This window comes from Acinetobacter sp. WC-323, from assembly GCF_000314615.1.
In the GTDB taxonomy this organism is placed as follows: Bacteria; Pseudomonadota; Gammaproteobacteria; order Pseudomonadales; family Moraxellaceae; genus Acinetobacter; species Acinetobacter courvalinii.
This window is the reverse complement of record NZ_AMZS01000026.1, coordinates 1-57,671: the sequence shown is the minus strand read 5'-3', so window position 1 is coordinate 57,671 and position 57,671 is coordinate 1. Positions and strand designations below refer to the sequence as shown.

53 protein-coding genes (1 of these 53 running past the window's edge) are annotated in these 57,671 nt (G+C 44.0%); 12 read left to right on the top strand and 41 right to left on the bottom strand.

Features of this window, described 5'->3' with window-relative positions:
- The 10 genes from ACINWC323_RS15005 to ACINWC323_RS15050 form a co-directional block, all read right to left on the bottom strand.
- A protein-coding gene (locus tag ACINWC323_RS15005; protein WP_005286774.1) for a Glu/Leu/Phe/Val family dehydrogenase crosses the window boundary here: on the bottom strand, positions 1 to 918 show its 5' portion. 354 nt of this gene lie to the left of the window's left edge; the window shows 918 of its 1,272 coding nt (coding positions 1-918); its start codon is at positions 916 to 918; its stop codon lies off the left edge, out of view.
- A gap of 32 nt (positions 919 to 950) precedes the next feature.
- Positions 951 to 1,871, bottom strand: coding sequence for a formimidoylglutamase (gene hutG / locus ACINWC323_RS15010; RefSeq protein ID WP_009509270.1), 921 nt, complete (start codon positions 1,869 to 1,871; stop codon positions 951 to 953).
- A gap of 33 nt (positions 1,872 to 1,904) precedes the next feature.
- Positions 1,905 to 3,110: an imidazolonepropionase gene (gene hutI, locus ACINWC323_RS15015; RefSeq protein ID WP_009509205.1), complete on the bottom strand. Its 1,206-nt coding sequence runs from the start codon at positions 3,108 to 3,110 to the stop codon at positions 1,905 to 1,907.
- Positions 3,111 to 3,162: 52 nt separating this feature from the next.
- Positions 3,163 to 4,575, bottom strand: coding sequence for an L-histidine transporter HutT (locus ACINWC323_RS15020; RefSeq protein WP_009509197.1), 1,413 nt, complete (start codon positions 4,573 to 4,575; stop codon positions 3,163 to 3,165).
- 64 nt (positions 4,576 to 4,639) lie between these two features.
- Positions 4,640 to 6,178: a histidine ammonia-lyase gene (gene hutH / locus ACINWC323_RS15025; RefSeq protein ID WP_005231073.1), complete on the bottom strand. Its 1,539-nt coding sequence runs from the start codon at positions 6,176 to 6,178 to the stop codon at positions 4,640 to 4,642.
- An 84-nt stretch (positions 6,179 to 6,262) separates the two neighbouring features.
- Positions 6,263 to 7,939 carry a urocanate hydratase gene (gene hutU, locus ACINWC323_RS15030; RefSeq protein ID WP_009509242.1) on the bottom strand — a complete coding sequence of 559 codons (1,677 nt, stop codon included), beginning with the start codon at positions 7,937 to 7,939 and terminating at the stop codon, positions 6,263 to 6,265.
- A gap of 238 nt (positions 7,940 to 8,177) precedes the next feature.
- Complete coding sequence (locus ACINWC323_RS15035) at positions 8,178 to 8,759, bottom strand: HutD/Ves family protein (RefSeq protein WP_009509190.1); 582 nt, start codon at positions 8,757 to 8,759, stop codon at positions 8,178 to 8,180.
- A complete protein-coding gene (gene hutC / locus ACINWC323_RS15040; protein ID WP_005231077.1) occupies positions 8,756 to 9,508 on the bottom strand; it encodes a histidine utilization transcriptional repressor HutC in 753 nt (250 codons plus the stop codon). Before hutC ends, ACINWC323_RS15035 begins: the two co-directional genes overlap by 4 nt.
- Positions 9,509 to 9,746: 238 nt before the next feature.
- The gene (locus ACINWC323_RS15045; protein WP_032881119.1) at positions 9,747 to 10,613 is read right to left on the bottom strand and encodes a hypothetical protein; all 867 of its coding nucleotides are present in this window, start codon (positions 10,611 to 10,613) and stop codon (positions 9,747 to 9,749) included.
- A gap of 209 nt (positions 10,614 to 10,822) precedes the next feature.
- Entirely contained in the window at positions 10,823 to 11,878 is a 1,056-nt protein-coding gene (locus ACINWC323_RS15050; RefSeq protein ID WP_009509237.1) for a Rieske 2Fe-2S domain-containing protein, read from the bottom strand.
- 164 nt (positions 11,879 to 12,042) lie between these two features.
- On the opposite strand from ACINWC323_RS15050, the gene ACINWC323_RS15055 reads away from it, so the two are divergent.
- From ACINWC323_RS15055 to ACINWC323_RS15070, 5 genes are all read left to right on the top strand, one after another.
- Positions 12,043 to 12,975, top strand: a complete 933-nt coding sequence (locus tag ACINWC323_RS15055) for a LysR family transcriptional regulator (protein ID WP_009509208.1) — start codon at positions 12,043 to 12,045, stop codon at positions 12,973 to 12,975.
- A 127-nt stretch (positions 12,976 to 13,102) separates the two neighbouring features.
- Entirely contained in the window at positions 13,103 to 14,053 is a 951-nt protein-coding gene (gene puuE / locus ACINWC323_RS15060; RefSeq protein WP_009509275.1) for an allantoinase PuuE, read from the top strand.
- A gap of 100 nt (positions 14,054 to 14,153) precedes the next feature.
- Positions 14,154 to 14,708 (top strand): dihydrofolate reductase family protein, encoded by a 555-nt coding sequence (locus ACINWC323_RS15065; protein ID WP_009509217.1) that lies wholly within the window; start codon positions 14,154 to 14,156, stop codon positions 14,706 to 14,708.
- A gap of 263 nt (positions 14,709 to 14,971) precedes the next feature.
- A complete protein-coding gene (locus tag ACINWC323_RS0118815) occupies positions 14,972 to 15,217 on the top strand; it encodes a zinc ribbon domain-containing protein (protein ID WP_032881117.1) in 246 nt (81 codons plus the stop codon).
- Positions 15,218 to 15,356: 139 nt separating this feature from the next.
- Positions 15,357 to 16,535 carry an OmpA family protein gene (locus ACINWC323_RS15070; protein ID WP_032881115.1) on the top strand — a complete coding sequence of 393 codons (1,179 nt, stop codon included), beginning with the start codon at positions 15,357 to 15,359 and terminating at the stop codon, positions 16,533 to 16,535.
- A 224-nt stretch (positions 16,536 to 16,759) separates the two neighbouring features.
- Here ACINWC323_RS15070 and ACINWC323_RS15075 read toward each other — a convergent pair whose 3' ends face one another.
- Together ACINWC323_RS15075 and ACINWC323_RS15080 are read right to left on the bottom strand one after the other, a co-directional pair.
- Complete coding sequence (locus ACINWC323_RS15075) at positions 16,760 to 17,962, bottom strand: ABC transporter substrate-binding protein (RefSeq protein ID WP_009509239.1); 1,203 nt, start codon at positions 17,960 to 17,962, stop codon at positions 16,760 to 16,762.
- 429 nt (positions 17,963 to 18,391) lie between these two features.
- Positions 18,392 to 18,847 carry a hypothetical protein gene (locus tag ACINWC323_RS15080; RefSeq protein ID WP_009509199.1) on the bottom strand — a complete coding sequence of 152 codons (456 nt, stop codon included), beginning with the start codon at positions 18,845 to 18,847 and terminating at the stop codon, positions 18,392 to 18,394.
- Between the two features lie 318 nt (positions 18,848 to 19,165).
- On the opposite strand from ACINWC323_RS15080, the gene ACINWC323_RS15085 reads away from it, so the two are divergent.
- Entirely contained in the window at positions 19,166 to 20,179 is a 1,014-nt protein-coding gene (locus tag ACINWC323_RS15085) for an isopenicillin N synthase family dioxygenase (protein ID WP_009509252.1), read from the top strand.
- Positions 20,180 to 20,231: 52 nt separating this feature from the next.
- Here the strand turns inward: ACINWC323_RS15085 and ACINWC323_RS15090 are convergent, their stop codons facing one another.
- The 3 genes from ACINWC323_RS15090 to alc form a co-directional block, all read right to left on the bottom strand.
- Complete coding sequence (locus ACINWC323_RS15090) at positions 20,232 to 21,023, bottom strand: hypothetical protein (RefSeq protein WP_009509241.1); 792 nt, start codon at positions 21,021 to 21,023, stop codon at positions 20,232 to 20,234.
- A 149-nt stretch (positions 21,024 to 21,172) separates the two neighbouring features.
- Positions 21,173 to 21,709, bottom strand: coding sequence for an ureidoglycolate lyase (locus ACINWC323_RS15095; RefSeq protein ID WP_009509256.1), 537 nt, complete (start codon positions 21,707 to 21,709; stop codon positions 21,173 to 21,175).
- A 67-nt stretch (positions 21,710 to 21,776) separates the two neighbouring features.
- Positions 21,777 to 22,781, bottom strand: a complete 1,005-nt coding sequence (gene alc, locus ACINWC323_RS15100) for an allantoicase (protein WP_009509248.1) — start codon at positions 22,779 to 22,781, stop codon at positions 21,777 to 21,779.
- Between the two features lie 164 nt (positions 22,782 to 22,945).
- Between alc and ACINWC323_RS15105 the strand changes: the two genes are divergently transcribed.
- Together ACINWC323_RS15105 and hpxO are read left to right on the top strand one after the other, a co-directional pair.
- A complete protein-coding gene (locus ACINWC323_RS15105) occupies positions 22,946 to 23,662 on the top strand; it encodes a FadR/GntR family transcriptional regulator (protein ID WP_009509224.1) in 717 nt (238 codons plus the stop codon).
- A gap of 182 nt (positions 23,663 to 23,844) precedes the next feature.
- Complete coding sequence (gene hpxO / locus ACINWC323_RS15110; RefSeq protein WP_009509188.1) at positions 23,845 to 25,002, top strand: FAD-dependent urate hydroxylase HpxO; 1,158 nt, start codon at positions 23,845 to 23,847, stop codon at positions 25,000 to 25,002.
- A gap of 110 nt (positions 25,003 to 25,112) precedes the next feature.
- On the opposite strand, the gene ACINWC323_RS15115 is transcribed toward hpxO, so the two are convergent.
- From ACINWC323_RS15115 to ACINWC323_RS15195, 17 genes are all read right to left on the bottom strand, one after another.
- Positions 25,113 to 26,396, bottom strand: a complete 1,284-nt coding sequence (locus ACINWC323_RS15115) for an OprD family outer membrane porin (protein ID WP_032881113.1) — start codon at positions 26,394 to 26,396, stop codon at positions 25,113 to 25,115.
- A 177-nt stretch (positions 26,397 to 26,573) separates the two neighbouring features.
- Complete coding sequence (locus ACINWC323_RS15120) at positions 26,574 to 27,947, bottom strand: nucleobase:cation symporter-2 family protein (RefSeq protein ID WP_009509219.1); 1,374 nt, start codon at positions 27,945 to 27,947, stop codon at positions 26,574 to 26,576.
- Between the two features lie 49 nt (positions 27,948 to 27,996).
- The gene (gene uraH, locus ACINWC323_RS15125) at positions 27,997 to 28,332 is read right to left on the bottom strand and encodes a hydroxyisourate hydrolase (RefSeq protein ID WP_009509195.1); all 336 of its coding nucleotides are present in this window, start codon (positions 28,330 to 28,332) and stop codon (positions 27,997 to 27,999) included.
- Positions 28,332 to 28,832 (bottom strand): 2-oxo-4-hydroxy-4-carboxy-5-ureidoimidazoline decarboxylase, encoded by a 501-nt coding sequence (gene uraD, locus ACINWC323_RS15130; RefSeq protein WP_009509228.1) that lies wholly within the window; start codon positions 28,830 to 28,832, stop codon positions 28,332 to 28,334. The genes uraH and uraD overlap by 1 nt, the downstream gene beginning before the upstream one ends.
- A 175-nt stretch (positions 28,833 to 29,007) precedes the next feature.
- Complete coding sequence (locus ACINWC323_RS15135; protein ID WP_009509260.1) at positions 29,008 to 31,431, bottom strand: glucose/quinate/shikimate family membrane-bound PQQ-dependent dehydrogenase; 2,424 nt, start codon at positions 31,429 to 31,431, stop codon at positions 29,008 to 29,010.
- A gap of 16 nt (positions 31,432 to 31,447) precedes the next feature.
- Entirely contained in the window at positions 31,448 to 32,677 is a 1,230-nt protein-coding gene (locus ACINWC323_RS15140; RefSeq protein WP_009509230.1) for a carbohydrate porin, read from the bottom strand.
- A gap of 18 nt (positions 32,678 to 32,695) precedes the next feature.
- On the bottom strand, positions 32,696 to 34,156 hold the full coding sequence (locus ACINWC323_RS15145) for a NosD domain-containing protein (protein WP_009509262.1): 1,461 nt from the start codon (positions 34,154 to 34,156) through the stop codon (positions 32,696 to 32,698).
- 20 nt (positions 34,157 to 34,176) lie between these two features.
- Entirely contained in the window at positions 34,177 to 35,016 is an 840-nt protein-coding gene (gene aroD, locus ACINWC323_RS15150) for a type I 3-dehydroquinate dehydratase (RefSeq protein WP_009509192.1), read from the bottom strand.
- A gap of 167 nt (positions 35,017 to 35,183) precedes the next feature.
- On the bottom strand, positions 35,184 to 35,813 hold the full coding sequence (gene pcaG / locus ACINWC323_RS15155) for a protocatechuate 3,4-dioxygenase subunit alpha (protein ID WP_005231114.1): 630 nt from the start codon (positions 35,811 to 35,813) through the stop codon (positions 35,184 to 35,186).
- 12 nt (positions 35,814 to 35,825) lie between these two features.
- The gene (gene pcaH / locus ACINWC323_RS15160; protein ID WP_004654275.1) at positions 35,826 to 36,551 is read right to left on the bottom strand and encodes a protocatechuate 3,4-dioxygenase subunit beta; all 726 of its coding nucleotides are present in this window, start codon (positions 36,549 to 36,551) and stop codon (positions 35,826 to 35,828) included.
- Between the two features lie 10 nt (positions 36,552 to 36,561).
- Positions 36,562 to 36,975, bottom strand: a complete 414-nt coding sequence (gene pcaC, locus ACINWC323_RS15165; RefSeq protein ID WP_009509226.1) for a 4-carboxymuconolactone decarboxylase — start codon at positions 36,973 to 36,975, stop codon at positions 36,562 to 36,564.
- 15 nt (positions 36,976 to 36,990) lie between these two features.
- Positions 36,991 to 37,977 (bottom strand): MFS transporter, encoded by a 987-nt coding sequence (locus tag ACINWC323_RS15170; protein WP_009509268.1) that lies wholly within the window; start codon positions 37,975 to 37,977, stop codon positions 36,991 to 36,993.
- 43 nt (positions 37,978 to 38,020) lie between these two features.
- On the bottom strand, positions 38,021 to 38,806 hold the full coding sequence (pcaD, locus tag ACINWC323_RS15175) for a 3-oxoadipate enol-lactonase (RefSeq protein ID WP_009509271.1): 786 nt from the start codon (positions 38,804 to 38,806) through the stop codon (positions 38,021 to 38,023).
- Positions 38,807 to 38,810: 4 nt separating this feature from the next.
- Positions 38,811 to 40,160 carry a 3-carboxy-cis,cis-muconate cycloisomerase gene (locus ACINWC323_RS15180; RefSeq protein ID WP_009509281.1) on the bottom strand — a complete coding sequence of 450 codons (1,350 nt, stop codon included), beginning with the start codon at positions 40,158 to 40,160 and terminating at the stop codon, positions 38,811 to 38,813.
- A gap of 8 nt (positions 40,161 to 40,168) precedes the next feature.
- The gene (pcaF, locus tag ACINWC323_RS15185) at positions 40,169 to 41,377 is read right to left on the bottom strand and encodes a 3-oxoadipyl-CoA thiolase (RefSeq protein ID WP_009509264.1); all 1,209 of its coding nucleotides are present in this window, start codon (positions 41,375 to 41,377) and stop codon (positions 40,169 to 40,171) included.
- Positions 41,378 to 41,493: 116 nt separating this feature from the next.
- Positions 41,494 to 42,147, bottom strand: coding sequence for a 3-oxoacid CoA-transferase subunit B (locus tag ACINWC323_RS15190; protein ID WP_009509233.1), 654 nt, complete (start codon positions 42,145 to 42,147; stop codon positions 41,494 to 41,496).
- Between the two features lie 2 nt (positions 42,148 to 42,149).
- Positions 42,150 to 42,833, bottom strand: a complete 684-nt coding sequence (locus ACINWC323_RS15195) for a 3-oxoacid CoA-transferase subunit A (RefSeq protein WP_009509269.1) — start codon at positions 42,831 to 42,833, stop codon at positions 42,150 to 42,152.
- Between the two features lie 248 nt (positions 42,834 to 43,081).
- On the opposite strand from ACINWC323_RS15195, the gene pcaU reads away from it, so the two are divergent.
- On the top strand, positions 43,082 to 43,906 hold the full coding sequence (gene pcaU / locus ACINWC323_RS15200; protein ID WP_009509245.1) for an IclR family transcriptional regulator PcaU: 825 nt from the start codon (positions 43,082 to 43,084) through the stop codon (positions 43,904 to 43,906).
- A 189-nt stretch (positions 43,907 to 44,095) separates the two neighbouring features.
- Here the strand turns inward: pcaU and cntB are convergent, their stop codons facing one another.
- The 6 genes from cntB to ACINWC323_RS15230 form a co-directional block, all read right to left on the bottom strand.
- Positions 44,096 to 45,052: a carnitine monooxygenase, reductase subunit CntB gene (gene cntB, locus ACINWC323_RS15205; RefSeq protein ID WP_009509186.1), complete on the bottom strand. Its 957-nt coding sequence runs from the start codon at positions 45,050 to 45,052 to the stop codon at positions 44,096 to 44,098.
- Between the two features lie 105 nt (positions 45,053 to 45,157).
- Complete coding sequence (locus tag ACINWC323_RS15210; protein WP_009509214.1) at positions 45,158 to 46,609, bottom strand: NAD-dependent succinate-semialdehyde dehydrogenase; 1,452 nt, start codon at positions 46,607 to 46,609, stop codon at positions 45,158 to 45,160.
- Positions 46,610 to 46,684: 75 nt separating this feature from the next.
- Positions 46,685 to 47,800 carry a carnitine monooxygenase subunit alpha gene (cntA, locus tag ACINWC323_RS15215; RefSeq protein ID WP_005286894.1) on the bottom strand — a complete coding sequence of 372 codons (1,116 nt, stop codon included), beginning with the start codon at positions 47,798 to 47,800 and terminating at the stop codon, positions 46,685 to 46,687.
- Between the two features lie 64 nt (positions 47,801 to 47,864).
- Positions 47,865 to 48,818, bottom strand: a complete 954-nt coding sequence (locus tag ACINWC323_RS15220; protein ID WP_009509212.1) for an alpha/beta hydrolase — start codon at positions 48,816 to 48,818, stop codon at positions 47,865 to 47,867.
- The gene (locus ACINWC323_RS15225; RefSeq protein WP_171062162.1) at positions 48,815 to 50,470 is read right to left on the bottom strand and encodes a BCCT family transporter; all 1,656 of its coding nucleotides are present in this window, start codon (positions 50,468 to 50,470) and stop codon (positions 48,815 to 48,817) included. The genes ACINWC323_RS15220 and ACINWC323_RS15225 overlap by 4 nt, the downstream gene beginning before the upstream one ends.
- A gap of 39 nt (positions 50,471 to 50,509) precedes the next feature.
- Positions 50,510 to 51,622, bottom strand: coding sequence for a tartrate dehydrogenase (locus ACINWC323_RS15230; protein WP_009509266.1), 1,113 nt, complete (start codon positions 51,620 to 51,622; stop codon positions 50,510 to 50,512).
- Positions 51,623 to 51,722: 100 nt separating this feature from the next.
- Here ACINWC323_RS15230 and ACINWC323_RS15235 point away from each other — a divergent pair, with 100 nt between their 5' ends.
- Positions 51,723 to 52,703, top strand: coding sequence for a LysR family transcriptional regulator (locus ACINWC323_RS15235; RefSeq protein ID WP_009509203.1), 981 nt, complete (start codon positions 51,723 to 51,725; stop codon positions 52,701 to 52,703).
- 75 nt (positions 52,704 to 52,778) lie between these two features.
- The gene (locus ACINWC323_RS15240) at positions 52,779 to 53,612 is read left to right on the top strand and encodes a DMT family transporter (RefSeq protein ID WP_009509221.1); all 834 of its coding nucleotides are present in this window, start codon (positions 52,779 to 52,781) and stop codon (positions 53,610 to 53,612) included.
- Between the two features lie 51 nt (positions 53,613 to 53,663).
- Here ACINWC323_RS15240 and ACINWC323_RS15245 read toward each other — a convergent pair whose 3' ends face one another.
- Together ACINWC323_RS15245 and ACINWC323_RS0118810 are read right to left on the bottom strand one after the other, a co-directional pair.
- Positions 53,664 to 54,848 carry a hypothetical protein gene (locus tag ACINWC323_RS15245; protein WP_032881109.1) on the bottom strand — a complete coding sequence of 395 codons (1,185 nt, stop codon included), beginning with the start codon at positions 54,846 to 54,848 and terminating at the stop codon, positions 53,664 to 53,666.
- Between the two features lie 166 nt (positions 54,849 to 55,014).
- On the bottom strand, positions 55,015 to 55,410 hold the full coding sequence (locus tag ACINWC323_RS0118810) for a hypothetical protein (RefSeq protein WP_249364854.1): 396 nt from the start codon (positions 55,408 to 55,410) through the stop codon (positions 55,015 to 55,017).
- A gap of 156 nt (positions 55,411 to 55,566) precedes the next feature.
- Between ACINWC323_RS0118810 and ACINWC323_RS15250 the strand changes: the two genes are divergently transcribed.
- Positions 55,567 to 56,433 (top strand): tetratricopeptide repeat protein, encoded by an 867-nt coding sequence (locus tag ACINWC323_RS15250; RefSeq protein WP_009509183.1) that lies wholly within the window; start codon positions 55,567 to 55,569, stop codon positions 56,431 to 56,433.
- Between the two features lie 37 nt (positions 56,434 to 56,470).
- On the opposite strand, the gene ACINWC323_RS15255 is transcribed toward ACINWC323_RS15250, so the two are convergent.
- Positions 56,471 to 57,664: an IS256-like element ISAba26 family transposase gene (locus tag ACINWC323_RS15255; RefSeq protein WP_221408631.1), complete on the bottom strand. Its 1,194-nt coding sequence runs from the start codon at positions 57,662 to 57,664 to the stop codon at positions 56,471 to 56,473.
- Positions 57,665 to 57,671: the final 7 nt, after the last annotated feature.

Here is a 57,671-nt window from a genome sequence, read left to right as displayed (position 1 = left end):
CGTGATCTGGCTTTCTAAAGCAGCAGGGATCAGGATATCCATGTCTACTGTCCAGAACTCTTCATCGCTGATGACCTGAGCACCTTCAAAACCACCCACACCTTGATGAGTTTCCATGTAGGTCTTTAATGCAGCAAGATCAATCCCTTCAGGATTATAAATCGTACCGGTATGATCCTGAATGGTCACGATTTTAGATTTTGAATCACCGAATAGATATGCAGCTTCACTACCCACGTTACCAAAACCTTGAACCGCGATTTTAGCGCCTTCTAAAGGTAATTTGATTTTTTCAGCAACTTGCTGACCTGTGATAAATACACCACGGCCTGTTGCCTTGATACGACCTAGCGAACCGCCTAGGTGAACCGGTTTACCCGTTACCACACCTGTTACGGTATGACCTTGACCAGATGAATAAGTATCCATGATCCAGCCCATCACGTTTGGATTCGTCCCTACGTCAGGTGCAGGAATATCTTTTTGTGGGCCAATAATATGGCTGATTTCACTGGTATAACGGCGTGTTAAGCGTTCTAATTCACGTGGAGAAAGCTGACGCGGATCAACACGGATACCACCTTTTGCACCGCCGAATGGTAAATTCACCACCGCAGTCTTAATTGTCATCCATGCTGAAAGAGCCATTACTTCATTTAAATCTACATCTGGGTGATAGCGAATACCGCCTTTACCCGGACCACGTGACAAGTTGTGTTGTACACGATAACCTTCAAAATGACGGATAGTGCCATCGTCCATAACAATTGGCACGTCAACGATCAAAGCACGTTTTGGGCGCTTTAATGTATCCACATAACCTTCTAGACCTTCTAGATATGGAGCAACACGCTCGATCTGTTCAAGATAGGTTGCCCATGGACCGTCATTTTGAGAGACATAAGATAAATTAGACATGTTTTAACCTTTTGATGAATTCACATGATCCATCAATCAAATATGTAGTTAAAAATTATATAAGCGGCTAATTTGGCAGTTCTACTGTCCAAATCAAACCGTGGATTACATTCCGCCACATCAAAAACTTTAATCTTTCCGGTTTCCTTAATGGCCTCTAGTAATGGGTCAAAAACTGATAAATCAATTCCTTTTACCGCAGGTGCACTTACACCTGGAGCAATGCTAGCACTAAATACATCAAGATCAACTGTAATATACAAATAGTCAACTTTTCCGGTAAAAGCTGTCAACTTTTCGATTAAAGTTTCAACATTTTGTTGCTGCAACTGATAATCGTAAATATAAGCACAATTCAGCCGATCTGCGGTTTCAAATAAAACCTTGGTATTTGAATGTTTCGCTACGCCAATGCACAAATAATGAAATTCTTGCTGATGCTGTTCGGACAGTTTGGCTGCATTTAAAAAAGGTGTTCCTGAGGTCACCTGTTCAGCTTCACGCAGGTCAAAATGTGCATCAAAATTGATGATACCGATTTTCTTATCTGGCTCATGATTTTGCAGGTATTGAAACAGACCTGAAAAGCTACCAAAAGCCACTTCATGACCACCACCTAAAACAATCGGTTTCATGCCCTGTTTTAGACTACGTTCTACCTGATCGGCCAGTTCAGCCTGTGCCTGTTCCAGTTTGCCATTGTCACATAGCACTGTGCCCAGATCTGCAATTGTCACCGCTTGATGGACAGGCAAGTTTGCCAATTGTGCCCGAATCATATCGGGGGCATCGGCTGCACCTAAACGGCCTTTATTACGTTTCACCCCTTCATCGGAACTAAAACCGATGAAAGCGAATGACGCGTGCTGCTGCGTATTGACCACCTGATGGAGACGTAAATGTGCTTCACCATCACCATCGTGTCGTCCTTGCCATTTAAATGAGTGATTCATTATCAATACCACGCTTTAAAAATGAGCCTAGGCTTAGATCGAAATTTCATTGCCATGCTGAATGATACGTTTTGGCAAATCGCCCCCTAACCAGTAAACGATTTCTGAAGGATGCTCGATGTCCCAGGCAACAAAATCTGCCACTTTGCCCTGCTCCAGACTGCCATGCGTGTCTTGCAAGCCCAATGCATGTGCTGCATGAAGCGTTACCGCAGCTAAAGTCTGTTCAGGGGTTAAACGGAATAAGGTACTGCCCATATTCATCATCAAACGCAAAGATAAAGCTGGCGATGTACCCGGATTTAAATCACTGGACAAGGCAATCCGCACACCATGTTGCTGCAAGCTCTGCAACGGCGGATACTGGGTTTCTCTCAAGAAATAAAATGCGCCTGGCAATAACACTGCAACCGTCCCCGCAGCAGCCATGGCTTTCACATCCTCTTCTGTCATGAATTCCAGATGATCTGCCGACAAAGCCTGATAACGCGCGGCCAGACTTGAGCCACCGAGCGAAGAAAGCTGTTCTGCATGCAGCTTGATTGGCAAATTTAAAGACTGGGCTGTTTTAAAGACGCGCTCAACTTGAGCAGGAGAAAATGCCAGATATTCACAAAAGGCATCGACTGCATCAACCAGACCTTCCTGATGGAGTTTTGGCAGCATGTCATTACAGATATGCTCGATATACGCATCGCTTTGATCCTGATATTCAGGTGGCAAAGCATGCGCTGCCAGGCAAGTACTGCGAACCGTCATCGGCAGAGTTTCTGCAATCTGACGAATCACACGCAGCATTTTGCGTTCGTTGGCGTAATCCAGACCGTAGCCTGATTTAATCTCAATGGTGGTGACCCCATCTTTGAGCAGGCAACGAACGCGCTTCAGTGCTGATGCCAGCAACTGTTCTTCACTTGCTTCACGCGTGGCACGAACCGTACTGGCAATTCCGCCACCGCTGGCCGCGATCTCGGCATAACTGACACCTTGTAAGCGTTTTTCAAACTCAACACTACGGTTGCCGCCAAATACACTATGGGTATGACAATCAATTAAGCCGGGAGTCACCCAAGCGCCATTCAAATCAATAGTTTCGGAATAAGCATCGGCAGGAACATCGTCAAAGGTTCCAATCCAGTGGATGTGCTGCCCCGAAGTGACCATTGCAGCATGTTCGATACTGGAATATTGCCCATTTTGCATGGTGGCAATATGACAGTTTTTCCAAAGCTTTTTCATTCACATTTCCTCTCACTGCTCAGGCAGGATAAGTACCTGAGCAGTTTGATCTTTAGCTTTCCATTTCGATATTTTGTTGCAAGCTTACGCTTTCTTTTACCGTATCTTTCTTCGGCTTCACCCAGATGTTATAAGCAATCCAGAGTAGAACTAACCAGGTTGCACCGACATAAATTGCAGGTCGTGAGTCCGGGAAATACCCCATCATGGCTAAAATAAACAGCATGAACGCAATTGCAAATGCAGGGGCATACGGCCAGCCAATGACTGGGAAATCCAGTGCCTTGATTTCTTCTTTCGATAATTTACGACGCATCGCAACCTGAGAAAGTAGAATCATCAGCCACACCCAAACGGTTGCAAAAGTCGCAATTGAAGCAATGATGATGAAGACATTTTCAGGAATCAGATAGTTCAGCAAGACACCGATCAACAACACGCCTGCCATCACCACCACGGTCATCCAAGGCACACCATTTTTCGAAATTTTCTGGAATACTTTTGGCGCTTGTCCTCGGTTTGACATCCCGTACAGCATACGTCCGGCACCAAACACATCACTATTGATGGCAGATACAGCCGCTGTAATGACCACAATATTCAGAACGGTTGCCGCTGATCCAATGCCCAGATTCTCAAAAATCTGTACGAATGGACTGCCCTGACTACCAATCTGGTTCCACGGGAAAATCGACATCAATACAAAAATCGTCAGGACATAGAACAACAGGATACGTACCGGCACGGCATTAATCGCTTTTGGAATCGAAGTTTTTGGATCTTGCGATTCACCAGCAGTGATCCCGATAATTTCAATCCCGCCAAAAGCAAATACCACCACAGATAAACAGGCAACCAAACCTGCAATGCCATTTGGCATAAAACCTTCATGAATCCATAAATTTTGAATGCCTGTGGTAAAGCCACTGTGGTCCGCATGGAAACCGTAGAACATTAGCCCCAAACCACCAACAATCATGGCCACAATGGCAGTGACTTTGACGATTGAAAGCCAGAACTCAAGCTCGCCAAAGACCTTGACGTGAATCAGATTGATTGCACCCAAGAACATGATCAGTGACAAAATCCAGATCCAGCGTGGCACATCGGGATACCAGAATCCCATATAGATTCCGAATGCTGTCACATCGGCAAGCGCAACGATGATCATTTCGAAAACGTAGGTCCAGCCGGTGGTAAAACCTGCAAGCGGGCCAATATATTGAGAAGCATAATGACTGAATGAACCTGATACCGGGTTATGTACCGCCATTTCACCGAGTGCGCGCATCACGATATAAATTGCAATCCCTGCAACAATATATGCGAGTAATACAGACGGGCCTGCCATTTTGATGGCAGTGGCCGAACCGTAAAAGAGTCCTGTCCCAATGGCTGAACCCAATGCCAAAAAACGAATATGGCGGGTGTTTAGCCCCCGCTGTAATGTGGAGTGCTGTGACATTATAATCTCCAATCCTTGAGGAAATTTAGTTAGATTCGGCCACTCCATGTGACCGATTTATTGATCACACTTCAGACAAACTCGGTAATAGCTTCGGAATGAGTAATTCGTTCAGGCAACCACTCGCGAGCAATTCACTTGCCTGCTCGATATCTGGCGCAAAGAAACGATCTTCACTGTAGTAAGGCACTTGATCACGCAACACTTTACGCGCACGCTCAAGTTTTGGAGAACTCTTCAATCCTTCACGAAAATCAAGGCCCTGACATGCACCTAGCCATTCAACTGCAAGGATGCCGCGAACGTTGTCAGCCATATACCACAAGCGTTTCCCAGCATTCGGCGCCATGGAAACATGGTCTTCCTGATTTGCAGAAGTCGGTAAACTATCAACACTGGCAGGATGTGCAAGTGCTTTATTGTCACTTGCTAACGCAGCGGCTGTTACTTGAGCAATCATGAAGCCAGAATTGACTCCACCATTGGCAACCAGGAACGGCGGCAACTGTGACATGTGACGGTCCATCATCATGGAAATACGGCGTTCAGACAATGAACCGATTTCTGCGATCGCCAATGCCAGATTATCTGCTGCCATGGCAACAGGTTCCGCATGGAAGTTACCACCCGAAATCACATCGCCTTCAGCAGCAAAGACCAATGGGTTATCCGATACCGCATTTGCTTCGATTTCCAGTACTTCTGCCGCTTGACGGATCTGGGTCAAACACGCCCCCATCACCTGTGGTTGGCAACGTAGTGAGTACGGATCTTGAACCTTGCTGCAATCTTCATGTGAATGAGAAATTTCACTTGATTCAGTCAACAAGTCACGATAAGCCGCAGCCACATCAATTTGACCACGTTGACCACGCACTTCATGAATACGTGCATCGAATGGCGCGCGCGAACCCAGCATGGCTTCAACGCTTAACCCACCGCACACTGTTGCAGCAGCAAATAGATCTTCTGCTTCAAACAGACCACGTAAAGCATAAGCAGTTGAAACTTGCGTACCGTTTAACAGTGCCAAACCTTCTTTCGCCGCTAAGGAAATTGGCTCTAGACCCGCAATTTTAAGTGCTTCAACTGCCGGCAACCATTCACCTTTATAGCGTGCTTTACTTTCGCCTAATAACACCAAAGACATATGTGCAAGTGGTGCCAAGTCACCTGAAGCACCAACAGAACCTTTGAGTGGAATATGCGGATAAACTTCAGCATTGATTAAAGCCAAAATGGCATCAATCACTTTACGGCGAATCCCAGAAAAACCACGTGCCAAGCTATTTGCTTTAAGCAACATAATCAGACGTACCATCGCATCATCAAGTGGCTCACCTACGCCAGCAGCGTGTGACAGTACCAATGAGCGCTGTAACTGCTCAAGGTCTTCTGGTGCAATTTTGGTTGAAGCAAGTAAACCAAAACCTGTATTGATCCCGTAGGCTGTACGGCCTTCATTCACGATTTTTTCGACACAAGCAACACTTGCATTAATGCCAGCAGAAGCGCTGTCATCGAGTTTCACTTTGATTGGATTTAAATAAGCGTGGCGCAGATCTGCTAAGCTAAGTTTGCCGGGTTGAATTAGAAGTTCCATTATTGGCGTCCTGTTTTGCACTCTATTGTTCGCTTACGATGCTGTTTACACAATTGCAAAAAGCATCGTAATGTCCTTGTCTGTTTATTGCGTGATCATCGGCAAGTTCAAGCCTTGCTCTTTGGCACAGTCAATTGCGATGTCATAACCCGCATCGGCATGACGCATCACCCCTGTTGCAGGGTCATTGGTCAGTACACGTGCAATACGTGCTGCTGCTTCATCTGTACCATCACACACAATCACCACACCTGAGTGTTGCGAGAAGCCCATACCTACACCACCGCCATGGTGCAATGACACCCAAGTCGCACCGCCAGCAGTATTCAACAAGGCATTCAATAATGGCCAGTCTGATACGGCATCTGAACCATCTTTCATTGATTCGGTTTCACGGTTCGGACTAGACACTGAACCTGAATCCAGATGGTCACGACCAATCACGATGGGTGCTGACAACTCACCACTACGCACCATTTCATTAAATGCCAAGCCCAGTTTTGCGCGTAAGCCTAAGCCCACCCAGCAAATACGTGCTGGCAAACCTTGGAAGCTAATACGTTCACGCGCCATATCTAACCAGCGATGTAAATGTTCATCATCTGGAATGAGTTCTTTTACTTTAGCATCTGTCTTATAGATATCTTCCGGGTCACCTGACAGCGCAGCCCAACGGAACGGACCAATACCACGACAGAACAATGGACGGATATAGGCAGGAACGAAGCCCGGGAAATCAAAGGCATTTTCTACGCCTTCATCTTGTGCCATTTGACGGATGTTATTACCATAATCAAAAGTTGGCACACCCATTTTCTGGAAGTCCAGCATGGCTTGAACATGTTTCGCCATTGATTGTTTCGCTGCTTTCACCACCACTTCTGGCTCAGTTTTAGCACGCTGACGGTATTCTTCCCATGTCCAGCCAATTGGCAAATAACCATTCAATGGATCATGGGCGCTAGTTTGGTCAGTGACCATGTCTGGATGTACGCCACGACGAACCAATTCAGGTAAAATTTCAGCAGCATTGCCATGCAGTGCAATCGAAACCGCCTTACCTTCTTTGGTATATTTTTCAATACGCGCCAAAGCATCATCCAGATCAGTGGCTTGTTCATCGACATAACGGGTACGTAAACGGAAATCGATACTGCTTTGTTGGCATTCGATATTAAGTGAACATGCACCTGCAAGTGTTGCAGCCAAAGGTTGTGCACCACCCATACCGCCTAAACCAGCCGTTAATACCCAACGACCTTTCAAGTCACCGTTATAGTGCTGACGACCTGCTTCGACAAAGGTTTCATAAGTCCCTTGTACAATGCCTTGGCTACCAATATAAATCCAAGAACCCGCCGTCATCTGGCCATACATTGCCAAACCTTTCGCATCCAGTTCATTGAAATGTTCCCAGTTCCCCCAGTGTGGCACCAGATTCGAGTTGGCAATCAAAACACGCGGTGCATCTTTATGAGTTTTGAACACACCCACTGGCTTACCCGATTGAACCAATAAAGTTTCATCTGTTTCTAAATTCTTTAGTGTTTCAACAATCTTGTCGAAACATTCCCAGTTACGTGCAGCACGACCGATACCACCGTAAACCACCAGTTCTTTTGGATTTTCTGCGACATCAGGATCTAGGTTATTCATCAACATACGCAGTGGCGCTTCTGTTAACCAGCTTTTGGCATTGAGCTGTGTACCACGCGGTGCGCGAATTTCTACATCACGAAATTTTGTTGTCGTTGTTGTCACAATCGGACTCCTTCCATTGAGTTTGAACCAGCAAATTAATCTGCTTTTACTGTATAGCAATGTATTAACTTGTATATACATCCATATACTACACAAAACTTTTATATTGAAAAGATGCTTTTCAATTCTTTTATGAAAATAAATTACAAGCCAATGAAATAAATAGATTTATTTTTTGATCAACAATAAAAAACACATACAACCTGGGGTCATATGTGTTTTTTAAAAAGTCTAAAAATTAGATTTTTGTGAGCTCAATGAGACAAGTCTGCTTTAAAAACTGTGACTTTATAAGCAATTTTTTTAATGTTTTTTGCTGCTCAATCTTGAGGCTTTGCTGGTGTGCCAAATGAAAAACCTGCTGATCAACTTCAATTTCCAAGGGTTCTGGACTCTGATTAAAAATAAAAATCAGATCGGCTGAACTGAACAGCTCAGTGCTGGCTGACTCAAACAGCCATTGGTAGCGAGAACCCCATTTTTCAGGATTATAGATCAGATTAAAGTCCCGAATTGGCCCGTCGATCAGTTTACAGCTAGTCTTTCGATCGCCACTAAATTGCGCAGATTGTAAAGTTTTCAGATGTTCGGAATCATCTTCAATATTCAATACAATGCCAACACCTTCCAATACCGTGAGGATACGCTGCATGCCCTTAAATAGGGAAAAATCTCCTGGATTTTTAACATCCGCCATGGATATACGCCAATCAAACGTATCCAGACTGTCACCGTCACTTCGGGCAAGTTCAATGGTATAACCCGCCCCGTTCTTCCATAGCATCTGCTGATAATCAGCTGTGTCTAAGTGCTGAATCATTGGGTAAATTTACCTTCCAGATAATAACGACTACCCGGATAAATCAAACGTGCACTGGAAATCAGCTGTTTATTCGACCAGGTACGGCGACGAATCAACAGACAAGGTTCAGTCTTATTAATTTTCAGCCATTTACATTCTTGTGCTGAAGCAAGAATCGCTGTCACCACATGCTCACCTTCCGTCACCGGTGCTTTCGACATTAAATACGCATTGGGTGTAATGCTTTTAAAATCTTGTGCCAAGTAATCTGGAATCAACATCGGATCGACCAGTCGATCTTCAATCTGAACAGGTACATCATTTTCATAATGCACGATGATCGAGTGAAAGAGCTTTTGCCCTTCCCGAATCTGCATCAGCATACTTTGTTCAGCATTGGCCTGAATCTGTTCCAGCACCAAGACTTCGGCATGATGCTTGTGATTTCGGGCAATAATTTCTTCTGCAATATTATTCACATGGAATAAAGCAGTTCGGCCTTGTCCTTCTGCAACAAAAGAACCGACACCTTGTATACGCACCAATAAACCTTCGCTGGTCAGTTCGCGTAAAGCCCGATTCACGGTCATGCGACTACAGCCCAGTAAATTGACCAATTCACTTTCTGAAGGAATCTTTTTATTAACAGTCCAGCTTCCCTCATAAATCTTTTGTGAAATCATTTGTTTCACACGTAGATACAAAGGAACCGGACTATCTTCTTCTAAGGACAAATCTAAATCGTTTTGCTTTGTCGCTCTTGACATTGGCTAAAACTCATACTAAATATTCTAAGTCATTGTATATTGAAATGAGGCAAATTGTATATACAAGCCTATACAAATAAATGATATGTTTTTAATTATGCACCAAGACTAAAATTGTCTTACCACATTATTATCTTGATTAGATTATAAGCTGATCACTTTGATTTATCACCCCATCCTTATCGCTAGAAAAGCTGTAGGGATACAAGATACATTCAACTCTTTATAATAAATTTGATTATATCTTGCGCTGAACGATACATATCCCTTTCATCCAGCCCTGAAAAAATGCTCCATTTTTGACAAACTTATTATAATCCTCCTTATTATGTTGAAGGCGTTCAAAACCATCTTGTAATATAATTTCAACGGCATCCAGACTATCGTAAACTGAGTTTAAGCCCATATTGTTATAAGCCGCAGTAACCGTTAAAAAAGCATCTTCATGGCTGAAACCATGCTTAATTCTATTTGTATAGTAGTCATATAGAAAATTACAGAATGTTTTTACCTGCTTGTTATATTCACGTCGCTCTGTATCAGTCGCTGTAAGTTTCTTTCTTTTATAGAACTCTCTGTCCTTCTCGAGTATTGTCAGTCGATCAAGTTCTTTTTTTTCTTCGACCTCTTTTAATTTTTGGTCAGTAATCTGTTTAATCCGCTCAAGCTCTTCTTCTCGTTCTTTCCGTGCTTGTTCTTCCTGCTCCTTTCTTATTTGCTCTTCTTGTTGAACTTGCTCATAGTAAAGCTGATTTCTAAATTCTTTTTCATCTGAGACACCCATACAACCACTCAGTATATAGACGTAATAAAAATCCTCTTGATAATCTTCATCGCCTGACGCGAGATAGGATGCCCCATCGACATACATAAATGGTGTAAAACCGACATAACCTCCAAAAGCATTTTTTGCATTTACCTCACCACAGACAGCCCTTTCTCCTCTTAAATTCTTCACTACTCGAATATGTTGGAATTGTGCTGATCTCGGATCTTTTATACTATCTCTAATACTTTGCTTAGCATTTTTAATAAGAGATGTATTATTTGCATAAGTAATTGTAGGAATAGTGATTAAAACAGCAAGAGTAAGTTTTTTAAGCATGACTTATAATAAAAATCTATGTGATCTAGAAAGTATAAATGATTTTCCCAAAAATAAACTTAAGTTACCTTTTTTTAAATCATATTGAATTTTTTTCAAATCAATCTACATTATTTCGGATGCTCGTCCTAAAATAATATAGATTGATTTTCATCATACCTTGCAACTTTGAAAACCGGGTCAGTTATCTAGCCTAAAAGAGTTTTAACTTATACCGTATATCGTTTGCTTAACCCCCATTCAGCCAAGATACGGCGATACATGGCCGAAGAACGGTCTGCTTCAAAATGTGCTTCCATACTCATATCTAAAGGTAATTCTTCTGGCTTTTGCGCCTCCACCATCTCCTGATCTTCGGCAAAAATCTGCGCATTAAAATCATAGACAGCCTGTAAGTCTCCCGTGGTATCGAAATTACGAGTTAACGGTACAAACAAACGAGTCTTATTATGTGAGATCGGACAACAGGCATTTAAAATCTTGAGTACGCCTTCATTTGGAAAATGAATGGTCAATACTGCCGAAAATGGCGGATAAACATCAAAGATGCGTTCCCAAACAAAATCATCGGGTGCTAGGTGCTGCATCCCATGCGGGTAGTTGCTGACATTACTGGTGTAGTTTGTATGTAAGCCATAATCGGTACGTTCAGTCGAATATTTAGGTACCACAGGATTATGTCGATCAGCAAAGGCCTGATGATGCACCCAAGCAAAGTGTGCCACATCAATAAAGCCTTCCAGTTGACGACCGCTTGAACCTGCAATATCCACAGATGGCGGTAAAATGGCTTGATGCCCTTCCTGTTCCCATGTGTCCAACACAGGAAAATTAGCCAAGCTCTCATCTCTGCCGAGAATACTGGTCCAGACCAATCCATATTTTAAAACCACAGGAAACTTGGTCAGCGAAAAGCGCTCTGAGATTTTAGTTAAATCAGGTTGCGCTGGGATTTTAGAGCATTTGCCATCTTCGTTAAAATGAAGTCCATGATAAGGACAAATCAAAGTGTCTCCCTCAACCCAGCCTTTACTCAAAGGCACACCACGATGCGGGCAAATATCCCGAGCTAAATGAATCTGCCCTGTTTCGGTCTTATACAAAGCTAGATTCATATCCAGTAAGGTGACTTGCTGCGGTTTACTGCTCACATCTTCGATACGTGCCACGGGATACCAATGCTGCGCAAGAATCTGCCAGTCCTGATCATCAAATTGGCTATGACATGGCTTATCGGGAAGATTGATGAATGGAATTGCGTTCATATCCTGTGCTCATTTTTAAGATTTTTCTCTTCATGAGCAGTGTGGAATAGATCAATATTTCCGTCTATTAGAATGATTTATATGCATCATTCTAAAAATTAGAACAGGCTGGGCACTAAAATTGCTTTTGTATTAAAACCTGCTTTACCTCAAGTGAGTTTACAATGGCATTGCCATTTTCACGCTTTGCTGATTATTTTATTGCCGTTGCCAAAACAGGCAGTTTAAGAAAAGCGACCGATCAACTTTTTATTTCTGTCTCCGCGGTACATCGGCAGATCGTGCTGGCAGAAGAAGAACTCGGCGTGGCTTTATTTGAACGTTTGCCCAGTGGACTGAAGCTGACTTTGGCTGGTGAATTACTCTATGCCGATCTACGCAGCTGGCAAAAAGAGTTTCAAGCTACACAAAAGCGTTTAAATGAAATTCAGGGTTTACAGCGCGGTTCCATTGATTTTGGAATGATTGCAGCGCTCAGTGAAAGTTTTGTCAGTACCGTGATGCAGTCGATTGCTCAGCAATATCCATGGATTAATTTTAAGCTTCGAGTCTTGGACAGTGAGCGTATTGCTGATCTGGTAATCAATGCTGAACTCGACTTTGGCTTGATACTGAATCCCAAACATCAGCACCAATTACAGATCAGCGCCTTTATTGAAATGCCCTTGGGTTTCGTGATTCCCAAACAGCATGCTTTAGCCCATAAAGAAAAAATCTACTTTTCCGATACGCTGGAGTTCAATCATATTGTTGCTGCCGAACCATTGATTATTCATGATCATGTGCATGCACTCTATAAAAAGCATGACTTCAACCCAGCGCACACAATCGAATGTAATGATATCCGTATGATGGTCTCATTGCTTAAGCAAAACTTAGGCATCAGCATCATGAGTTATCTGGATGCAGCCCCATATATTGAAAATGGTGCTTTTGAGTTTAGAACAATCAATGACCACGGCCTTCATCCGATTACGGTTGCACTTTGTACTGCACCAAAACGGCAACTTTCCCGGATTGCGCAAATCATGATGAATCAAATCATTAACGAGATGGAGGCACTAAAATCGCGCATGCAAAACAATATTCATCAATAACATGGTCTTTTCGCACCAAAAAAAACACACAAGCCATTGATTTAAATAAACATAGTGTTTGACACCCGAAGATTCAATCGGGTAAGTTGATGTGAAGATTCACCTTTTTCACGATTCAGGCATTGCTATGGTTTGGTCCAGTACAGACGCTCATTTAACAGCAGATTATCCACGCGATATGGTCGGTTATGCCGATCAACCGCCTCATGCCCAGTGGCCCAATCAAGCGAAAATCGCGGTGCAGTTTGTACTGAATTATGAAGAAGGGGGTGAAAAACATATTCTGCATGGCGATGAAGGTTCGGAACAGTTCTTGTCTGAAATCAGTGGCGCAGAAAGTTATCCTGCACGGCACCTTTCGATGGACTCGATTTATGAATATGGCTCACGAGTCGGTTTCTGGCGCATTCAGCAGGAGTTTGCCAAGCGCCAATTGCCCATAACCATTTTTGCCGTTGCGATGGCTTTACAACGTAATCCGCTGGTGGTCGAAGCCATCAAACAACACAACTATGATGTGGTCTCACATGGCTTACGCTGGATTCATTATCAAAATATGGATATTGAAACCGAGAAACAACATATGGATGAAGCCATGCACATCCTTAAAGATTTGTTTGGTGAAATGCCGACAGGCTGGTATACAGGCCGTGATAGCCCCAATACCCGTCAATTATTGGCAGAATATGATCAGGTGCAATATGACAGTGATTATTACGGTGATGACTTACCTTTTTGGACAACACTCCGCAATGCAGCAGGTGCAACCCGTCCGCATTTAATTATTCCCTATACACTTGATACCAATGATATGAAATTTGCATCCCCTACGGGTTTTAATCGTAGTGAGGATTTTTTTGAATATTTAAAAGATGCTTTTGACGTCCTCTATGCAGAGGGAGCAACTTGTCCGAAAATGCTTTCTATCGGCATGCATTGCCGCATTTTAGGACGTCCTGCCCGCTTTAAGGCATTACAACGTTTCCTAGACTATGTGCAAAATCATGATCGGGTCTGGATTTGTACCCGTCAGCAAATTGCTGAGCATTGGTATAGACATCATCCTTTTCAAACTTAAGTTTATTAAAGCGTCATAAGGTGTCGTATATCCGATTTAAATAATTTATCCAAACAAAATAAGTTTTAAGCTACTCCTTTAGAATAAGGAGATGATCAGGATGAAAGTACAATATTTTGCAGCGAGTACATTAGATGGATTTATTGCGACCGAAGACGATTCTTTAGAATGGTTATTTACATTAAGCGGACTAGATAACTCAAGTTATCCAACCTTTATTGCAAATGTTGGTGCTTTGGTGATGGGCTCAGCAACTTATGAGTGGATATTGAATAACGCAGAGCAAGTTGCTGCCGAAACAGGTTCACCTTGGCCCTATACCCAGCCAGCCTGGGTGTTTTCCAGCCGTAAACTGCCCCTAATTGAAGGAGCAAATATCCATTTTGTGCAAGGTGACATCACTCCTGTTTATGCTGAAATTCAATCCATCATTGTGGATAAGAATATCTGGGTTGTAGGTGGTGGCGAATTGGCTGGCCAATTTTATGATGCCAATTTGCTTGATGAACTCATTATACAAATTGGTTCAGTCACACTTGGGAAAGGAAAAGCACTATTTCCCCGACGAGTACTTGCGCCAACGCTTAAATTAATCTCCGTTCATCACATGGGGGAAGGTATGGTTGAATTACATTATACCGTTGAACCCATATAAAATTAGCCAGATGTTGAATGCTTTAAATGATCTATTGCCTTAAATGATTTATTTATCTACCTTACTAGAGAACAGCAAAGCAATTGGCAAGCCCCTCAACTCAGTCGAAACAACCCATTCTGTTAAATAAAATGGGTGATTCGGAAGAATTTTCCAATCTTTTAGCTGATACAATTTTATGACCTGATTGCGAATCGACAACATGTGTCTATACGGCATTTCTTAATGCCCAAATGGAAAATAACTAAAAAGGAAGAACACTTATGGCGCTTATTTCATGCCCCGAATGCAGCAGTCAGGTTTCGACCCAAGCCACCTCCTGCCCGCATTGCGGTTATCCGCTGCAGACCCAACGTCACACGCCCGAGTCAGGGGCATTACAATCACCGCATGTCTTGAGCCGCGCCATCATGGCACTCGGTGCTTGGCTGGTCACACCCTGGATCGCGCGACTTCTGCTCGGACTAGCGGTGCTTGTCTTCGCCTATTTTTTGCTCAAGAGTAAATAAATGATCTTAATGAAACAACTACATCATCTTGTTGTGGAGTTGTACACGTGATTTTTATTAAGCAACATAGGCATTTGAAGGATTTAAAGCGACTTAATTAAAACAAAACTCGGTCAACATATAAGTAGAGTAATTAGACATGTTTTCAATGAACAGGTTCATGGTGTTGGGAATGGCATTGCTCGCTTGCTCCTGCACGAAGTCACCCTCGGCTGACGAGGAAAAGACCAATGATGCGACTGCAAAAACAGCCAAAGTCGCAGCCAAGTCCGCCGGGGATGTCGACTTCCCGGTGATCCCGCAAATCGTCGTGCCAGAGATCATCGGCATTGGCCCGGCCCAGCGAGCACTGGAAGCATCAATGCAAGACATCATTGATCCGGTTGCTGGTATTAGCGTTAAGCCCGCTCACTGTGCGACCGACGGCGCATTACTCAACGATGCAGGCATCACCAGCATGGATGCGCAAGGCAATCTATCGCGTAACGGTAATGAAGGCATCTTCCATATCAACGCAGATGGCAGTGGCACCGCCAACTATGAAGGCGGCGTCATCGTCGTCAACGCAGACGGTAGTGGTACAATCAACGGTAATGGCGACGGTGGTGCTGACGATGGGATCATCTCGGTCGAGGCCGACGGCTCGGGCACGTATAACGGCAAGTACGGCATCATCGTGCTGGACGGCAAAGGTGGCGGTACCTGGAACGGTGAACATGGTGTGATTCGCAACGAAGGTGATGGTTCAGGTAGTTGGAACGGTCCGCAAGGCATTGTCACTATCAATGCCGATGGCAGCGGTACCTGGAACGGCCCACACGGGTTGGTGAGCAACGATGGCAAAGGCAGCGGCAGTATAGGTACACCAGCACGTCAAGTGAAAATGGCACCAATTCCCAAGGTCGCGCCAGCTGGCAAGTTTCCGCCGTTAAAAAAATTCGCTCCATCAGGCGCGCCATGCGGGTTCATCATCACTCTCAATGATCAGGTGTTGTTCGATTTCGACAAGTCGGATATCCGTCCTGACGCAGCGAAGGTGCTGGACAGCTTAGCCGTGGCCTTGCAGAAAGTACCAGCCAAGGCAATCGAAATTCGCGGTCATACCGATGCCAAGGGTAGTGACGCCTACAATCTGGATTTGTCCGAGCGCCGTGCCAAATCAGTGGGCATGGCCTTGCGCCAGCGTGGTGCCGCAGCTGCCGCCAGTACACATGGTTACGGCGAGTCGCAGCCAGTGGCGCCCAACGAGGTCAGCGGCCAAGACAATCCCGCCGGCAGACAGTTGAACCGACGGGTGGAAATCTTCGTGCGCACTTGATGATGCCAGCAGGCAACAATGGTCACGTTTTATGCTCGTAAGCGCATTGCAATAGCTCAGTATTGCAATGCGCATTTGATGAACGATTAAACCTTGGATCTTATCTCTATAAATTCCAATCTAACAACTACTTAACAATAAGCGCAACAAGTTAGCTGAATGATCACTTTAAAGATACCAACGAATGCGCTAGGTATCTCATGCTACGATATCTCAACTTTGGCTTAGGCTATTCTTGCCATTCCCATACTCCGCTGTTGTAACAACTTCACCGCTTGCTTGGCTTGCCAAGCTAACTCCATCATATCCAGATCAGGAATCTGATCATTTTCCATCACCATTTTCCCTGCTACAAACATCGCCTTAATGTGCGCGCGTCCACCACTTGCCACAGGTCCAATCGCCATATCATGTAATCCAAAATAACGAGGATCATCTAAGGCTGGTTTAATAAACTGCGTGGTATAAGCGGTTTTCCAATTGGTTTGAGCTTTGAGTAAACCGGCGTTCACCATAAAATCTCGCGTTGCTTTCCAACGTGCATCTGTCATGACACCAATGCCTTGAGTTTTGGCATCTCCACCATCAATCAACTTCAATTTGCGCATTTGCCCGACTGCAAAAGTGAGTAGTTCATCATTCATATTCGGGTTTTCTTTTTTAATGATGCTATTGCCCAAACGTGGATCGGCTAAGTAGTTTTTCCATCCCTCCATAGACGCCTGAACAAAACGGCGCAGCACATCAGGTTTGTTTTGAATGACATCATTGCGGGTCACTAAAATACCGCCATAAGCGGGATAACCCGCATCAGCAAATAAAAAGAAATGACTCGAAGGTTCTGCTTTTTTGGCCTGAAAGACTTCAGAGGTCGCATAGGCTTGTTGTGCGACATTTTTACCTGCTAAGAATGGCTGCATATTGAAGGTATACGGGCGAGCCTGTGCGGCATCTAATTTATATTTGCCTTTTAACCAAGGCCACCAGCTTGCTTGTCCGCTGGTCGAAACCAGAATGGTTTTGCCTTTGAGTTCGGCCAAAGACTTTACATCGCTGTGAGTGAGCACGCCTTGAGGATCAAACTGGAATGGTGCTGCCACCGCTTTGATGGGAAAGTTGCTTTCGATGCCTTTTAAGACCTGTAGGTCATAATTAATAATAATATCGGCTCGCTTGGACAATAATAAGCTCATGTTATTGACCTGTGGCCCACCGATTTTGATATCGACATCAAGTCCGTATTTTTTATAAATTCCTTGTGCCAGTGCCTGATAATATCCACCTTGCTCGGCTTGCGCATACCATGTGGTTTGTAAAACAAGTTTATCGGCTGCAAAACTGGTTGAGCTGATAACTGTTGCCAACCCCAATAACGCGCCCGCAATTACAGTACGTCGCCCTTTGCCTACATAGTGCTGAATATTCATAAATAAGACCCCTAAATCTGTATGGATTCATCTTGCTATTCTTTTAAGGGGGTCAATCAATGTATAAGTTACACATTTCTCTCAAAACCAAATCAATTGGCTTTGTCCCCGAAAGAGGAACAGCAAACGCTGTAGAGCAATGTCCCGTATGTTCACAACATACTGACCGCTTATACTCAATCATGATTTAGCAAGCTCTGTGCCAAGATTGATTCCACCTTGTTTTTATTGGTAATTCTCTAGGTCGGATTTATTTTTAATTGTTCTAAGATGAATAAACTGTATTGAGTCTTTGGTTTTGAGTGCAGTTTTATGGTGCATTCAGTACGTGCAGCTGCACCTTAAATGAACTACCTACTGGACAAATAAATATTTTAAATCGCCATGTTGCATATCAACAATTGTTCTGAAACAGGGTAAAAGTTGCCATCAAGTTCCCGACACACATTCCTCAAAGTATCCATCAATCGTCACTATAGCGGGTAAAAAATCCAAATGTTGTGATGACTCAAAGATAATCATTATATTGATCCGATTATCTTCACCACCAAAATAGTTTTCATCGGAAACCTCTATTTCACAAGGGGAAAGATACTGCCAGATATGATGCACATCAGAACCAAAGTCGCTTGGAAGAAGTTCACAATCCTCAAAAACATCAACCATTGCCTTACTTGCCAATGTCTTGATGGACGCGGCATCAGAAAGCAAACATGTCATTGCTGCAATCTGTGCATCTGTTGGACCATTACGTTTTGCTCGAACAATCACTCTAAACATCCCTTCGAATGCCCCAAGTTCAACTTCTCCCAACCAATGTGCACTGCCATATTTCAATATTCCTAATGGTGGACAATTCACTGTATGCTGATTAAATACGCTCATTACTGTCCTTTCTTGCAGATAGCTTAACCATTGAGTTAATTTTACGGTTAGTTATAGCTCAAAGTTCAGGCCGATTTTAACATCAATCTATTTCACTTTATAAACTGGCACAAAAACTGCTTCACCCTTTATGTCAGAGTAGAAGCGTTCAGCATAGTCAGTCACATCGGCTGTTATGTGGGTCATTGCTCAGAAATCAGCTTAGGCTCTTCATCAGAACGATCTTTTGAAGGGAATGCAGCTTTTTTTTGAATGTGACCCCGTCTCTTTCAATTCATTTGATTGGGTCACGGTTTATCCAGAAGATGAGGTTGAAATATGAATAGCGCCAACATGTCTGCATTAGCGGAAAATGACTACAGCTTAGAAGAACTGCAAAAAGAAGCGCGTATGGGCGCTTTAGGTCAAGAGACCTTTGAACGTGAAGTTCGGGTGATTGATTTATCCAACTTTGAACAACGTAAATATGAAATTGCCGAACAGCTTTGGGCAGCAGCAACGGATATTGGTTTTTTTCAGGTCTCGCATCATGGTATTCCACTTGAGCAAATCCAAACAGCTTTCGAGATGACACAACAGTTTTTTGCTCTACCTGAATCGGTCAAAGCGCGTTACCCGCTCAATCGCAATGCAGGTTGGGAAAGTAAGGCGCAGGTTCGTCCATCAACCAGTACCCCGGATCAAAAGGAATCTTACCAAATCACTCGCCCACGTATGGACGGGCTTTATCCAACCGAGCAAGAGCTACCTAATTTTAAAAATACCATGCTGGAATTTGAGCAGGCCTGCTGGCACGTGGGTATGAAAATACTCTGCTGCTTTGCTTATAAACTGGGTTTTGCCGATAATTTCTTTACGCTGGCGCATGATCCGGAACAAGACAGCTATCAAAGCACTTTAAGAATGTTGCATTACTATGCTATTGATCCTGCTTTAAAAGATCAATTGGGGCTATGGCGTGCCGGTGCACATACCGATTTTGATTGTTTAACCTTGTTGTTTCAACGTAATGGTCAAGGTGGTCTGCAAGTGTGCCCAGGTAAAGATATGGAACAGCAACAATGGACCAGTATCGAACCACGAGATGATGTGATCACCTGTAATATCGGCGATATGTTGATGCGTTGGAGTGATGATCAATTACCTTCTAATTTCCACCGAGTCAAAAATCCAGAAGCAAATGAGTATCAAGGAGCGCGATATAGTCTGGCGTTCTTCTGCCAAGCCAATGAAGATGTGCTGATTGAAAGCCCACAAAAGAAATATCCAGCAATTACAGCGAAGGAATATTTAAAACAACGCATCAGTGCGAATTTTAAAGGGAAATATTAATCGTTGATTCCTTGTAGACAGAGGCAGAGGGTCTCTGTCTGCCATTAAAAAATTATCGATTTATTTTTCTCGTTTCTAATCTTTTCCGTGATCTCTTCTTAGTTCTTTTAGGTATCACTTTTTGGGGAATAATAATTTTTCCCGTGCCTAATCCTCGGAAAAAATAGTTAACAAGATAAATAAATAAAAAACCAAAATAAAAAAATGGGAATATGGTAAAGACACTAAACGTACTTTCCCAAAAAAGTACACCAATCCGATAATTATAACCTAACTGGATAAGTGCACCTCTACGACTCCCATCCTGAAAGGAGATATTTTCCAAAAGAAAATGGCCCATCCCCATGATAAAGCAGAATAAAAATATCCCTGAAACAATCGTTTTTTTAATCCATGGCTTCTCCAGCCAAGGATATTTCTTCGATGCCTCAAACTCAGCCTGAAAAAACTTACTATAAATTTTTTCCTGAAACGCCTTGTTCATGCCTACTTTCTTAATAAATAACAGGCACATGTAACAGCCCGCGACAAAAGTTAAAATAGTAAAATAAATACTTGAAAGAATAGTAAAAAATGGCAATGGACCTTTAGTCCCCACCGTAATCAACATCTGCTCTGTGATATAACGATAAATCTCAAATTGCCACTGATTGCGTGGATATGCTGGAAATAAAAATAAGGGTAAAACAAATACGATAATCCAAAAAGCAATCTGTAATTTCGCTTTTCTTTTTTCTTTAGCTTGTTGTTCAAGCGCCAAACGTCTTTGTTCTAATTTTTCTTGCTTCTTTTGCTTGGTGTGCTGCTCAAGCAATTCTCTTGCTACATAACGTTTTGTTGACATAGAAAATCAATATTTATGTTTTATATAAAAATCTTAATTAGAAAATAATAAGGATACGCGAATATTCTTACGATCAAGAATTCTAGATTAAAATGAACAACCTTCCAATATTTTAAAGTACATATCTTCTTTTTATAAAACTTGTACAGTCAGAGATTAACGATCTCTGACTGTGCTAAAGCTTCACTGATCCATAAAGGTTGAGATAAATGATACACATCACAATTACTGCCGCCACCAATACGATCGACCACGAGAAAATCACTATTGGCTTCCAAAGTAATTAAAGGGTGGTGCCATATACCCTGATGATAAGTAATCCCCTGTTGTCCGTTACTCATAAATGCATAAATCCTTTGTTCATCGGGACGATCCTGATCAAAAGGTAGCGCCACAACAATAATAAATTTCTGCTGCTGTAAAGGAATAAAGGACTGCGAACCATACGGATGCCGTTCCAGCATCTCAATTTGAAATGGAATCTGAGTTGCAAATAAATTGTGAAAAATGCTCATCCCAACAGCAACATGATCACCTGAAATTTGTGCCAGTGATAAGGCGTGATAACGCTCAGTGAGTCCCTGATTAATCGGGATAAAGTCTTTGCCGCTCTTTTCAATGACCTCACCAAAAGCAGCAAAACTGTCCTGAGTTAAAGGCTGGATTACAATATTTTTTTCATGCATAGGTGGATTCTCTTCTATTTCTTATCAGCCTCATGGGGTCACAATGAGGCCATTTACTCATGAGAAATTATTTAACCGCTTTTCCCCATAAACGAATCCGGCTAATCCCACCATCGGGAATCATATTGACGCGGATATAGTTCACTTTTTGATGTTGCAGTACTTCTGCAACATATTCATGAATATGGTCCATAGTCAAAGGCTGCTGTTCCAATAAAAAAGGCCAGAACATACTTTGCGGAATCAGTTGTGCATCGGTTGCATTTTCAATATAAGCGGCTTGAATCGAACAAAATGCGGGGAAATTTCCTTTAAAAAATGCGGTATCGACTTCAATTTTTTCAACGAATCCAGATTGTCCCAAAGCAATAATGCACCAGTCAAAACCAGGGGCACGGCGACGTTTGGTCTCCCAACCATCGCCCATATTTAAGCCGCGATCCGGACTGAGCAGATTATTCGGATGACCAAAATGCGCATCGCTAAAGGCCACAATACGCCCGCCATTTTTTAAACCAATCAAGTCCATCTGCCGAGTTGTATCGACATGTTCGAGCACCACACGGCCATACACCCTTAAACGTGCAATCCCACCATCAGGGAAAATATTAATACGAATATGGGTAACTTTCTGAGCAGCGCAGTCGAAAAAATGATGCTGATCCGGAGATAAAACCGAGTTTTCTAATAAAGCAGTCCAGCTGATCCCTTCCAGTTGATTATCTGGTGCATAGCAACCCTCAATGGAAGCAGAGGCTGGATAATTGCCTGTAAAGAATGAGGTATCAATATCAAATCCAGATACAATCCCCGTTACGCCTAAACGAACAATACACCAGTCATAGCCAGACTCACGTTTGCGGCGGGTCTCCCATCCATCCATCCATTTGCCATTGTCATCATATTTTCCTTCAATGAATTGAGCGGGTGCACTTTGCAACATTCTTGCAGCTTCTGCAAAAAACTCATCGGAACAACTCACAATATTTGCACCAATTCTGGCATCAGCGAGATTGGTTAACGCTTGCAAATGGGTCGGTAAAGCTACGGTTTTAGCAATATGCACTGTCATTGATCGTTCCTGAAGGTTTAATTTCTATTCTATTATGCAAAATCCAGTCCAACTGGTCTGACCTGTTGTTAAAAATATAGCGATTTTTGATCGACAGCACCAACAAAAAGATGAATTTTGTGTAGAATCAAACTGTTTATTTTGATCTTTAAGGCGTGTTGCTTATGAGTCCACAAGCTCTGCTCAATGGAAAATCATCTCAGGTGACTGAGCAAGCGGTGGAAGTGATTCATCAACGCATTCAACAAAATACCTATCCTGTCGGTTCTGCCTTACCCTCACAACGTGATCTTGCCCTCCAGTTGGGCATCAGCCGTGCTTCGTTACGCGAGGCCCTCACCCGTCTTGCCGCTTTAGGATTATTGGAAATCAAGGCAGGTAAAGGGGTTTATGTGATTTCACAACACAGTCAGGCCGCCGAACAATGGGATGGCGAACACCGTGTTTCGCTTAAAGATTTCTATCAATTACGCTATGTACTGGAGGGTTTTTGTGCGCTGTTGGCCTGCGAATATTTAACTGAACAGGATAAGTCGACCTTACAGCAACATTACCAGTCACTAGCCTCTGCAATTCAGGCACAGAACTGGCAGGCAGCCTCTGAGGCAGATTATGCCTTTCATCAGCATATTATTGAACTTAGTCATAATCAATCGATTATTCAAACACTTAAAATGCATACTGAATGGATTAAAAAAAGCCAGATCCTGCCTTTTGTCCAGCCGAATCTGGCATTTAAAACTATTCAAGAACATGAATTCATTCTGCAAGCCTTATTTAATCAGGATGCAGCTGCGGCTGAAAAAGCCATGCAAGCGCATATTATTGGTGCTGCGCAACGTGCGGGTGTGTACTTTGCTCGGCATAACAGCTCAATCTAAGTATCAAAATTAAATCTGCACCACTTTGCCCCATGCCTTGAACCATATCCATGCAGACTTCCCTTTTATGCTTTTTAATAAAGCAAACCATCTGGTATGACCAGTAAAACCAGTTGATAAAATTGGCACACTTCTCGCTTAGAACTGTTTAGAAACTTATTTATATCTTTAGGGTCTGAACGATGAATATTGCGATTGTAGGTGCAGGTATGGGCGGTTTGACTGCTGGTATCGCATTAAAAAAATTTGGACATCAAGTCACGATCTATGAACAGGCAGCCGAAATATTACCTGTCGGTGCAGCCATTTCACTTTGGTCAAATGGAGTCAAGTGCCTGAATTATCTAGGCCTAACCGATCAAATTCAGGCGCTCGGCGGGCAAATGGAATCTTTGGCTTATATTGACGGACTAAGCCAACAAACCATGACCCAATTTAGTTTAACGCCTTTATATAAAGAAGTCGGGCAACGCGCCTACCCGGTCGCCCGGGCCGATCTACAACACTTATTAATGCAGCAATTTGGTCTGGCAGATATCAAACTGGGCATGAAAATGACAGCGATTGAAAGCCATCAAGATGAGGTCACCCTTCATTTTCAGGATGGCTCACAAGTCCGGGCTGATTTACTGATTGGTGCAGATGGTACACATTCTCTCACCCGACAATTTGTACTGGGCTATCAAGTCGAACGCCGCTATGCGGGTTATGTCAATTGGAACGGTCTGGTTGATATTGATGAAGCCATTGCACCTGCCATGCAATGGACCACTTATATCGGTGAAGGCAAACGTGTGTCGCTGATGCCGGTGGCTCAAAATCGTTTTTATTTCTTCTTTGACGTTCCTTTAGCAGCTGGATTGGAAAATCGACGTGAACACTATAAGCAAGATCTCAAAACTCATTTTAGCGGCTGGTGTGAACCTGTACAAAAACTGATTGAACATTTAGATGAGCAAAAAACCAATCGTGTCGAAATCCATGATATTGAACCGTTTATGGACTTCTACAAAGGACGTGTAGTGCTGTTAGGTGATGCAGCGCATAGCACCACGCCAGATATTGGCCAAGGTGGCTGCCAGGCCATGGAAGATGCGATATATCTCGCCCGTGCCTTGCAAATCAATACCTTCGGTCTGGAAGATGCTTTGGCGCGTTATCAAAACAAACGTAATGAACGCACACGGGAAATGGTCTTGAGAGCACGTAAACGTTGTGATGTCACCCATATGAAAGATCCGCAGGTGACTGAAGAATGGTATCAATCGCTCTATCAGGAGCAAGGGTCACACATCATGCAAGGCATCATCAGTAATATTATCGGTAATCCACTGGATTAAGTCTTTTTGTTTTTAACTACCCCCTATCTAGGGGGCTTTTTTTAGCTTTTTGATCATAAAAAAATGCACACCTCTTGTGAGGTATGCATTAGCTACAATAGCTCAATCAATTAAAACTTATAACTCAACGCAAAACGGTTTTGTAAAAAATTCTTGTCATAGCGTGGCGAAGTCTGAATACCCGCAAAATTACTGACACTAAAACCTTTTAGCGCCCCTGTAAAATTATAAATACCGAATAGCATATATTCAGATTGATTACGGCTGGCAACTTGTTCTGCTTCCTTTAAGTCCATAAAAGAATAACGTGCACCAGCAATGAGCTGATCAGAGACTTTTCCTTCCAAAGACAACATCAGGGCATGACCCGCACCTAAATCCTGAGTACTGGTAAAAAAAGGCTGGGCAAAAATTTCACCAGATGAGGTTTTAGCGGCATATGGCATTAATAAGGCACCATTTAAATAGCTGTTTTGGTCTGGCTTAATATAGTTATAGGCGACCTTCAAACTAGCAGCAGGCAATATTTTAAAAGCTGCCTGTACACCCCAGACCTGACTGTTGATCTCCCCTGCAAAAGCTTTACCCTGATCCTTACCAGACATATATTGTAGCGAAAATTCAGGAGCATACTTCAATTGTGAAAATCCGAGATCCGCTTGGGTATAAATTAAGCGTAGATAGTCATCATAGTCTTGATACCAGAGTTGTGTCTTGAGGGTTTTATTAGCGTCGAACTCAAAACGTTTCCCTACACCAATTGACCAAACGCCATCTGTTTCCACTTTTGAATTTTGGCGTGAACTTTTAGTAAACTCATCTTCAGCATAGCTTTTATATTTATTGACCTTGGTCAAACGTAGAAAATCATATTGGTTGCCAATCTGGACATCGGCGGCCTGATATAAAAACATCAAGACACGGCGGTCTGCATAATCCCCCATAAACGGTAAATTGAGACGCTGATTCCCGACGGTCACCCGAGCCAAATCATTTTTCCACGTCAGATAGGCTTCTGCTAAACCATCACCATCTTCCTTGAGTTCATCGACTTCAGCCTTATTATCTTTCTCATCTAAACGACGCTGAATATCATAACCAACAGCGGCCTGTACCCCATAAAAAGGCGCTGTTTCATACTTTATATAACCACCGATGACAGCCGTATCCTGATTCAGATTATCCACAAAATAAGCATTATTGAGTGAGTAATAAGTTGATTTCACTGCACCATGCAGACTGCCACAGGCAAATACCGCAGCCAGTTGATCGTTCGCCTGACAATCCTGTTGCAGGTTCAATAGATGATTCAGGCTAGTATCCGTTGCCCAGGCCTGTATGGCTGGGCTCATCACGAGCACGAATATGGCTGATTTTAATTTAAAACTTCTCATAAAATTCCCCGTAAGATTTGATTTAAAAAATCACTTTTGGCTTTTAAAAATCCTGTTTCTGGCTTTTTCAAGACAAAAACTCCCCTTGACCTATTCAAGCTTGAATAAGCAACTTTGAATGATGTGCAGGTAAAAAGCGGGATTCAGACTGAATATTCGGCTCTGAACCCGCGATGATCAATGCCCTGAATTTAAAGGCAAGCTTGCTACTTCCACTGTTTTTTTAGTGAACGGTAGATGGTTAAAAATGATATTGAGTAAGATAGCGGTAATACAGGCTGAGCTAATACCTGAATGCAATAAGGTTTTTACCCATGTTGGAAATTGTGCATAGAATTCCTGATTGACGATAGGAATCATGCCGATAGCCAGTGAAGTAGCCACAATAATCAGGTTTTTATGATCGTTATAATCCACTTTGGCTAAGGTACGTATACCACTGGCGGCAACCGTACCGAACAACACGATGCCAGCACCACCTAAAACAGGCATGGGAATCGATGCCACCAGACGCCCCACGATGGGCAATAAGCCGAGGATAATCAGGATTCCCCCTGCGGTCGCCACCACAAAACGGCTTTTAATGCCCGTCATGGCAACCAGTCCAACATTTTGGGCAAAAGCCGTTTGCATGAAAGAACCAAAAATCGGAGAAATGGCACTCGATAACATATCGGCACGCAAACCGTCGCCTATACGTTTCGAATCAACTTTGCTTCCAACAATTTCACCGATGGCAATAATATCGGCGGTGGTTTCGGTCATAATCACCAAGGTCACAATCGTCATGGAAAGAATGGCAGAAAACTCAAATACAGGCGAACCAAAATGGAAGAAACTTGGAAATGCAAACACCGGACCTGTACTGACCTTTGAAAAATCGGTAAATCCTGCCGCATACGCGAGCACAGTACCTAGAATAATGGCAACCAGAATCGCGAGTCGACGTAGCATCTGGCTACGCAACATGCTGAAGATAATCACAATCGCCAGCGTCATCACCGCCAGACCGACATTAGCCGGATCGCCCCAGTTCTCAGCTTTGGGATTACCCCCCATAATCCAGCGGATCGCCACAGGCAGCAGTGAAATACCAATCATGGTAATTACACAACCGGTGACGACGGGTGGAAAAAAGCGGATGATTTTGGCGAAAAATGGCGTCAGCAATAAACCAATGAGGGAAGCAACAATTACAGCACCAAAGGCAGAGGCTAACCCGCCACCGGTGCTGACAATTGCCAGAATGGTCGCAACGCCTGCAAAAGAAACGCCTTGAACAATCGGTAATTTTGCTCCGAAATGCTTGAGACCCATGGTTTGCAATACTGTCGCCAATCCCCCTACAAACAAGGCAGCAGCCACCAGCAATCCAATTTCTGAAGCCTCCAGTCCTGCGGCTGCTCCAATAATCAATGGGGGTGCAATAATTCCACCATACATCGTCAACACATGCTGCAAACCATATAAAATGTTTTTATTCATGCCTAAATATTGATGTTCTGCCGAGATCAGCGCATCTCGTTCTGTGGGTGTGTTGTCTTGATGCATGGTTAATTCCTCAAATTAGATTCATAAGGTCCACATTGTTTAAGTTGATTTAGCTGCCGCGATAAGTTGAATAGGAAAAAGGACTGATCAATAAAGGCACGTGATAATGCTGTTGCGTATCAGTGACCTTAAAACCGATATAGACGCTTGGATAGAAACTGGCTGTGTTCAAAGTCTGAAAATAATCCCCCACTTCAAAAATCAACTGATAATTGGCTTGGATAAATGCTTCGATCCTAAAAGCCGGAATACGGCCATCCGCATCCGTCAACTGTTCATCCTGCAAAACATATTGCTGATTGATTTCCTGATAGAGTTTCACCAATACCTGAGGTGCTGGCTGCCCCAGTGCTGCATTTAAAATATGTGTGCTGATACCCGCCATTATTGAATCTCCTGTTCTAAACGAATCAAGGCAATTTCAGCCAATTGTTGTTTTACTTCGACTTGCTCTTGTTCGACCGTATTGAGTAAGCGACGTTGCAATTCGGACAAGATTTGCTGACCAGAGCGGCCCGCCGCACGGATCAGAAAAATATGCCCAAATTTGTGCTCGTAATCTAAATTGCCCTGATAGAGTGCCAGTTGCAGCACAGCATCCGTTTCAACCTGAGCTTGTTCACGTTGGGAAAAATGCTGCTCTTTCTCAGACAAAACTGCTGCTGCTTTTTTCTCACCAATGCGGGGATGTTGCGCCAAAGCTTCTGCAATATCTGACCATGACCACGCCTGCGCTTGTGTCACTGCAGCCTGATAAAGTTGCTCTTTAGCTGGATAAGGACGTTGCTGTAGCAGTTCAGCAATCCAGTTCGGGATATGCGCACAGGCCTGTAAAACACCTGCTGCTCTCTCTGGATCGAGTTGATTAAATGTTTCGAGTTGCATCTCTGCTCCAATTTAAGGCATTGTCTGACTGGTCAGACCAGATATCCTAAATAAAGCAATGAATATGCCAATTATGGCGTATGCACTTTTCGATAGCGTTTGTTTGGATATCTAAATGAAAAACGGCAATCACTCAGGATTGCCGTTTTTTTTATTACTATCGATTAAAAAAGCTTTAGTTCAGGCTATAAGCAATCACATAATCACCATGATCAGGTGATTGACGCGCACCACCTGCAGTAATCAACACATACTGCTTACCTGATTTCGGTGACACATAGCTGATTGGCGTGCCTTGGCTACCGACAGGTAAACGCGCTTTCCACAGCTCCTTACCTGAAGATGAATCCAGTGCACGTAAATAATAATCCTGAGTCGCGGCAAAGAAGACTAAACCACCTTGAGTTGCCATTGGACCACCAATGGTTGGCATACCAATTGGAACAGGCAAGCCCATTTTGATTCCCATCGGGCCAGTATCTTCTACCGTTCCCATTGGCACTTGCCAGGCAACCTGACGCGTTTTCATATCTACTGCAGTCATGGTGCCATACGGCGGTTTTTGGCAAGGAATCATCAATTTTGACCAGAAGCGGTCTTTATTGACTTTATATGGGGTTCCTTTCATTGGCACGGCGCCCATACCGGTATTCACTTTTTCACCACCATTGGCCTGAACTGCCAGATCTTCCGGCGTCTGTTTAATTAACTGAATCCATAAGCCCAAACGCATGTCATTGACGAACATATATTGATGGCTTGGATCAAAGGCAATACTGCCCCAGTTCATACCGCCTAGGGAACCCGGGAAGCTCAATGATTTATCGGTACCCGGTGCAGTGAATAAACCTTCGTAACGCATCGATTTAAAGTTAATACGACACATGAGCTGGTCAAATGGTGTGGCGCCCCACATATCCGATTCGGTTAAGGTTTGATTGCCAATCTGTGGCATTTCCACCGAACGTGGCTGTGTTGGGCTGTATTGTTCCCCCGGAATATCCGCAGGCTTCACCGCTTGCTCAACCACCTTGGTTAATGGCTGCCCGGTTACACGATCCAGTACAAAGAACTGGCCGGATTTGGTACCAATCACCACAGCAGGCTTGTTGCTGCCATCCTTCATCGGGAAATCGACCAGACTAGGCTGCATTGGCAAATCAAAATCCCACAAATCATTATGAACCGTTTGATAGACCCACTTTTCCTGACCTGTGGTCGCATCTAAAGCCAGTACGGATGAGTTGTATTTATGGTCTAATGGTTGACGGTTACCGCCCCAGACATCAACAGATGAGCTACCCATTGGTAAAAATACCGTGTTCATTTGCGGATCGTAAGACATCGCCGCCCATGAATTTGCCGAACTGCGTTTATAGGTTTCACCATCCTTCAATACATAGTTCGGATCAGGATTGCGTGGATCAAAGGCCCAACGTAATTCACCTGTAATTACATCGTATGCACGAATTACACCACCAGGCATATCCGCTGCAAAATTATCGGCAATACGGCTACCGACCACAATCACCGTACCCGCAATGGTTGGCGCTGAAGTCACTTCAAAACGTGGTGCTGTGGTTCCCTCACCCAAGCCTTTGAGCAAGTCAACCGTGCCTTCTACACCAAAATCTTTACAACGTTCACCCGTATCTGCATTGACTGCAATTAAACGACCATCCGGTGTATTGGTATAAACACGACGTAGGCATGAGGTATTGTTTGCCACCGCTTTTACCGGTGTCGCTCCCGCTAAAGTCGGCTGAACCAATGCTTGCGTTGAGTCAAAATAAGCTACACCACGGCAACGTTCCCATGCATCTGACTTGGAATTGACTTCTGCTTTCCAGAGTTGTTTACCGGAGTCCGCTTCCAAGGCAAAGATATTGTTATGCGGGGTACACAGGAAAATCTTGTTGCCCACCTGTAACGGCGTCATCTGATCTTCTGCACCATTGCCTGAACCTGTGGTGAAATCACCGGTACGGAAACGCCAGACTTCTTTCAACTGGTGCACATTATCACGTGTAATCTGATCCAGTGCCGCAAAACGGCTACCACCTGCATCCTGACTATAATGCTGCCAGTTAGTCTGCTTCATATCGGTTTTTACCGGGATTAGCGGTAATGCCTGTCCCGACGCAGTGACGGTTGGATGTGGCTGGAACATCTGATAAAGACCAATCACCATGCCAATCACCGTTAATATTCCAAGACCATAAGCAGGTAAATCCGCACTCGGTTGAAATTGATAACGACGAATGGCAGGTAAAGTAAACATCAGGGCTGCAAATAAGCCTGCTGGAAACATCAGTCGAGAAAATAAAGGCCAGAACTCCAGCCCTGCATCAAACAACGACCAGACAATTGTCCCCGCAAACACCAGGGTAAATAACCAGACACCGAGCGCTTTTTTCCTGAAAATAAAAAATGCAGCGATCAGCGTAAGGGCACCTGAAATCACGAAATACCAGGATCCACCTAAAGTCGCCAGCTTTACCCCACCGACTGTAAAAAACAGTCCGGTCAGCAATAAAACCAGCCCCAAAATAAAACACCATATTTTCAGTATGGTATGCGAGCTTGTAGATTCAGACATACGTCATACTCCTGTATTAGAAATTCAGCCCAACTGAAATACCGGCTACCCAGACATTATCCCGAGACGAATTGCCTTTTGGCTGATAAACATACTGGATATTGGGGCGTAACATGACTGCTGGGGAATATTGATAAACATAGTTCAGTTCAGCATTTATCTCATCATCACGATCATGGTTGGCAGGGTACTGGTCATTAAATTTATAGCGTCCCACCCCGAAACCGATCTGGTCGGCCGGTCGTGATGGCAAGGCTCCCTTGTACCAGAAGGCGATTTGCTGGGTATCAGAAATATTGGCGGTTTTATCATTGTTCCAGACCAGATTCACGGCACCATATAAACCACCCTTTGAATCTGTGGCATTGCGGCTCAACTGTTGCTGGGTATTCAGCCAAATGGCCGACTTTGGATCTTGTCCTGCTTGTGCATCAACCCGGTCATAGTCATGACTACTCCAGAAACCGCCAACTTTATACTCGCCCGCCAAACCGTTTAATTTGTTGGTTTTCCAAGCCAATTCGACTGGAATCAGGACACCTTTGGCCCGATCCGTAGACAGGTTGAAATTGGCATTGTCCTTCACTTCAGTATTTTCGGGATTATTTTCATAAACGCCCACACCAAACGTCCATTCAGGCAGAAACTGGTATTTAACATTTGCAGCCCAGCCACTCACCGGACCGTTATACCAGACATCGCCCTGACTCTTGCCCACTTGGCCACCACATAAAATCAGACTCTGGAAATTACAGTGTGAACCATTAAAGTCCTCGGACATGCCCATCCGCCCAAGCTTAAACTGTAGGGTATTGTCCAGAAATCCTGTTTTAATCCATGCTTGCGTCAAGCGCCAGATATTACCGCGCCCATAGATTTCCGTTGGACTACCGTTCATGCCAATATTGCTGGCAATATTACGTCCATCCCGTTTGGTCACGGTGAGAGCGGCTGTCGTGTTGGGTAATCCCGCAATTTTAGCCAAATCAAAATTTGCACCCAATGCCACCTGATTGGCATTTTTGGTGGGATGATGGTCCAGACCGTCCAGCACTGTTGCTGTCTGGTTCATGACATTGAGGTTAAATTTATAGCCCTCTTTTTCCAGTTGCTGGCGCTGGCCATTCCAGTCGCCAAGGAGCCATTGACGATCCTGTGACCAGGGTTGATCCGCAAAAGCAGATTGAGCTGCACATAGCGCCACAGCCAGACAACTCATCTTGAGCAAAAATGCATTCGAATTCATATTCAGCCTCCTTGCCGTTTATTTCAGTTTTACAGCTGAACTGAGTTCAGACGTTGCACCCAAACGATCCGTAATATTTGCTGTCACTGAAGCAACTTGTGCTGTTGGTTTCCAAGTCAGCGTCGCTATTCCTTGCGCATTGGTGGCAGCAACCGCTGAACCTAAATAAAACTCGGCTTCATTTGAATTTGCCGATGAGTTTCCAAAAAACTCAACCTGATAACGCTGGTTCGGCTGCGCTTTAACTTCGACTGCAATTTGTCCTTTGGACAAGCTTAATTTCGGTGCCTGAATATTTTGGTTGGGTTGAGCATTACAGCCTTGCTCATTGGCCTGCTTGCAGGTCTTCTGCAAGTTTGCAGGATCAATCTTGACGCCATGACCGCGAGATCCTACAAAATGCGCATGTTCCAGCCCTGGAATGTCAAAAATAATCGCGCCGACACGTTGATTCGGTACGCAGCTGCCGCCTGCTTCACAACGTTTAATCTCTTTACCATTATTCCAGATTTGGTTTTTAGTCAATGTGATATGTGCATCGGCATCTTTCTCGGAACGAATGGCAATGCCAACCCGATTGCCGTGTACCTTATTGCTGTCAAAAATGTTGCCATCACCCGTCAGGTTAAAACCGTTGGAGTTATTGGTCAGCTCGTTATAAGCAATATAGTTGCGTTTGCCCCAGTTGATCTGTAGGCCATCCGAATAGTTTTCAAATTTATTGCCGACGACTGCATTGTCATTGCCCCACAAGATTTCAATCCCTTGTGATGGTTCAGGATTGGCTGCTGTAGAAATAAAATGGTTATTGGCAACCAAATTGAATGCTGCACCACGGGTCAGTTCAAGACCATCGCCATTGTCCTGAAAATAGTTGTTCAATACTTTGTTGTTATTGGTGGTGGTCGCTGTTGGATTGCCCTTGCCATCATCGCCGGTCAGCATCACCCCTGCACCACCGTAGTTATGCATAATACGGTTGTTTTGAATCAGGTTATTGCTGGCACGATTCATCAAGATACCAATACAGAAATGGCGAATTTCCAAGCCTTGGATGGTGACGCCATTGATGTCGCGTAATACGATGCCCGGCAAAGTTGTGGTACGGACATTGGTTCCGAATTGCCCTTCAACCGCCCCTGGGCAAGCTTCAACTCCTGTGCCTTTAATATAATTCGATCCATCGACTGCAATAAACTCACCTGTTTTTGCCCATTGCGTTCCTATAATTTTTACCGGTGCTTTGATCTCGGGTAATGGACTGTTGACCTTAATGGCATAAGGCGCTTTGCCGACTGCCTGAATCAGAATCTCGCTGGCTTCAGTTGGTTTGCTATTGGCTTGCTCAATTGCCCAACGCAAAGAACCTTTATCTTTATCATCTTGATAACGATCAACAATATACGTTTCTGCTGCTGCCCAACCCGAAACTGCCATAGCGATGGCTAAAGTACTTAAACGTAAGTAAATTGTTTTCATGTCTAAACATCCTTTTTAAATTATTGTGTCGGTTGAACCGTTTTTAAAAACTGTTTCAGTTGGGTCACATCAATCTGGCCGGGTGCCGATGCTTCACCAATCATGCCAAAGCTAAAGCTACCTCCCATGTTGGCAGTGGCGATGCGGGAAATCGTACCCAGTTTGCCCATCGACATAGTGAGTAATGGTTTTTTAGACTGTTGACTGACTTTCAAGGTCGCATTCATGAGGGTAAATACATCCTGTTTGTTTTGCGGCATCACTGCAATTTTCAGAATATCGGCGCCTAACTCATCCTGTTTAAGTAACCGCTTGATAATCTCAGACTCGGGTGGCGTTTTCTGGAAGTCGTGATTGGACATGACGATCAGTACTTTTTTCGCATGCGCCATTTTCACGGTATCCTTCACAATCTGCTGATCACGGAACATTTCCACATCCAGCATGTCCATAAATGGCTGCTGTAAATATGTCTGATAGGTCTTGCCATAATCTGCATCACTTATGGTTAATTGCCCACCTTCGTTATGGGTACGAATCGTGGCGATCAGCGGTTTAGTGCCTAATATCTGTTTGAGCTCATGGCCTAAGGCAATCACCTGCTTGCGATCACTGGCAAAATTGAGTAAATCAATCCGAAACTCCGCAAGATCGGCATCCGCATTGGCTGCAATGACTTTTGCCTGAGCAATGGCCTGCTCTCTGGTTTTGGCCGTAATGGGCACAATGGTTTTCACAGGCAGCTTTGCCAGTTCAGATAATTCAACCTGCTTTTGCTGATGATCTTGCGCTTGTGCTGTGTGAACCATCAATAAGGGGCTAACAAGCAACATTACTGCTGCCAGTGTTTTCATTTTCATCGGTATCGTCCTTAATAAATTTTTGCAACTCTGCGACGTCTTGCCGAGTTCTCATTTCATTTTTTGATTGCTCCTCACCGGTTCATGATGAGGAGTATTTCCAATTTCAGGAATCAAGTAATTCCATGATCAGCCCATCCCTGAAACGAAGACATTTAAAGAAATATCTAAATATCAAAGAACACGGTCTCATCATCACCCTGAATACGGATATCAAAGCGATAGACCACTTCACCATCCACGTCACTGCGTTTGGCGATTAAAGTCTGGCGACGTACTGCCCACTCAATGCTGTTCAGCACTGGATCATTGGCATTGGCATCCACCTCATCATCAAAATAGATACGGGTGTGCAAACCGATATTAATACCGCGTGCAAAAACTGCGACTGCGATATGCGGTGCCTGAATCGAGCCTTTACGACCGGCAACAGCGCCCGGTTTTACCGTATGAAAACTCCAGAAGCCTGTTTCAAAATTGGCACCTGTACGTCCCCATCCCTGAAAATGTGGGTCGGCAGTTTTGCCTTGGGTATCCGCCTGACTTGGATAAACCCCATTGGCATCTGCCTGCCAGATTTCCAGTAACACATCTCTTAATGGCAAACCGAGTCCGTCAAACACCTGACCTTCCAGACGAATCCGTTGCCCTTGTGTCTGCTCATTGACTAACTGGTTATCGAAGTTATGCTCAAATACTTCAATATTGGCCTGTTGTGGTAATAAGCCGATATGCACATAAGGACCGCCGGTTTGTGATGGGGTCTCTTTCAATTCCTGAAAATTCCATGCATTCATCGTATGTCTCCCTTATGTCAAATCATTTTCAAAATAAGTCGCACGACGACCACGCAGATGAATATCAAAGCGGTAACAACGGCTATCTGCTTCAATGAAATTGTTTTTATCTTCCAGTGCGATCAAGGCACGACGCTGATCTTCAGATGGAATGGTTTTTAAAATCGGACAAGTGTCAATCAGCGTATCGCCTTCAAAATAAAACTGAGAAATCAGACGCTGTGCCCAACCATCAGCGATCAGGGAAAAATGGATATGCGCCGGACGCCATTCATTAATCCGGTTACGCCATGGATATGGTCCCGGCTTGATGGTGCGGAAAATATAGAAACCATTTTCGTCGGTTAAGGTCCGGCCACAGCCACCAAAGTTAGGGTCCATCGCGCCAATAAACTTGTCATTGGGATGACGATACCGACCCGATGCATTGGCTTGCCATACTTCCAGCAAGGCATTTTTCACAGGACGACCAAACTGATCACGCACATAACCATGCACAATGATACGTTCACCAATCGGCAATCCTTCTTTGGCATAGTTCAGAATCAGGTCATTATCTTTGGGGCCAAAAATACTCGGTGAAAAATGCGGTGATGTCACTTCAGTCAAGGTTTCATTAATTGAAATCAATGCATTCTTTGGCGAGCGTAATACACTGGTCTTATAGCCGGGTGTATATGCTGGCGGATGATCATCGGTGTTTCGTTGTGGGTATGCACCTAATGTATGCTTTAACATGCCTGTCTCCTTAATCCTGTGGTTGTGCCGCAACGGGTTGCACGTCAATGCCAAGTTCTTTAAAGACGTCTTCGGCCATATGCATCGCCGCATTTGCTGCTGGCAAACCGGCATATAAAGAACTATGTAAAATCAGTTCCTTTAATTCATCTTTAGTCACACCGTTATTGAAGCAGGCACGTAAATGCATTCTCAGTTCGTCTTCTCGCCCTAAAGCCAATAAGATGGCAATCGTGACCAGACTGCGGGTATGGCGTGGTAAACCTTCACGTGACCACACTTCCCCCCAGGCGAAGCGACTAATAAAGTTCTGGAAGTCCTGATTGAAATCATTCAGGTTCTGTAAAGAACGTCCGACATGTTTTTCGCCCAGTACTTCGGTACGGACTTTCAGTCCTTGTTGATAACGCTGCTCATCATTCATTGACTTTTTCCTCGATTAGGTTGCATCGGTATGGGCAACGATAGATTTAACAAAAATGGCGACTGCGGCTGCGGCGGCAGGAATCATTAGCAGGCTCAGAATGGCGGTAAATGACCAGTTATTTCCAAGCAGGATTGCCCCGATCCACGCACCAAATACCGCACCAAAACGTCCAATTCCCATCATCCATGCAATCCCTGTTGCACGACATTGAGTTGGGTAGAAACGGGCACTTAATGCAGGCATGGAAGACTGGGCACCATTGATGGCAACACCGGCACAAAGCACCAGAATGGCCAATAAGGTCGGGCTATTCAGGCTTTGACCAACAGCTACAGCGAAAATACCTGCCACGACATAGAACACTGCCAATACCCGGTTTGGATTGAATTTATCCATTGCCCAGCCAATCACCAAGGCACTGAGTACACCGCCAAACAGGAATAAACTGTGCCAACCAAAAGCAGGAATAAGCCAACTACTGATAAAGCCACCAATCGCCATGCCCAGGTTAAAACCGCAGAACATACACACCACTAAAATAGAGCGTACGCGTTTCGGGCAATATTCCGAGAACAAGGTTGTGGCATTCGGCATGGCTGCACCCAAACCAATACCGGTTAAAAAGCGTAATACCACCAATTGATCCAGACCGGATGCATAGGCAGAAGCAAAGGTAAAACCACCAAAAATCAGCATGGCCACGGTTAAAACGATCTTACGGCCAAAACGGTCAGCAGTTGGTCCTGAGACTAAAGCCCCAATAATCATACCGCCCAAAGCGGCACTCATCACCGGTCCTAACTGGGAACGATCAATGCCCCAGTCCTGTGTGAGGGCTGGTGCAATAAAACCCATTGCAGCAGTATCCACACCATCAAAAAAAACAATTAAAAAACAGATGATTGCAATCATCCATTGATACTTGCTAATCGGCGCATTATCAATTAATTCCTGTGCATCCATGCTGTTATTTTTTGCAGCGTAATCCTGAAACGCCATAGTAGTCTCCTTGAGGCGAAATCCTTTTAACAAACCTAAGTGTTTATATTCTTTGGATAAACTTTGTCAGTTCCTGAGTAAATACTTGTGGTTGCTCAATATTCGATAAATGTGAAGCCAGCAAAATCTCAAGCTGACTGTTTGCAATGTGATGATGCATAAACTCTGCATCCTGGATTGTGGTGACGGGGTCGTATTGCCCTGCGATAATTAAAGTGGGAATTTGAATCTGACCAAGTTGCGCGCGAACGTCGGCATCAGCTAAAGCACGACATGCATTGGCATACCCCTGTGCAGGTGTCACTGCCAGACTCTGAATGGTTCTTTGTGCCAGCACATCATGCGCATAATCAAAATGCTCACTAAACCAACGGGTATGCGTGGTTTTTACAAGTTCTGCCAAACCGTTTTGTTCTACGCTATCTGCACGGGTATTCCATGCCTCGGCATTCCCAATTTTTGCAGCCGAATTTGCAACCGTGATGCTATGAAAGCGTTGTGCATGATTGATGGCCAAGGCCAAAGCAGTGATTCCGCCCATCGAAATGCCACAAAAATGTACTTTTTCAACAGCTAAAGCATCAAGAATATCGATCACATCTTCAGCCAGATTTTGCAAGCTCGTATTGGCAATCACGCTACTGGTACCATGTCCACGTGTGTCATAGGTGATGACCTGATAATGCTCAGCTAAAGCTGTCACTTGCGCCTGCCACATCCCATGATCGGTTCCCAAAGAGTTAGAGAACATGATCACAGGTGCATCTTTGCGCCCTTGAACCTGAACAGCCAGCGGATGCCCCTGACGATTATTGATATGCGTGATCATGTACTTACTCTCCTTGTTGTGCATGTAGGACTGCATCGATCTGTGCCTGAATATTGCCTAGGTAAGATGCAGGATTGAACAACTCATCTAATGCCTGGTCATTAAAATGGGCTTGCACTTGTTCCATGTTGGCTAACACGTTTTTTAAATGCTGCTGTTGGGCAACAGCTTGCTGGCAGGCTTGCTCAACCAGATGATGTGCATTCAAACGGCCAAGCTTTGGGGCCAACGCCATCATCACCGCCTCTGCCATGATCAGGCCATGGGTACATTCAAGATTACGTTGCATCGCGTCTGTGTTGACCTGCATGTGCTCAAGTACGTCACTGCTTCGCTCTAAAGCACCTGCACATAGCTGGAAAATTTCTGGAATCGCCAGCCATTCCGCATGCCAAGCCCCTAAAGCCCGTTCATGCTCTTGCACCATGCTTTGAAAGACACTTGCCATTAAGGCCGGTACACGATTGGCTGCAGCAAGAATTGAAGCTGCTGCCACCGGATTACGCTTATGCGGCATGGTCGATGATCCACCACGCCCTTTTGCTGCCGGTTCAAAAACTTCTGCGATTTCGGTTTGCATCAGCAATGACCAGTCTTTTGCCATCTTGCCAACATTCCCTACAATCAAAGCAAGCGTGCTGGCAAGCTCAACCATACGGTCGCGCTCACCATGCCATGTACATTCAGGCGCTGTTAAATTGAGTTGTGCTGCAAAAGCGGCAACCACCGCAGAGCCTTGATCCTGTAAAGATGCCAGTGAACCGACGGCACCACCGAGTTGTGCAGTCAATACGCGACCTTTCATGGCCTGTAGACGATCAAGATCACGTTTCAAAGCAGCTGCCCAACGGGCAAATTTATAACCTAAAGTAATCGGCAAAGCCTGCTGTAACCAGGTACGTCCAATCATGACCTGATCGCGATATTGCTGCGCTTGCTTTAAACAAATTTGATAGGCTTGTTGCAGTTGCTTTTCGATCAATGCCAAGGCATCACGGCACTGCAAAATCGTTGCTGTATCAATAATGTCCTGACTGGTTGCCCCCCAATGCACATAGCGGGATGCATCTTCGTCCTGCTGTTTTACCAAGGCAGTGAATTGCTTGACCAATGGAATCGCGATATTACCTGCCAGCCCTGCTGCTATAGCCAACGCATGCATATCGATTTGCGCTACCGCATTTTGACCAACCTGTTCAATCATCGTTGCCGCTGAAGCAGGAATGACGTTGACCTGTGCCTGAGCTTTAGCTAAAGCCACTTCGGCCTGCACCATATATCCCAATAAAGCGTGATCACTAAAAATGGTTGTGACATCAGGTTGATAAAATAAGCTGGCGTATAACTGGCTCATAACAGACCTCACTCAACACGTTGAATAATCAAGGCAATCCCTTGACCGACACCAATACACATCGAACACAAGGCATATTCTCCCTTGATCTGTTCAAGCTGGTTTAGGGCCGTGGTCACCAGACGCGCACCAGAGGCACCTAAGGGATGACCCAAGGCAATTGCACCACCATTCGGATTAACCCGTGCATCATCATCTGCCAAAGCTAAATCACGAATGACTGCCAAAGCCTGTGCCGCAAAAGCTTCATTCAGTTCAATCACATCCATTTGTTCTAATGTGAGATTGGCTTGTTTAAGCAGTTTTTTGATCGCAGGTGCAGGCGCAAAGCCCATAATGCGGGGTTCAACACCCACTGTGGTGGCTGCAATGATTTTGGCGCGTGGCTTGAGTTGGTATTTTTCCACTGCGTCGTCTGAAGCAATCAGCAAAGCCGCAGCACCATCATTAATGCCTGAGGCGTTACCTGCGGTCACAGTACCTTCGGCTTTGACCACACCTTTGAGTTTGGTTAATGCTTCTAAAGTGCTCGATGCACGTGGATGCTCATCACGATCGACCACAAGAGCATCGCCCTTACGCTGAGGAATGCTGACAGGCACGATTTCATTGCTGAAGAAGCCTTTAGCTTGCGCCGCTGCAGTACGCTGCTGACTGTTTAAAGCGAACTGGTCCTGATCGGCACGGTTGATATTGAACTGTTCCGCCACGTTTTCTGCGGTTTGTGGCATGCTGTCCACGCCATACATGTCTTTGAGCTTTGGATTGATGAAACGCCAGCCCATGGTGGTGTCTTCAATTTTTTGACTACGGCCAAAGGCACTGTCTGACTTGCCCATCACATAAGGCGCACGGCTCATGCTTTCGACACCGCCTGCAATAATCAGGTCGGCCTCATTGGCTTTAATGGCACGGGCAGCCATGGCAATGGCATCCAGTGATGAACCACATAAACGGTTCACTGTGGTAGCAGGCACTTGATACGGTACGCTTGCCAATAAGGCTGACATACGCCCCACATTACGGTTATCTTCACCCGCCTGGTTGGCACAACCATAGATGACATCATCTACCTGTTGCCAATCCACAGTTGGGTTACGTTGCATGAGTGCTTGGATTGGAACTGCCCCCAGATCGTCAGCACGGACAGGTGCAAGACCGCCTGCATAACGACCAAATGGGGTACGGATGGCATCGATGATATAAGCGTTTTTCATGTGTTTTTTCCTTTTAATCCTCCCTTAATCCCTCCTTTTAAAAGGAGGGAGACCTCACGCTATTGTTTAGGTGAAGTCCCCCCTTAACAAAGGGGGATTTAGGGGGATTTCAATCCTTAAGCTTGCGTCGCATCAATCAACTGAGCACCCGTCAACGCCTGTAACTCCGCAAAGCTCAAACCATCCACTTTTTCAATCACTTTTAAACCGTCTGTGGTCACATCAATCACACACAGGTCGGTATAAATCCGATCGACACACTTTAATCCCGTTGCCGGATAAGTCAGTGCCTCAACAATCTTTGGTTCACCTTGCTTGGTGGTGTGATCAGTGGTGATAAATACTTTCTTGGCACCTACCGCCAAATCCATGGCACCGCCTACCGCAGGAATGGCATCCGCTGCTCCGGTATGCCAGTTGGCGAGATCACCATTGGCTGCCACTTGGAAAGCACCAAGCACGGCAATATCCAAATGTCCGCCACGCATCATGGCAAAGGAATCACCATGGTGGAAAAAGCTGCCACCCGTCAGCATGGTCACATATTCCTTACCTGCATTGATCAGCTCAGGATCTTCCTCACCTTTGGCAGGCGGTGGACCGAATGCGAGTAGGCCATTTTCCGAATGCAGGAATACATCTTTATCCGCAGGAAGATAATTGGAAATCTTGGTAGGCAGGCCAATGCCGAGATTGACATAAGCACCATCTGGAATATCTTGTGCGACACGTTCAGCAATCTGATCACGGCTTAGTTTCTGATAGCTCATGTTTATGCTCCTATGCCATTGGCTGCATCGACAGCGACCACATGCTGTACAAAAATCCCGGGGGTAATAATGTGTTCAGGGTCAAGTTGACCGAGTTCAGCCAGTTCCGACACCTGTGCAATGGTGACATCTGCGGCCATCGCCATGATCGGGCCGAAGTTACGGGCAGATTTGTTATAGACCAGATTGCCCCAGCGATCGCCTTTGTGTGCTTTGATTAAGGCAAAGTCAGCCTTGATCGGATACTCAAGCACGTAGTCTTTACCATCGATATGACGGACTTCTTTACCTTCAGCCAAAAGAGTACCAAAGCCAGTTGGGGTAAATATGGCACCGAGACCCATCCCCGCAGCCTGAATACGACAGGCCAGATTGCCTTGTGGGACCAGTTCCAGTTCAATCTTGCCAGCACGATACAGTTCATCGAATACCCATGAATCTGACTGACGCGGGAAGGAACAGATGATTTTACGAACCGCACCTGTTTTAAGCAGTTTGGCCAAACCGTAATCGCCATTGCCTGCATTGTTATTGACGATGACCAGATCCTTGATGCCGAGTTCGATCAGTCCATCAATCAGTTCAGCGGGTTGTCCTGCGGTACCAAAGCCACCGATCATGATGGTTGCGCCATCCTTGATCTGTGCTAGTGCCTCAGTCAATGTGAGCGTACTTTTATCAATCATCTACCTACTTCCTGTACGATGCATCACTCGTATTTTCATCCTGAAAGCCGATGAAATTAAGTCGAGTGCTTTGTTCGGATTTCTTCTATTCATTCTTGATAAATTCTGCGCTCACTTCTAGACGTTGAAGTGCATTTTGTTCGATGATTATTTTTTATGTTCGATCATCGAACATTATCCAAGTAAAATAGTCATGTTTAGTTTAGAATAAATTCTTCAACAAAAGATTTGGAACGGATACCTAATCAATGGAAAATGATGAAGCTAAAAGTCCTCGATTAATTCACCATAATGAAAATAAAAAGACCATCCGCCATGAAGACTTTATTGCAGGAATCGCCAAAGGCTTGGCTATTCTGGAATGCTTCGGTCCCGAACGACACCGCTTGAATATGAGTACGGCGGCTGAAAAAACCGGCATGACCCGTGCTGCTGCACGACGCCATTTACTCACATTAGAATACTTAGGCTATTTAGATTTTGATGGGCATTACTATTATTTATCACCCAAGATTCTAAAATTTTCAGGGGCTTATCTGGATGGTTCTACACTTCCCAAAATCTGTCAGCCCTTATTAAATCTTTTAACCAATCAGACTTCACTGATTTACTCGGTCATGGTTTTAGATGGTTATGAAGCAATTACCATTGCCCGTAGTGCGGCTCACCAACAAACCGATCGGGTCAACCCTTATGGTTTGCATTTAGGTAATCGCCTCCCTGCCCATGCTACCTCTGCCGGCAAAATTTTACTGGCACATTTAACGCCCGAACAACAAAAGCGCTGGCTGGAAAAATATCCCTTAAAACGCCTGACCAAATATACCCATACCGAAACTGAGCTATTTTTAGAATTACTGCATGAAATCAAGGAACAGGATTGGTGTTACTCTTGTGAAGAACATGAGCTGGGCGTACATGCTGTGGCTGTACCTATATATGACTCCAATGCAAGCGTAGTCGCCGCACTGAACATTGTGTCCCCGACCATGCGCACTACCAAGGATTATTTAATTGCGCATATTTTGCCGCTATTACAGGAAACCGCGCGTGATTTGCGCCAAGTGATTTAACCCACCCTTTAAATTCAAGGCAAAAAAAATGCCACATCTGGAATGTGGCGAAAGGTGTACTGCGACAACAATTGTGTTGGTATGTTTAAATTAATCAACTTTTCTTAAATGAATATTAATTTTTTAACTCCACACACCGAGATTGATGTGACTGACTAAAAAATACGCTAAGGCAATCAATCAGACAGCTTATAGATCAAGCACCAATTTCTTGCCTTTGGCACGTGATACACAGATCATCATCGATTGCTGTGAGGCTTTTTCATCATCACTCAGATATTGGTCAAAATGCTCTGCCTCACCTTCTAGGATCGTGGTTTCACACGTCCCACACACCCCTTCACGGCATAAACACTCCACATCAATATTCAGCAATTCAATCGCTTGTAAAATGGTTTGATTGCCTTGAACTTCGACTTGCTGATTGGATTTGGCCAACACCACCGTAAATGCTTCCCCCTCTTCAGGTACAGTTGAAGCAAATTGTTCCCAGTGAATATATTCATCGCGGTAACGATGGTAATTACACCGATCAATCACAGCATCAATCATTGGCTTAGGTCCACATACATAGACATGCGTGCCTTTGGGTTGAGACCCAATCAGTTGATCCAGATCAAGACATTTTCCATCTGAGTCCACATAGCTAAAGATATGTTCGCCATGTTTTTGTTTTAACTCTTCCAACAGTGCTGCATGCTCTGGTGAACGATAGGCATAATGCAACTCATAGTCGGCACCGCGTGCAGCCAGTTCATCCATTTGCGGTACAAATGGCGTAATCCCGATCCCACCCGCAATCAGAATATGTTTCTCTCCATCTGCCGCCAATGGAAACAAATTTTTCGGTTCAGAGATCAGAATCTCGCAGCCTTCATTACACTGATCATGCATAAAGACTGAACCGCCCTTACCTTCGACATCCTTGCGTACACAGACTTGATAAGTCGACAGATCTTGAGCACAGCTCATCAATGAATAAGCATTGGACAACTGGTCATTCATTTTCACAATGATATGACTGCCGCCATTAAACTGAGGGAAATTTTGTCCATCCTGACGTTTAAATGTGAACCGTTTAATCAATGGAGTCAGTTGCTCTACACAAGTGACCACTGAAGGGAACATTTCATAATGACTCGCCATGTCTAAATCCTCTTTACCGCCTGCTGCTCATCCCAGCATTTTCTATTTTTAAATGCAAATGGCCTGTTGGACCGATTATTCAGCGTATCCCAACAGGCTGTATTGCTATAATCCTAAACACATATACTTAATGGTCATGAATTCTTCTAAACCGTATTTAGAACCTTCACGCCCCACTCCTGACTGTTTGACACCACCAAATGGCACCACTTCATTGGAAATGGCGGTTGAGTTCATCCCGACCATGCCATATTCCAGCTGTTCAGCCACACGCCAGATCCGTGAAATATTTTCGCTATAGACATACGCAGCCAAACCAAAAATCGTATCGTTGGCTTGCGCGACCACATCGGCTTCGTCTGTAAAGCGAATTAAAGGCGCTACTGGACCAAAAATTTCTTCCTGAACAATCTCCATGTCACGCGAAACATCGGTTAACACCGTTGGTTCAAAGAAAGTCTGACCCAATGCATGCTGTTGACCACCGCACGCCACTTGTGCACCTTTTTCACAGGCATCATCAATCAACTGTTTGGCTTTCAGTACAGCCTTGCCATTGATTAACGGTCCGATCTGCACATTCGGCTCCAAACCATTGCCGATTTTGAATTTCTGTACTTCTTGTACAAATTTCTCGGTAAAGGCCTGATAAACCTGGTCATGGACATAGATTCGATTGGCACAGACACAGGTTTGCCCAGCATTACGGAACTTGGCAAAGATTGCACCTTGTACCGCTTTATCCAGATCGGCATCATCAAACACGATCAGGGGTGCATTGCCACCGAGTTCCAGCGCCAACTTTTTGATGGTGCCTGAACATTGCTGCATCAATAAACGGCCGACTGGTGTAGAACCGGTAAAGGTCAGTTTTTTGACTTTTTCATGGCTAGTAAAGACCAAACCAATCTCTTGCGATTTGCCTGTCACCACATTAATGACACCCGCTGGTATACCCGCCATCTCTGCCAGCTTGGCAATTGCCAGTGCACAATACGGCGTTTCATTGGCAGGTTTAATCACGATGCTACAGCCCGCTGCCAAAGCAGGCGCAGCTTTACGGGTAATCATGGCTATCGGGAAATTCCACGGCGTAATTGCTGCCACTACACCGACAGGCTCTTTGGTGACAATAAAACGTTGCTGACTATTGGTGGTTGGAATCACATCGCCATAAACACGCTTGCCTTCTTCGGCAAACCATTGAATAAATGAAGCGGCATATTTCACTTCACCCAAGGCTTCGGCTAAAGGCTTACCCTGCTCAATGGTCATGATCCGTGCCAGCTCATCTGCGTGGTTCAAAACCAGTTGATACCAAGCCAGTAACAGATCTGCACGTTTTTGTGCCGTTAATCCTTTCCATTGCGCTAAAGCCTGATGCGCCACTTCTACCGCTTGCGTAGCCTCCGCTGCACCCATATTTGGAATCTGGCCAATTTCTTCACCCGTCGCAGGGTTAGTGACAGGAATGGTGGCATTAGATTGTGCACTCACCCATTGACCATTGATCAGTCCGTGTTGTTGAAATAACGGACTTCCTTGCAAAGTTGACATGTCATGTTCCTATCGATTGAAAGCAAGGTACGGTCTGCATCCCGTACCTTAAATGACTGAATAGCTGATACGCGATTATTTGTGATATTGCGCAACAAGATTCTGGAAATAGGCAATGCCATGCTCACTGATGCCTGAACGTTGCTTATCAGTCATAATCCGGCCCTGACCACGATAACCCCGTGATTTCAAGCCACGTTGCACGCTTTCAACCAGTTCAAGGTCTTCAGGGCGGAAGACATTGCGATACCATTCGATCAAATCTTTCTGATCTTGGGTCAACTCTTCATTGGTAAAGAAAATATCGTAGTGCTGCAAAGTGGTTTCCGCATCCATCGGGAATTCATAGATCACCGTCATGAAATTTGCACCGGGTGGCACGTTAAACATGGTGCATGGCCAGGTCCAGAAACCGCTAAAGGTCGGGTCTTTCACCGATGGGTCAAGCTTGAATGACTTTTCTGAAGAACGTGCATAACCATATTGCAGCGTCCAGTTCTGATGGGTGGTGTGCCAGTATTTATCCACCTGTACTGAATCGGCGAAACCCGGATGTGCTGGACCACAGTGATAACATTCCAAATAGTTATCCACGATCACTTTCCAGTTGGCAGGGGTTTCCGTTACGAAACGTGCCGCCAGTTTCAGGTCTTTAATCACTGCACAGGCTTCATTCAGTTTTTGTGCAAATTCAGGCAACTGATCTTCAACACAAGTGGCATTTTCATCCATATTGATAAAGACAAAACCGCCATATTCTTCCACTTTTAATGGCACCATGCTGGAGTTTTGCTTGTCAAAAGACTCGACATGATCACAGTTACGCGCCAGTGCCAAACTCCCATCTAGCTTAAAGGTCCATGCATGATACGGACAGGTAATCACATTTTTAGCTTTACCGCTACCGCTTAACAGCTCATGACCACGATGTGGGCAGACATTATAGAATGCACGCAGTACACTATCTTTGCCGCGAATCACGATGATGTTTTCACCAATGACCTTACGGGTAATATAGTCATTGTTCTGGGCAACTTCACTGCCATGTGCCACGCAAATCCAGCTTTTCGCAAAAATTTCTTCTTTTTCACGCTCAAACACCTGAGATGAGGTATAGAACACTTTGGGAAATGTCCATGCGACATCCGGGTTTGAACAGAAATCTTCTGGTAATTTTTCAACTGCATTCATGGTTTTACTCCATTAAACTGTTTTGTCCTAACGACCGTTTTATCAAAATTGGCTGGTGTTCAAATCACTTGAACATTTGCTTTAACGAACTCAGCATGTGCTGATATAAATCCTGTACCACAGGACAGTCCCGTACTAAACGTAAACTGCCATGCAGTAATCCTTTGCCGAGATAAAACTCGGCAGCAATATTGGCTTGTTTTAACTTGTCTACGAAAATACGTCCGTCGTCACTCAGTGGATCGTATTCAGCCACCGCAACAAAGCTACGTGGCATGTCAGAAAAATCCTGTGCGTTCAATGGCGCTAAACGTGTATCTTTCCAGTCGCTTGCATTCGGTGCATATTCCTTCAGGTAATAATGCATTTCCTCTAGCGTCAGTAACGGCGCATGTGCATGCTGCTGGCAAGACGCGGTATCAAAACTGCTGCCTAAACATGGGTAGATCAAGGCCAGACCACAAGCCTGATTCCCCGTATGCTGCAACTGAACCGCCAGTGCCGCGGCTAGATTACCGCCTGCACTGTCACCTGCTAATACAATCTGTGCTGGATTGATGTTCCAGTCTGCGCCATGGGTGCGCAGCCAGTGATAGACCGTTTCACAATCCTCATAAGCCGCAGGAAAATGATGTTCGGGTATCAAACGGTAATCTACGCTCAACACTGCAACATTCAGATCACGGCATAAATAGCGGGTGATAAATTCATGTGAATCCAGATTGCCCAGCATCCAGCCACCACCATGGATAAACAGGATACACGGCCAACCCTCCGCGGGTGCTTGGCCTAATGGTGAATACAACCGAACATTGACGGGATGAGTCGCATGCGCAACGGTTTTATCTTCAATATGGACTGACCCATCGCGTGGCAAGGTGTAATGCAGGCACATCGCATCATAGGCTGCACGTATTGAATCAATATCGTTATCCGCGGCTGAATAAATACTGCTCCAGTAGACTAGGCTTTGCATTTCTTCGCTTAACTCATAGCGCGTGTTCGGTTGCTGTGTCATGACAATTCCTTTTGACTGCTTTTATGGGCCAGTGCGGTTGCCGCAATATCAATCTGCATCTGTTGATTTGGGTCAGTATGCTCAAGCGCGTCCAGATCACTAAAGCTGCTCTGTTCAATCAAATGTGATGGCACTTTGGAATAATCCTCAATCAACCATTTCACCAGGCCATAGGTCTGCACCAGAATAATCACAATAAACGGCAAGGCAGTCACAATGGTCGCAGTTTTCATGGTGTCTAACGGCGCCTTCGAGAAAATCATCGCAATTGGCACTAGAGTTAACATCACACACCAGAATAAACGCGCATTTGGAGACGGGTCCTGCCCTTCACGCAAACCGCGAGTACAGGTTGCAGAGACGGCATAACCCACTGCATCCATATGTGCTGCAAGAAAAATCACCATAATGCCAAGGAATAACCACATCATTAGCTTGCCTGCTGGCAGTAAACCGAGCAGTTGACCGATCGCCACTTCACCGCCTTGCTGACTCAAGATTTGCGGGACATTGACCATACCGTGAATGAAGCTATAGACACTGTAGTTCTCAAATACACCGAAGATGAACCATAAACCAACGCTACCACCGATGACCATGGCAAGAATCACTTCTTTAATGGTGCGTCCTTTAGATACACGGGTCACAAACAACGCCACGCCCGGTGCGTAAGAAATCCACCATAACCAGTAGAACACGGTCCATTCACGGGTGAATTTCCCATCGCCCATCGGGTCGGTAAACAGGCTCATATCGACAAAGTTGGTTGCCATGAGGCCGAAGCTCATCAATGAGTTGTTCATAATGAACTGGGTTGGCCCAAAGCACAGCACATAGATTGCAAACAGCACCACGCCCAAACACACCATATGACTCAAGCGCTGCATGCCTTTATCCATACCGACATAAGAGCTGAGTGCGAATAACACCGATACCGCTAAAATGATGATCACTTTGGTCATAAAGGTATTCGGGATACCCGTGAGTTGCGACAGAATGTTGGTAAAGGTGACCGCAGTCAAAACCAGTGAAATGGTCAAGGCACCAAACATACACAGCAAGAACATCAGGTCGACCACACGTCCAACCGGGCCCGTTGCTTTAAAGCCTGTGACCGCTTCTACCATTGACGCCAGACTCAAGCCTTTGTTCTTTCTGACATGATAGCTGTAGCACAGTGAAATTGATGCCAAAGCATAAATCGACCATGCACTCAAACCGGAGTGAAAGAAGGAATAGGCCACGCTGTATTTTAGCGCTGCTGCCGATTCAGGGGCTAAATTCAATCCCGGGGTCTGGTAATAATAGGCCCAGTCCAGAAAGCCCCAGTACAAGGTGGATGACCCAATCCCCGACAAAATGAACATGAAAATCCATGACATGGTGCTGTATTGGGGCTTGCCTTCACCAAGCTTGATTTTGCCGTATTTACTAAAGGCCAAACCGAAGGTAAAAATAATTGATAAAAAAGCAAATAACAGGACTGGCGTGGTAAACACCGACGTGGTCCACTGCATCCATTTTGCAGCCAGTTGTATTGATTCAGATGAGTAGATTGCCAAACCAGCCACTGATGTAAATACAACGGCCAGACTGGTGATCGCAAGCGTCTTATCTGTATAAGGTTTTGTAATTTGATTATCCATATCTATTCAATCCATCTCGGATAGTGACTATTCCCTGAGGGGTACTTACTCCATCGCGAATAAATCCATTTTTTGCTGAGTTACACAGGATGCAATCGCATCACCCACCTCATAGGTCTTGGCAGTTCCACCGACATCAGGCGTTTTCGGACCATGCACCAACACATGCTCAATCGCCTGCATGATTTCCTGTCCTGCCTGAATGACCTGCTCATCTCCATCTGCCAAGAAATCCAGCATCATGGCACCCGACCAGATCGCTGCAATTGGGTTGGCAATTTGCTGACCGTAAATATCTGGCGCTGAACCATGTACAGGCTCAAACAATGACGGGAACTTACGTTCAGGATTCAGGTTGGCCGAAGCCGCCAAACCAATCGTGCCGGTACATGCAGGGCCTAAATCCGATAAGATGTCACCAAATAAATTCGATGCCACCACCACATCAAAACGCTCAGGCTGTAGAACAAAACGTGCTGCTAAAATATCAACATGCTGTTTATCTGCCTTGATCTGTGGGTAGTTTTTTGCCATTTCATCGACACGTTCATCCCAGTACGGCATGCTCACCGCAATCCCGTTAGATTTGGTTGCAGCCGTGATTTTTTTAGCCTCACGCTGATCCGCAAATTCAAAGGCATATTTCAAAATGCGATCGACACCATGACGGGTAAATACCGCTTCTTGCAACACAAACTCGCGATCAGTCCCTTCAAAAGCTTTACCACCAATCGCTGAATATTCACCCTCACTGTTTTCACGCACCACATAAAAATCGATATCGCCCGGTTGTTTGCCAGCCAGTGGACATTTCACCCCAGGCATTAACCGAACAGGGCGTAAGTTCACATACTGATCAAAACGACGACGGAACTGCAGCAATGATCCCCACAGTGAAATGTGATCTGGCACCTTTTCAGGCCAACCCACCGCACCAAAGAAAATTGCATCATATTGCTGTAAGACTTCAAACCAGTTATCCGGCATCATTTTGCCGTGTTCAAGGTAATAATCGCAGCTGGCCCAATCGAAGCTATCCATTTGAACTTGAATGCCATATTTGTCTGCTGCTGCCTTTACAACCTTGATGCCTTCTGGTAGAACTTCTAAACCAATCCCATCACCCGCAATCGTGGCAACTTTATACTTTTTTGCCATAACGCTCCCTTACACCTTTGGTTAATATCCTTAGCTGTAAACATGCTGTTTTCAGCAGCAATGATCAATAATAAAACTATCACCCCAATGGACACGGATCGTGAATAATCTACCTAACCTATCGGATTTAAAGGTTTTTTGCACAGTCGCCAAACGCAAGAGTTTTGTCGATTCAGCTGAGGAGCTGGGTGCTTCACCTGCATTTATCAGTAAACGCATCAATATTTTAGAAACCAATCTGAACTGTAAACTGTTCCATCGCAGTACCCGTCATGTCAGTTTGACCGAAGATGGCAAACTGATTCTGGATCGGGTCTCCAATATTCTGGATGAATTTGATGAAATCAGTGAGCTGGTGAATAACCCCTTAAGCACGCCCACAGGTCATCTCGACATTGTCAGCAGTTTTGGTTTTGGCCGTAAACATGTTGCGCCCATCTTGTCTAAATTGATGACCATGTACCCCAAACTGGAAATTCAGTTTGATACTATCGACAACACCAAAGACCTGATTCAACACAGCATTGATCTGGATATTCGCATTGGCAACGATATTGCCCCGAATATGATTGCCAAAAAACTGGTGTCAAATTTCCGAATTTTCTGCGCTGCACCCAGCTATTTACTGCAACAAGGAATGCCTGAAAGTCTGGAAGATTTACGCAACCATGATTGCCTCACCATCAGTGAACGTGACCAATCCTCAGTATTATGGAAATTGCGTCATCCTTCGGAAGATCGGTCGGTACATGTCACACCGCGCTTCATTTCCAATAATGGCGAGATTATTCACCAGTTGGCGATTGAGGGACATGGCATTATCTTACGTTCGATTTGGGATGTGGCAGATGAATTGATTAGTGGTCAGTTACAGCATATCTTGCCGGAGTATTGGCAAGATGCTGATGTATGGGCGGTCTATCCTTCACGTTTAAAAAGCTCATCTAAACTACAGACCTGTATTCTGTTTATTCAAAATGAACTGATCAACCGTTTACAGCATATCCAGAACCTAAGCCGTGGTCAGCTGATCCAGCCGATTGAGCCGATCAATCCAAATACAGAGAAAGTATTTCTATAATCACGCTAAGCTGCCTGCTTTCTTTTTTCAGCAACATCATGCACATTAGCAAGATCATGAATTAACAGGCAGCTTATGAGCACGGCAATATTTGGCCTTATTTTACTTGCAGCGACATGTCATGCCACATGGAATGCCATTGTAAAAGCGGGTACAAATAAATTTTTAACTACCGTATTGGTCACTGCATCCGCAGCAGTTTTAGCCGCACTACTGCTGCCCTTTTTCCCGATTCCGCATCGCGAGAGCTGGCCTTATATTCTGGCTTCAACCGCAATACAGATTCTGTATTTTGGCATGGTGGCAAAAATCTATCGTGTTGCCGATATGGGGCTGACTTATCCCTTAATGCGTGGCACAGCACCGCTGATTGTTGCCGTTTTAGGCACCTTGTTGCTGCACGAACAACTACAATTCAATGCATGGCTAGGCATCATTACCATTTCCGTCGGCATTTTATCGATGATTTTGGCTGCGCCCAAAACGGGACGCAAAGGTATCGGTCTGGCTTTACTCAACGCTGTCTTGATTGCGGGTTATACCTTACTGGATGGTCATGGCGTTCGACTTGCGGGATCAGCCATTGCCTATATCTTATGGAGTTTCGTACTCTCAGGACTGATCTTTTTTATCTTTGCTCTAAAAATGCAATATCGGCAAATGGGTGAGTATTTCCGACATAATTGGCATTTAGGTTTAATCGGTGGCATTGGTTCTTTTTTCTCTTATGGTTTGGCACTGTGGGCAATGACGCTTGCACCCGTTGCGATTGTTGCAGCACTAAGAGAAACCTCGATTTTATTTGCCACGCTGATCTCAATCTTTATTCTAAAAGAGCGCATCAATGCAGTACGGATTATCTCCTCATGCATCATTTTAATCGGGGCACTGATCTTAAGAACCGCCTAAACAAAAAAGCCAGTCTATCGTAAACAGACTGGCCCATTTTCAACGCCGAATTTAGAAGTAATAACCTAGCGATAAATAGAACAATTTATTCCATTGATTGCTGTCACCTTGCGCCAATCCATCTGCGCCACTGCCCGTCATTGGGTCATTGCGACTCCAGATATATTCACCCTGTATACCGACTTTTTTATAGTTAAAATATAGACCTGCGATTAAGCGATCCGAATCTTGATAGCCTGATTCATCTTTATAAAAACGGCTATACGAGACATAAGGTTTAATATTTTCTAACTGATGAAAAGGCTTGGCAAACGTATAGTTAATTTCATTGGCCATATATTTACCTTTGTTGGCCACTTGATAAGGATAGTCAAATGCGCCAATGGTCGAACTTTTTGGCAAAAGATCGTCTGCATTTTTAATGTCCTGCTCTCCTGCCAAAAACAACCATTGCCATGCCTGATAATTGGTGGTGCTAAAAATGCTCCATGTACTACGATGCCCGTCTTTATTGGTACGATTGTTTTCTAATTCCGAATACCAATAAGAGCCACCAATTTCCGTGGAGAAATTCTGAGATTGATCTAGTTCAAACTTTCGGGATAAGCGCGTCACCCACATGTTCTTTTCATCAATATCGGTGCCTTGAGTCAGATCGTCTGCCTGCACAAAGTTACCGCTATAACGACTGGAATCCTTGGATGTGCCTTTGTAATTACCACCATCGGTTGGATAAAAACCCAGAATGAAGTTGTACAGATTGTCCTTAAATTGGTACTTCACTCCAAGGTTTTGAATGTCTTCCAGTCCAACGGTATTCAGCAAAGTTTCATAATAGCTATTGCCCCACAGTCGTCCAAAACCGAAATCAACCGATTGAAAACCGACTGTCATTCGTTGCTGATCTGAAAACTTATAGCCTGCCCAAGCATCTTTTAAAAATAGTGCATCACATAAACGATCGTACTGGTAGCAACGCACATCCATTGATGCAATCCAGTCTGGGTTTTCATAACTCAAGACCGCTTTGATATCGGCCAATCGCCAGTCATCATTTTTGGAGCCTTCATTGGCTTGGACAATATAGTCTTTATGGATATAGCGGGTACGGATTGCGCCTGTCAGTTTTAGTTCACCCGCTTGCGTTTTCGGGTCACCGATACTGATATCGGCGGCCAAGACTGGCGTATTTGCAAAGATACCCATTGAACTCAAGAGAAGCAGAGCTTTTTTCATTGTTGTACGTCCTTGTTTAACCTCATATGAAAATGAAGAAATTCAGGCTGACAAACAACGCTTAAACTATAAAGTTGGTCTTTACGGAATGTGTTTAATGGGACAATATTAAGCTCAGACAAGTATGGAATATCCTTTCTAGATTGATAAACTCATCAATAATTGATTACAACCAAAAGAGCATAACTGAGCTTATAACTATCGTAGAACCAAAAAAAACAGATAACTTAATATGAAACCATAACTTTTTATGCTGCTCTACTACCCTCATAGCCGAGTTAAAATCCATTCCATAGAATAGTTTTCTTTTTTCAAAAAAGTTTTTTAAACTCTTCTCAGAAAATAAGAAAATTATATTAATAAAAGTAATACCTAAAATTACTGCTTCTATATTAGTCACATCCATTGGTTTGTTTTTATACAAACTACCGTAAAATATACTCTTTAAAGCTTCATTGCGATTCACATATCTTGCTGCTAATTGATGAAAAATAGCCCAAAGCACAACAGACAATAATAAATAAATCACCAACAAATCTTTAATTAGCATAGAAATACTCATAAAAGTTCAGTCCCATTATGTTAAAAATAAGCGACTATAAAGTTTAAAATAGTGTGAATTGTAAAAATAATTAAATTACACCTATTAATTATTGTTAAAACAAGGAACCAACATTAAAATAAGCTCATTTAAATTTCAATAACAGCTTAGATTTAAATGAAAAATATTTTAGCTCTCATATCACTTATCTTCCTGATTTCATGTGGTAATTCACAAAAAAACTCCACCTCAAACACAAACAATTCAGATGCAGAAAACGTGTATATCTATGACCAAGAAACCAATAAAAAGCTAAAACAAGCAGAAGATTTGATCAATAATAACCAATATAATAAAGCATTTCCGATTCTATTAGAGCTTGCTAAACAAGGAAATCCAGTTGCTCAGAATGATGTTGGTATTGGTTATCAGTATGGATTTAATGGAATAACTAATGAAAAGAAAGCAATTGAATGGTATACATTAGCAGCGAATCAAAAGTATGCACCAGCATTACACAATCTAGGTCTTTTAGAGTTTAATAAAGCCAAGAATGATAGTGACTATAAAAAAGCTTTAGACTTTTTCTTAAAAGCTGAAAAACAAAATCACTATGAATCAATATCCATAATTGGTATTTTTTATAAGAATGGTATTATCTATCCAAAAAATATAACTAAATCTATTGAAAAATTTAAAATCTCTGCTGAACATGGTAATGCCTCTGGTCAATTTAACTTAGCTCAAGCTTATTATTATGGTGAAGGTGTTCAACAAGATTTAAAAAAAGCTTTAGAATGGTATAAAAAGTCCTCTGAACAAAACTATGAGGCTGCATCAATCCAGTTAGCAAATTTATATGCAAATGGTAAAGGCACATCCAAGGATTTAGGGAAAGCTATCAACTTACTCAAACCAATAGCAGAGGATGGTAATACTACCGCACAATATAATCTTGCTATAGCCTATAGAGAGCAAAAAAATGAAAAGGAATTTTTACTCTGGAAAGGTAAGTATGAGCGTAATCCCAACAAAACTGAATAAAACGAGCCTGTAAATTATTTTGTGTAAGTTCCATTTTTTATAAATGATCTTTTAATCGATCATCGAACTGAATCGTAAACCAATTCATTGCTAAACGCCAATTTTGAATTGGCATCGTCCATTTCTTCGCAGCATTTGATGTTGCTAAGTAAATGACCTTCTTTACTGAGTCATCAGATGAAAAGATTTTCCTTTTCTTCGTTGAATGGCGTATTACGCTATTCAACGACTCAATCGCATTTGTTGTATAAATAGCATGACGTATTTCGGCTGGATAGCTAAAGATCGTTCGGATATTTTCCCAATTGGCCCGCCAGGATTCTCCAATTTTGGGATACTGGTGATTCCATTGATCACAGAAGATGTCTAGGGACTTTAAAGCATTTTCCTCTGTACTTGCCTGATAAATCGCTTTCAGACCCGACGTAACAGCCTTGTAGTCTTTCCAGCTTACAAATCTCAGGCTATTGCGTACAACATGCACAATACACAGTTGAATATCAGTATGAGGGTAAACAGAGGCTATCGCGTCAGGAAAGCCTTTTAATCCATCTACACAGGCAACAAGAATGTCCTGTACTCCTCGATTTTTTAGCTCTGTCATGACTGACAGCCAGAATTTGGCACCTTCTGTCTGAGCAATCCACATACCCAGTAATTCTTTTTGCCCATCCATATTGATGCCTAAAGCAAGGTATACGGACTTGTTAATCACATTGGAGTGCTGACGGACTTTGACAACAATACAGTCAAGATAGACAACAGGATAAAGGCTATCTAAGGCTCTATTTTGCCACTCAGTCACTTGCTCAATCACAGCATCGGTAACTTTGCTGATGAGAGATGCTGACACATCGGCATCGTACATTTCTTTGAAGAAGGCTACAATTTCCCTATTAGTCATTCCTTTTGCATACAGTGAGAGGATTTGGTCATCCATACTGGTGATGCGTGTTTGGTGCTTTTTGATAATTTGTGGCTCAAATGAACCTTCTCGATCACGGGGAATATCTAAAGCCAGTTGTCCATCTTGAGTTGTAATGGTTTTAGAACTAAACCCATTACGGCTATTTGAGCCTTTCTTGGGCTGATGCTTTTCATAACCGAGATGGTCTGAAAGTTCAGTATTGAGTGCAGTTTCAATCATGAATTTTTTAAAGACTGCTGTCATTTGGTTTAAGTCTTCTGGTGTTTTTAGACCTTTAGCCAATTCGGCAGCCATACTTTTGATTGTTGCT

Coding starts and splice junctions, on each gene's coding strand:
- ACINWC323_RS15170 (WP_009509268.1), bottom strand. CDS start 37,977: ATGGCGTTTCAGGATTACGCTGCAAAAAATAACAGCATGGATGCACAG.
- pcaG (WP_005231114.1), bottom strand. CDS start 35,813: ATGAATGCATGGAATTTTCAGGAATTGAAAGAGACCCCATCACAAACC.
- ACINWC323_RS0118810 (WP_249364854.1), bottom strand. CDS start 55,410: ATGAGTATTTCTATGCTAATTAAAGATTTGTTGGTGATTTATTTATTA.
- ACINWC323_RS15240 (WP_009509221.1), top strand. CDS start 52,779: ATGAGCACGGCAATATTTGGCCTTATTTTACTTGCAGCGACATGTCAT.
- ACINWC323_RS15095 (WP_009509256.1), bottom strand. CDS start 21,709: ATGCATGAAAAAAATATTGTAATCCAGCCTTTAACTCAGGACAGTTTT.
- ACINWC323_RS15135 (WP_009509260.1), bottom strand. CDS start 31,431: ATGTCTGAATCTACAAGCTCGCATACCATACTGAAAATATGGTGTTTT.
- ACINWC323_RS15020 (WP_009509197.1), bottom strand. CDS start 4,575: ATGTCACAGCACTCCACATTACAGCGGGGGCTAAACACCCGCCATATT.
- hutG (WP_009509270.1), bottom strand. CDS start 1,871: ATGAATCACTCATTTAAATGGCAAGGACGACACGATGGTGATGGTGAA.
- ACINWC323_RS15055 (WP_009509208.1), top strand. CDS start 12,043: ATGGCATTGCCATTTTCACGCTTTGCTGATTATTTTATTGCCGTTGCC.
- ACINWC323_RS15115 (WP_032881113.1), bottom strand. CDS start 26,396: ATGAGAAGTTTTAAATTAAAATCAGCCATATTCGTGCTCGTGATGAGC.
- pcaC (WP_009509226.1), bottom strand. CDS start 36,975: ATGAATGATGAGCAGCGTTATCAACAAGGACTGAAAGTCCGTACCGAA.
- cntB (WP_009509186.1), bottom strand. CDS start 45,052: ATGGCGAGTCATTATGAAATGTTCCCTTCAGTGGTCACTTGTGTAGAG.
- ACINWC323_RS15050 (WP_009509237.1), bottom strand. CDS start 11,878: ATGAACGCAATTCCATTCATCAATCTTCCCGATAAGCCATGTCATAGC.
- pcaF (WP_009509264.1), bottom strand. CDS start 41,377: ATGAAAAACGCTTATATCATCGATGCCATCCGTACCCCATTTGGTCGT.
- cntA (WP_005286894.1), bottom strand. CDS start 47,800: ATGAATGCAGTTGAAAAATTACCAGAAGATTTCTGTTCAAACCCGGAT.
- ACINWC323_RS15210 (WP_009509214.1), bottom strand. CDS start 46,609: ATGTCAACTTTGCAAGGAAGTCCGTTATTTCAACAACACGGACTGATC.
- ACINWC323_RS15145 (WP_009509262.1), bottom strand. CDS start 34,156: ATGAAAACAATTTACTTACGTTTAAGTACTTTAGCCATCGCTATGGCA.
- hutC (WP_005231077.1), bottom strand. CDS start 9,508: ATGTCAAGAGCGACAAAGCAAAACGATTTAGATTTGTCCTTAGAAGAA.
- alc (WP_009509248.1), bottom strand. CDS start 22,781: ATGACAGTGCATATTGCTAAAACCGTAGCTTTACCGACCCATTTGCAA.
- ACINWC323_RS15070 (WP_032881115.1), top strand. CDS start 15,357: ATGTTTTCAATGAACAGGTTCATGGTGTTGGGAATGGCATTGCTCGCT.
- pcaH (WP_004654275.1), bottom strand. CDS start 36,551: ATGTTAAAGCATACATTAGGTGCATACCCACAACGAAACACCGATGAT.
- aroD (WP_009509192.1), bottom strand. CDS start 35,016: ATGAAAATGAAAACACTGGCAGCAGTAATGTTGCTTGTTAGCCCCTTA.
- pcaU (WP_009509245.1), top strand. CDS start 43,082: ATGGAAAATGATGAAGCTAAAAGTCCTCGATTAATTCACCATAATGAA.
- ACINWC323_RS15035 (WP_009509190.1), bottom strand. CDS start 8,759: ATGATTCAGCACTTAGACACAGCTGATTATCAGCAGATGCTATGGAAG.
- puuE (WP_009509275.1), top strand. CDS start 13,103: ATGGTTTGGTCCAGTACAGACGCTCATTTAACAGCAGATTATCCACGC.
- hpxO (WP_009509188.1), top strand. CDS start 23,845: ATGAATATTGCGATTGTAGGTGCAGGTATGGGCGGTTTGACTGCTGGT.
- ACINWC323_RS15180 (WP_009509281.1), bottom strand. CDS start 40,160: ATGAGCCAGTTATACGCCAGCTTATTTTATCAACCTGATGTCACAACC.
- ACINWC323_RS15105 (WP_009509224.1), top strand. CDS start 22,946: ATGAGTCCACAAGCTCTGCTCAATGGAAAATCATCTCAGGTGACTGAG.
- uraD (WP_009509228.1), bottom strand. CDS start 28,832: ATGCAACTCGAAACATTTAATCAACTCGATCCAGAGAGAGCAGCAGGT.
- hutH (WP_005231073.1), bottom strand. CDS start 6,178: ATGGAACTTCTAATTCAACCCGGCAAACTTAGCTTAGCAGATCTGCGC.
- ACINWC323_RS0118815 (WP_032881117.1), top strand. CDS start 14,972: ATGGCGCTTATTTCATGCCCCGAATGCAGCAGTCAGGTTTCGACCCAA.
- ACINWC323_RS15120 (WP_009509219.1), bottom strand. CDS start 27,947: ATGCATCAAGACAACACACCCACAGAACGAGATGCGCTGATCTCGGCA.
- uraH (WP_009509195.1), bottom strand. CDS start 28,332: ATGGCGGGTATCAGCACACATATTTTAAATGCAGCACTGGGGCAGCCA.
- ACINWC323_RS15190 (WP_009509233.1), bottom strand. CDS start 42,147: ATGAGCTATCAGAAACTAAGCCGTGATCAGATTGCTGAACGTGTCGCA.
- ACINWC323_RS15245 (WP_032881109.1), bottom strand. CDS start 54,848: ATGAAAAAAGCTCTGCTTCTCTTGAGTTCAATGGGTATCTTTGCAAAT.
- ACINWC323_RS15250 (WP_009509183.1), top strand. CDS start 55,567: ATGAAAAATATTTTAGCTCTCATATCACTTATCTTCCTGATTTCATGT.
- pcaD (WP_009509271.1), bottom strand. CDS start 38,806: ATGATCACGCATATCAATAATCGTCAGGGGCATCCGCTGGCTGTTCAG.
- ACINWC323_RS15195 (WP_009509269.1), bottom strand. CDS start 42,833: ATGATTGATAAAAGTACGCTCACATTGACTGAGGCACTAGCACAGATC.
- ACINWC323_RS15230 (WP_009509266.1), bottom strand. CDS start 51,622: ATGGCAAAAAAGTATAAAGTTGCCACGATTGCGGGTGATGGGATTGGT.
- ACINWC323_RS15080 (WP_009509199.1), bottom strand. CDS start 18,847: ATGAGCGTATTTAATCAGCATACAGTGAATTGTCCACCATTAGGAATA.
- ACINWC323_RS15085 (WP_009509252.1), top strand. CDS start 19,166: ATGAATAGCGCCAACATGTCTGCATTAGCGGAAAATGACTACAGCTTA.
- ACINWC323_RS15090 (WP_009509241.1), bottom strand. CDS start 21,023: ATGTCAACAAAACGTTATGTAGCAAGAGAATTGCTTGAGCAGCACACC.
- ACINWC323_RS15220 (WP_009509212.1), bottom strand. CDS start 48,818: ATGACACAGCAACCGAACACGCGCTATGAGTTAAGCGAAGAAATGCAA.
- ACINWC323_RS15140 (WP_009509230.1), bottom strand. CDS start 32,677: ATGAATTCGAATGCATTTTTGCTCAAGATGAGTTGTCTGGCTGTGGCG.
- hutI (WP_009509205.1), bottom strand. CDS start 3,110: ATGAAAAAGCTTTGGAAAAACTGTCATATTGCCACCATGCAAAATGGG.
- ACINWC323_RS15045 (WP_032881119.1), bottom strand. CDS start 10,613: ATGCTTAAAAAACTTACTCTTGCTGTTTTAATCACTATTCCTACAATT.
- ACINWC323_RS15075 (WP_009509239.1), bottom strand. CDS start 17,962: ATGAATATTCAGCACTATGTAGGCAAAGGGCGACGTACTGTAATTGCG.
- ACINWC323_RS15065 (WP_009509217.1), top strand. CDS start 14,154: ATGAAAGTACAATATTTTGCAGCGAGTACATTAGATGGATTTATTGCG.